Raw genomic sequence first — 57,671 nt, forward strand, 5'->3', positions numbered from 1 at the left:
GCCCCGCGCGTGCTGTGAGACCCGGCCGGCCCCACGCACGCCGCTACGGCGGAGTCGGCGGCGCCCACCGGCCTCACCTGGGTCGCGACCACCGCCCCACGCCGGACATCGCACGCCCAGCCGTATGCCGCGCTGTCGCCAGCCGCCCAGCCGCCCAGCCGCCCAGCCGCCCAGCCGCCCAGCCGCCCAGCCGCACGGACAGCCGGCAGCCGGCGGCCGGCCCCCGTCATCGAAAGTCCGCCTCCTGTCCTGGCGCGCCTGTGTGCCGGAGAGCGGGTTCCCAACTCGTCCCACCTCTTGACGTGTTGATTGCCGTCCTAAAACATTCGGGAAGCTCGATTGATTCTGCGCGGTTATGTTCGCTCCCGAAGGGAATCCATGTCCAGCAGACATCGCCTCGCCCGGGCGGCACTGGCGATCACCGTCCCCCTGGCACTCGGCGCCGGCCTCGTGACCGTGCCTCCCGCCGCTGCCGCTGCCGCCGACCCGCCCGCGAGTGCGGTCACGGTACGGATCGACCCCTCCTACCAGCAGCAGGAGTTCGAAGGGTGGGGCACGAGCCTCGTCTGGTTCGCCAACATCACCGGCCGTTACCCCGAACCCATCCGGCAGAAGCTCGCCGACATGCTGTTCGGCGAGGACGGGCTCCGCCTCAACATCGCGCGCTACAACATCGGCGGCGGCAACGCCCCCGACGTCCGCAAGGACTACATGAAGACCGGCGCGACCATGGACGGCTTCTGGAAGGCCCCCGAGGGCACCACCAGGGAGGACACCGACTGGTGGAACCCGGACGACCCCGGGCACTGGGACTGGTCCGCCGACGCGGGCCAGCGCTGGTGGGTGGACCGCGTCAAGAGGAAGGTGACCCGCTGGGAGGCGTTCAGCAACTCGCCGCCCTGGTTCCAGACCGTCAGCGGCTACGTCTCCGGGGGCTTCGACGCCGGCACCGACCAGATACGGGCGGACCGCGTCGACGACTTCGCCACCTACCTGGTCAAGGTGACCGAGCATCTGGAGAAGAAGCACCGCATCGACTTCGACACCATCGCGCCGCTGAACGAGCCCAACACCGACTACTGGGGCACCCGGATCGGCCCCGACGGGCAGCCCACGGGCGGCCGCCAGGAGGGCGCGCACGCCGGCCCGGAACTCCAGCAGAAGGTCGTCCTCGCGCTGCAACGCGCATTGGGGAACTCCAGGACCCGCGCCAGGATCTCCGCGATGGACGAGACCAACCCCAGCACCTTCGTCCGCAACTGGAACGCCTACGACAGCTCCGCCCGGGCCGCCGTCGACCAGCTCAACGTGCACACCTACGGCACCGGCATGCGCACCAGTGCCCGCGACAGCGCCAAGGCCGCGGACCGGCCGTTCTGGATGAGCGAGGTCGAGGGCACCTGGGGGACCGGTACCGACTTCGACGGCATGGAACCGGGGCTCGGCATCGCCACTCGGGTCGTCGACGACATCCGTGAACTCGAGCCGTCCGCCTGGGTGTTGTGGCAGCCGATCGAGGACTCCATCCCCCAGGCGCAGGCCGGCAAGAACTGGGGCAGCATCCACATCCCGTTCAACTGCACGGCCAAGGACACCCTGGAGACCTGCCCGGTCAAGGCCAACACCAAGTTCCACACCCTGCGCAACTTCACCCACCACATCCGCCCCGGTGACCACTTCGTCAAGGCCGACGACCCCTCCAGCGTCGCCGCCGTACGCAAGTCCGGCCGCGGAGCGACGGTGGTGCACGTCAACAACGGCACGACCCCGCGCGCGGTGACCCTGGACCTCTCGAAGTTCCGGCGGGTCGCCCCCGGCGCCACCGTGACCCCCGTGGTGACCAGCGCCGACGGCGCGTTGCTCCGCGGCACGCGCGTCAGGGTGAAGAACGACTCGGCCACCGTGACCGTCCCCGCGAAGTCGGTGACCACCCTCCTCGTCGACGGTGTGTCAGGCACCGGCAAGGACGCCGCGCTGGTCCAGCCCGGCCACGTCTACCGCCTCCAGGGCGCCCGGAGCGGCACATCCCTGGCACCGGCCGCCGACGGCAACGGCGTTGTCGTCCGTACGGCAGACCCTGCCGCCAAGTCACAGCTGTGGTCCGTGAAGCAGCTGACCCGGGGCCAGGGCAACCGCGAGCGCTACGCCCTCGTCAACGCCGCGAACGGCAGGCGCCTGGCCGTACGCGACAACGAGGCCGTACTGGAAGACGGGTACACGCCGGCCGCACAGTGGATCATGTCCACCACGGGAGACGGCACCTGGACCTTCGTCAACGCCGCGACGGGCCGCCTCCTCGACGTCGTCGGTCAGTCGACCGCGGACGGCGCCCGTGTGTCGGCCCACCTCCCCACCTCCAACGCCAACCAGCGCTGGGGAGTGACCGACGAGACGGTGCTCCGCACGCAGCCGGCCAAGACGTTCACCGTCCCCGGCCGTGCGCCCGACCTGCCCACGACCGTGACGCCGGTCTTCCGCGACGGTGCCCGGGGCGCGCTCCCGGTCGAGTGGACGCTGCCCTCCGAGTCACGCTGGCGCACACCCGGAACGGTCGGCGTGAAGGGCCGGGCCACCGATGCCCTCGGCCGGACCGTCCCGGCCGAGGCGGTCGTCACCGTGGACACCATCGCCTCGACCCTCCCGGCCCGTGCCAAGACCTACACCGGCGGGCAGCCACACCTGCCCGCCACGGTCACCGGTGTCGGACGGCACGGTGGAACCGCCGACCTCCCGGTCACCTGGGACCCCGCACCCGACGGCGCGTTCGACGACACCGGTGTGGTGACCCTGCGCGGCACGGCCCGGGTCCCCGGCGGAGCCACGGCCGCGGCGACCGTACGCGTCCAGGTCACCGCACCCCGGGAGACGAACTCCGCACTGGACGAGGGCGTGGCGGCCGGCGCGACCTATACCGAGAGCGGCTACTCCGCCGAGGCCCTGCGCAACGGCACCACGTCCGAGAAGGCCTGGTCGAACTGGAGGTCCGGCACGAAGAACCCCTCCGACACCATCACCTTCACCCTGCCGGAAGCACGCGATCTGACCCGGGTCGTGACCCACTTCCACCGCGACGGCACGAACGTCAGCTTCGCGGAGTCCCTCAAGGTGCAGGTGCGAGGTTCCGACGGCACCTGGTCCGACGCGAGCGACCAGGTCCCCGTGGGCACCGAGGGGACGCCCGTGGCCGATGTTCCGGTGCGCGCGACCGGCCCGGCTACGGGCGTACGCGTGGTGATGACGGCCCGTCCGGGCGGCTACATCACCCTCGGGGAGATCGAGGTCCACGCCAAGACGCAGGGCACCTCCTCGGACGCGGCCGCCGCGTCCATCGAGCTGGACGGTGAGCCGCTGAGCGGCTTCGAACCGGACCGGACGAGCTACCGGGTGGCGGTCGACCGGCCGGACCGGGCCCGGATCACCGCCACACCGCGTGACCCCTACGCGAAGGTGACGGTCCGGGGCGGCGCGGCCAGGGGCAGGAAGGCCCACATCGTCTCCGTGACCAGCGAAGACGGGTCACGGACACGGGAGTACCGGATCCAGCTGACCCGCGGCTGAGCACACGAAAGCGCGGGGCCCGCACGCCCCGCGCTTTCGTCTTCCGGGATCAGACCGCGGGCGCCGGGTAGGTCGGGTACTCCACGCCGGAGACGTGCTGCACGACGCGGATGACCTGGCACGAGTAGCCGAACTCGTTGTCGTACCAGAGGTAGAGGATCGCGTTGTCGCCGTCGACCTTGGTGGCGCCGGCGTCGACGATCGAGGCGTGGCGCGAGCCGATGAAGTCGCTGGAGACCGCGTCGGGAGCCGTGGTGAAGTCGATCTGGCGCTTGAGCGGCGAGGTCAGGGAGACGTCGCGGAGGTGGTCGAGGACCTCCTCGCGGGTGGTCTCGCGGCCGAGCCGCAGGCTGAGGATCGCGATCGAGACGTCCGGGACGGGGACGCGGATCGAGCTGCCGGTGATCGGCGCGTTGAGCTCGGGCAGTGCCTTGGCGACGGCGGAGGCGGCACCGGTCTCGGTGATGACCATGTTGAGCGGCGCGGACCGGCCGCGGCGGTCGGCCTTGTGGTAGTTGTCCAGCAGGTTCTGGTCGTTGGTGAAGGAGTGAACCGTCTCCACGTGGCCGCGCTGGACCCCGAACTCGTCATCCATCGCCTTCAGCGGCGGCACGATCGCGTTCGTGGTGCAGGACGCGCAGGACAGGATCTGCTCGTCCGGCTTGATGGTGTCGTGGTTGACGCCGTGCACGATGTTGGGGACGTCGCCCTTGCCGGGCGCGGTCAGTACGACCTTGTCGATCCCGGGGCGCAGGTGCTGGGACAGGCCCTCGCGGTCGCGCCACTTGCCGGTGTTGTCGATGAGGATGGCGTCCTTGATGCCGTACGCCGTGTAGTCGACCTCGGACGGGTCGTTCGCGTAGATCACCTTGATCGCGTTGCCGTTGGCGACGATCGTGCTGTTCGCCTCGTCGACGGTGATCGTGCCCTGGAACTGGCCGTGGATCGAGTCGCGGCGCAGCAGCGAGGCCCGCTTGACGATGTCCTCAGCGGCCCGCCCGCCCCCGCCGCGCACGACGATGGCCCGCAGCCGCAGACCGTTGCCGGAGCCGGACTTCTCGATGAGCAGCCGGGCGACGAGCCGGCCGATGCGGCCGAAGCCGTAGAGGACGACGTCCCGGCCCTCACGGCGCTCGATCTTGTTGGCGCCCGTGGCACCGGCGACGGCCTCGGCGGTGAACTCCGCGACCGACAGCCCGCGGTCGTCCTCGCGGTACGTCGCGGCGAGCATGCCGATGTCGATCTGGGACGGCCCGAGGTCGAGCTCGGAGAGGGTCCGCAGGAACGGCAGTGTCTCGGTGACCGAGAGCTCCGCACCGGCGATCTGCCGGGCGAACCGGTGGGTCTTGAGGATGCTGACCACCGACTTGTTCACCAGGGAGCGGCTGTGCAGCAGGACCGTCACGTCCCGCTCCCGGTGCAGCTTCCCGATGATCGGGATCATCGACTCCGCGATCTCCTCGCGGTTCTTCCAGTTGGTGAACGAGTCGTCGTTGACAGTCACGAGTCCATCTTTCGAGCTAGGCGGCGCTCATATGTTAAACCGTCGATTTCCTGATCATGAACGGGGTGTCTGCGATGCCTTCGGTGGCCTCTCCGCGCGCCTCTGGGGGCAGGGCCTGAGACGATCGAAAGCGGATCTTCCGTGCGAAAGGGGTGCTCATGGACTACGACTCCGTCGCCGACGAGCTGTACGCCCTGCGCCCGGAGGAGTTCACCGCCGCCCGTGCCTCGGCGACGGCCTCCGCCCGCACCGCCGGCGACCGGGAACTCGCCGAGCGGATCCGCACGTTGCGCAAGCCCAGCCTCGCCGCCTGGGTCAGCAACCTGCTGGTCCGCAGCAGTCCCGGGGAGGTCGAGCCCCTGCTGCGCCTGGGGGAGGGGCTGCGGCAGGCTCACCAGGACCTCGACGGCGCACAGCTGCGCGAACTGAGCCGTCGGCAGCACGCGCTCATCCGTGCCCTGACGCTGCGGGCCCGGCAGCTCGCGAAGGAGGCCGGCCATCCGATCGGCGAGAGCGTGCAGCGTGAGGTCGAGAACACCTTGCACGCCGTCCTGGCCGACCCGGAGGCCGCGCACGCCTGGGCGAGCGGCCGCCTGGCGAAGCCGCTGAGCGCGGCGGTCGGCTTCCCCGCCGTCGCCGAGGGCGTCCAGACCCAGCGCCCCGCGCCCGCGCCCCCTTCCCGCCCGGGCGGGAAGGTGAGTGAGCGGCAGCGTCGCCGACTGGCCCAGGCCCGGAAGGACGCCGAAGCCGCCGAGCACGAGCTACGGGAAGTGCAGGACGAGGCGGCGGCCGCGGGTCGGGCGGCGGCGGAGGCGAAGCAGCAGGTGGACGTCCTCCAGCGGCGCGTGGAGGAGCTCGCCGGGGAGCTGGAGCGGGCCAGGGGCGAACACCAGCAGGCCCGCTTCGCCGAACGGACGGCCCGGGAACGGGCGCGCACTGCCGACCGGCGGGTCCGTGAGGTCCGCCGCAAGGTCGCGACAGCCGCAGCCCAGCTCGAACGCCTGGCCGTATCGGACGCGTGATCGACGGGCCGGCGCGGCGGTGCGCGGCGTCAGGCGCCTGTGGGGTCGCGATCATGGCGGCTGTGACCGAGTTCACACACTGCAAGTGGGCCGTCCCGCACGGTCTCACGTGCCCGACACAAAAATTGAACCGTTCGTTTTCTTGAATCGCTCGTGTTTGTGTGGCTAGGTTGGCTCGCATGACCGCATCCGGGAACCCGACCACCGCCGAGGAGCTGCGCGGTGCCGGCCTGAGGGTGACGGCCGCCCGCGTCGCGCTGCTCGAGGCCGTGCGGGAGGGTGACCACCTCGGCGCCGAGGCCGTCGCCTCCGAGGTGCGCGGCCGCGTGGGCCGCATCTCCGTCCAAGCCGTCTACGAGGGGCTGCACGCACTCACCGCGGCGGGACTCATACGCCGCCTCGACCCACCCGGCAGCCCGGCTCTCTACGAGGGGCGGGTCGGCGACAACCACCACCACCTCGTGTGCCGGTCGTGCGGAGCCGTCGCCGACGTCGACTGCGCGGTCGGCCACGCCCCCTGCCTGACCGCGTCCGACGACCGGGGCTTCGCCGTCGACGAGGCCGAGGTCATCTACTGGGGCCTGTGCCCCGCCTGCTCCACCGCCCGCAGTTCCTGAGCACGTGATCCACCCGAGCGTTCCTGAGCACGTGATCCACCCGAGCACCGTGATCCACCCCGTCCGGAAGGATTTCCATGACTGAGAACCACGACGCGATCGTCACCGACCCGAAGTCGGAGGAAGCGGAAGGCGGTTGCCCCGTGGCGCACGGCCGTGCCCTGCACCCCACCCAGGGGGGTGGCAACCGCCAGTGGTGGCCCGAGCGGCTCAACCTGAAGATCCTCGCCAAGAACCCCGAGGTGGCCAACCCCCTCGGTGAGGACTTCGACTACGCCGAGGCGTTCCAGGCCCTCGACCTCGCCGCCGTGAAACGCGACATCGCCGAGGTGCTCACCACCTCGCAGGACTGGTGGCCGGCCGACTTCGGCAACTACGGCCCGCTGATGATCCGTATGGCCTGGCACAGCGCGGGCACCTACCGCATCAGCGACGGCCGCGGCGGCGCGGGCGCCGGCCAGCAGCGGTTCGCCCCGCTCAACAGCTGGCCGGACAACGGCAACCTCGACAAGGCCCGCCGCCTGCTGTGGCCCGTGAAGAAGAAGTACGGCCAGAGCATCTCCTGGGCCGACCTCATGATCCTCACCGGCAACGTCGCGCTGGAGCAGATGGGCTTCGAGACCTTCGGCTTCGCCGGCGGCCGCGAGGACGTCTGGGAGCCCGAGGAGGATGTGTACTGGGGCCCCGAGACCACCTGGCTCGACGACAAGCGCTACACCGGCGACCGTGAGCTGGAGAACCCGCTCGGCGCCGTCCAGATGGGCCTCATCTACGTCAACCCCGAGGGCCCGAACGGCAACCCGGACCCGATCGCCGCGGCCCGCGACATCCGTGAGACGTTCCGCCGCATGGCGATGAACGACGAGGAGACCGTCGCCCTGATCGCCGGCGGCCACACCTTCGGCAAGACCCACGGTGCCGGCCCCGCCGACAACGTCGGCGACGACCCCGAGGCCGCCTCCATGGAGGAGCAGGGCCTGGGCTGGCGCAGCACCTACGGCACGGGCAAGGGCGGCGACGCCATCACCTCCGGCCTCGAGGTCACCTGGACCAGCACGCCGACCCAGTGGAGCAACGGCTTCTTCAAGAACCTCTTCGAGTTCGAGTACGAGCTCGAGCAGAGTCCGGCCGGCGCCAACCAGTGGGTGGCCAAGGACGCCCCGGAGATCGTCCCGGACGCGCACGACTCCTCGAAGAAGCACCGTCCGAAGATGCTCACCACGGACCTGGCGCTGCGCTTCGACCCGATCTACGAGCCCATCTCCCGCCGGTTCTACGAGAACCCGCAGGAGTTCGCGGACGCCTTCGCCCGCGCCTGGTTCAAGCTGACCCACCGTGACATGGGCCCGAAGTCGCTGTACCTCGGCCCGGAGGTCCCGGCGGAGACCCTGGTGTGGCAGGACCCGCTGCCGGAGGCCGAGGGCGAGGTCATCGACGCCGGCGACATCGCGACCCTCAAGACCAAGCTCCTCGAGTCGGGTCTGTCCGTCTCGCAGCTGGTGTCCACCGCCTGGGCCTCGGCGTCCACCTTCCGCGGCAGCGACAAGCGCGGCGGCGCCAACGGCGCTCGCATCCGCCTCGAGCCGCAGCGCGGCTGGGAGGTCAACGAGCCCGACGAGCTGGCGCAGGTCCTGCGGGTCCTGGAGGGCATCCAGCAGGAGTTCAACTCCGGCGCCAAGAAGGTCTCCCTGGCCGATCTGATCGTCCTCGGCGGCAGCGCCGCGGTCGAGAAGGCCGCCAAGGAAGCCGGCTTCCAGGTGGAGGTCCCCTTCGCCGCGGGCCGGGTGGACGCGACGGAGGAGCACACCGACGCCGAGTCGTTCGAGGCGCTCGAGCCGACCGCCGACGGGTTCCGCAACTACCACGGCAAGGGCAACCGCCTGCCGGCCGAGTTCCTGCTGCTCGACCGCGCGAACCTGCTCACCCTGAGCGCCCCCGAGATGACCGTCCTGGTCGGCGGCCTGCGCGTGCTGGGCGCCAACTACCAGCAGTCCCAGCTCGGCGCGCTGACCACGACGCCCGGCTCGCTGACCAACGACTTCTTCGCCAACCTGCTCGACCTGGGCATCACGTGGAAGTCGACGTCCGAGGACCAGACCACGTTCGAGGGCCGCGACGCCGCCACGGGCGAGGTCAAGTGGGCCGGCTCCCGCGCCGACCTGGTCTTCGGCTCGAACTCCGAGCTGCGCGCGCTCGCCGAGGTCTACGCGAGCGACGACGCGAAGGAGAAGTTCGTCAACGACTTCGTCGCGGCGTGGGTCAAGGTCATGAACCTGGACCGGTTCGACCTGGTCTGATCACCCCCGCATGACAGGACGCCCCGGGCCGGACGGCCCGGGGCGTCCGTGTTGCCTCCGGAGCCGTTGCCTGAGGGTTCGTCAAAAACCGTTCAAGGTAAGAACATCACTCACCCAACTCTCACCATGAAACGGCAAGGAACGCGCCCGCGCCCGAACCCGGGCATAGGTTCGGGCCGTGAACACAGATTCCGCTGCCCGTAGAGGCGCCGGCCGTGAACCGCACCCCCTTGCCGGCGCACGGCCCACCACCGGCGGCACCGTCCGCCGTACCCTCCTGCGCACCGCCCTGACCGGCGCCGCGGCGCTCGGCGCTGGCCTGGGCGCCGCCCGGCCCGCCGCCGCCACCCCGGGCCGGGACACGCACCCGAGGCCCGGCACCCCCGGCGAAGCCTTGAAGGAGCTGGCCGCGGGCAACTGCCGCTGGCGTGCCTTCCGGGAACGCCACCCGCACGAGGACCCCGCCCTCCGGCGGACGCTGGCCACCTCCCAGCACCCCTTCGCAGTCGTGCTCGGCTGCATCGACTCGCGTGTACCCCCGGAGCTCGTCTTCGACCAGGGCCTGGGTGACCTGATGACCGTGCGCACCGCGGGCGAGGTCCTGGACGAGGCGGTGCTCGGCAGCGTCGCCTACGGCGTCCTGGAACTCGGCATACCGCTGGTCGTCGTCCTCGGCCACCAGTCGTGCGGCGCGGTGCGTGCCGCCGTGGCGGCGGAGCAGTCCGGGGAGCGTCTGCCCGCCCACATGCAGTACCTCGTCGATGAGATAGGCCCGGCCATAGACCACTCCGAGGAGGGGGACGCCCGGATCGACGCGACCGTGAGTGCCAACGTCCGGCTCGTGCGCTCCCGGCTGGCCGCGGAACCCGAACTGGCCGCCAGGGTCGGCACCGGCAAGCTGGCGATCGTCGGCGCCCGCTACGAACTGACGACCCAGGCTGTCCACCGCCTCACCTGAGAGCCCGCCGCCCGGTCCGCCGCACGCGACAGCGGACCGGGCCGCTCCGTCAGACCCGCAGCGGGTTGTACCGCGCCGCCGCCATCAGGTACCAGGCGGTCGCCCCCGCGTGCCGGTACGGGTAGTAGCCGAAGCCGAATCCCGTATCCAGCGGACTGCTCGCGGACACCACCCCGCAGCGCTCGGGCAGCGCCTTCCCGCCGACGGTCTGACCGCCGCCCAGCAGGTCCTGTGCCTTCTCGGTGGAGGCGATCAGACGCCGGGCGCACGCCTCGTCCCCCCGAGCCCCCCGGTCGCGCAGGGCGAGCGCGAGGTGAGCCGTCCCCTCGAACCACACGCCGTTGCGGTCGGGTCTGGGCTGGCCGGTCGCGATCGGGGCGTCCTCGTTCGCGAGGAGGCTCGCCGAACTGAAGGTGACACCCTCGTACGACTGCCCCGCGGGCACCGTGCTGTTGACGCGGCCGGAGTGGTCCAGGACGCCCAGCTCGGCCGCGGCCCAGTCCAGCGAACGGGAGGAGCGGCGGGAGCCGAGCGCGAGGTGCGTCCATGTCTGGGTGTCCTCCGGGACGGGGGACTTGTTGACCGTGACACCGTCGTTGGTGCCGGTGTAGAAGAAGCCTCCGGACGGCTCCCACATCCGCTTCACGAACGCCTCGGCCCGCCCACGCCGCTCCACCCACACCCGGTCGCCGGTGAGCAGGGCGAGCCGGCCGAAGAGGCAGACCAGATCGGTGTTGTGCTCGGTCGAGGTGAACGGCAGTTTCTGATTCGCTCCGTCCACTCCGAACTTGTAGCCGCCGAGCGGTTCGTCGGTCCGGCCGGTCCGCTCGATCCACTCGCCGATCCGCACGGCACCGTCGAGGAAGCGGCGCGCCCCGGTACGCCGGGCGAGAGCGCTCAGCGCGATACCCGCCCAGGCCATGTCGCCCACGGCCGTGCCGGTGAAGCCGAACTGGGTCCCGATGTTGGCGGTGCCGTCCGCCCGTACGAAGCCGTCCGGCTGGAGCGATCCGTCGTAGAAGGTGTACGGCCCGACGTTGTAGGCCTGCCGGAGCCTGCCGTCGTCGTGGGCCGGGTCGTGGCCCTGGGCGTAGAGCAGCGCGTCGCCCAGCGTCTTGGCCCTGGTCGGCCCGGCCGGGGTGCGGGCCGCGAGGTGGGCCAGGATCGCGAGGGCGTTGTCGTAGGTGAACGCGGTGCTGAACAGGCCGGCCTGGTCGGTGTAGCTCTGCGTCAGGCGGATGCCGCCGTGATCGGGGTAGGCGTCCATGGCGGCGGCGAGAAAGGCGTGCCCCCGGGCCGGGGCCGATGCGGGGCGCGCACCGGCGGAACCGGCCGCGAAGGCCTGCACCGAACCGGCGGCGGTGAGCCCCGCGGCGCTGATGCCGAGTCCGGCACCGATGAGCGAACGCCGGCTGAGCGCCGGGCCTTGTCTGCCAGTCATGGATCTCCCTTGAGAGCGCTCTCAACCAGTGCGCGCTCATTGTGCTGGCGCTCCGCGGCCGGGTCAACGCCTCGTTCGGAAGGGAGAGTTGCAGAGAGAGGTGGGCCGGGGAGACGGATCACTCGCAGACGATCTCGTCACGCGGCGTGTAGTGCGTGCGGTACGGCTCGCGCTTCACTTCCCGGCCGTCGTTGTAGAAGACCCGCTCCACGGTGACGTCGAACCCTTCGAGCGGTGTCTGCGGCACGCACTCCTTGTCGTCGCTCACCTTCTTCTCGGGCTTCTTCACCTCGGTGCGCGGACCCGTCACCGACTTGATCTCGTCGTACTTGCGGGTGCCGAGGAACGAGACGGTGACGGAGGTGTCCGTGGACTCGGCCTGGATGTAGACGGCCTTGCCGGAGTCGTTGGTGAACCGCAGGTCCAGACTGCCCCAGGCGACCGTCGCCTCGCGGCCCTCCGGGTAGCGCTCGATGTAGAACGAGTGGGCTCCGTGCTCCACGGGCTTGACCCCGGCGAAGAACAGCGCGTTGTACATGGTCGTCGCGACGGACGAGACGCCGCCGCCGGACGCCTTCGTGAACTTGTCGTCGAGGATGATGATGCCGTCCATGAAGCCGTTGGCCTCGGTGCGCTCACCGACGGTCCGGTTGAAGCTCCAGGTCTCGTCCGGCTTGACGACGGACCCGTTGATGAGTTCCACCGCCCGGCCGATGTTCTTCGTGCGGTACTCGGCAGGTTCGAAGTGGACGGTGAAGGAGGACATCTTCTCCGTCAGCCCCAGCTCCGCGGCGTTCTCGCGGGTCACCTCCGGCCGGGTCTCGTGCACCTCCACCTCGCCGCTGCGGGCGGCCCCCGACTCGGTGAGCAGCGGCAGCACGGCCTTGCCCAGCGCCTTGTCGCTGACCGACCGGCCCACCGTGGCGTCCTCGGCCACCACGGCCTTGTCGCCCTCCGGCCGCAGCTTCGCGTTCTCGGCGGTGGTGGTGATGTCGTTCAGGGGACCGGCGACGGAGGGCTCGGCCCGCAGGCCCTTCGCGTCGAGTTCCGGTCTCAGGTCGCCGGCGCCGTCCGGCCGCATGGTCAGATGCTCGCCCAGCGCGTCCTGGCCGACCGTGAACCGTTCGCCGCCGGCGGTGAGCGTGACGGGGCCCGACATGGCCGGTTCCGCGAAGGTGCGTACCGCTCGCTCCACGGCGCCGGCGGTGACCTTCGGCCGGGTCTCGCGGGTGGGCAGGGGAGTGGCCGTACCGGTCTCACCCCGCAGGAAGGAGTCGCGCAGGGGCTCGACCGCGCCGTTCACGTCCAGGGCGTGTCCCGTCCGCGGTGCGACGGCCCTCACCCGCCCGTCGTCGAAGGCGACGCCGCCGTCCCTGACCTTCTGGTCGAGCCCCTTGGCCAGCTGCCCGAGAGCCGCCCGGGTCTTGCCCTCGTCGAGGCTCACGACCGGCTCGATGTCGCCGCCCGAGCGGAAGAGCCCGCCGAAGACGCTGATCGGATCGGCGCCGGTGCGGGCCGCCCGGTCGACGGTCTCCCGGACGTCATAGGACAGACCCGCGCGTTCCGGATCGATGCTCCCCGTGCGGTCGCCGACCCTCACGGGGAGGTCCCGGGAGCCGGCCGCCCCCAGCTCCCGTTCCAGCTTCCGCACCGCCTCCGCGCGGCTCAGCCCCCCGATCTCCACCCCGCGCACGGTGGTACCGGAGTCGATCTGGCCGCCGGTGAGGAGCAGCCCGGCGAGATACAGACCGCCGGCCCCCACGGCCAGCGCGCCGCCGGCCAGGGCGACCGGCGGGAGGGGGGTGACGCGTGTGACGGAGGCGATACGGGGGCGCATGGGTCTCCTGAAGATCGATACGAGGGTGCACCCGATGACGCGACGATGCGCGGGCAAACACATCAAGCTATCCACATATCAGGGGCGAAACGGTATGGCCCAGACCACTTATGCCCGAGATCATTCCGGAATCGACCGGACCGGCGCGACCGCCGGGAACGGCCACAGAGTGGTAACGACGAACAACGGTCAGGTCGTTGGCACGGTCTAGGCCACCATGAAGATCTCTTTCCTCATTCACAACGCCTACGGAATCGGAGGCACCATCACCACCACGTTCAACCTGGCCGGAGCCCTGGCCGAGCGGCACGACGTGGAGATCGTCTCCGCGTTACGCCACCGGGAACACCCCCATCTCGTCCCGCATCCACGGGTGCGGCTGCGGGCGCTGGTGGACCTGCGCAAGGAGGCGGACCATCCGCTGCACCAGAGACCGGCGAAGGTGTTCCCGCCTGCCGAGTACCGCCACCACCAGTACAGCGAGCTGACCGACCAGCGCATCGGCGAGCACCTCGACGCGCTCGACGCCGACGTCGTCATCGGCACCCGCCCGGGCCTCAACGTGCACATAGCCCGCCAGGCCCCGCGGCACGTCCTGCGCGTGGGCCAGGAGCACCTCACCCTCGACAACCACTCGCCGCGGCTGCGCACCGCCCTGCGCCGCGCCTACCGCCGCCTCGACGTGATCACCACCGTCACCGAAGCGGACGCCGCCGCCTACCGGCGCAAGATGTGGCTGCCCGGCGTCCTCGTGGAGGCCCTTCCGAACAGCGTTCCGGACCCCGCCCTGCCTCCTGCCGACTGCACCGCCAAGGTGGTGATCGCCGCGGGCCGCCTGGTTCCGGTCAAGCGCTACGACCTCCTCATCGAGGCGTTCGCCCAGGTCGCGATCGCGCACCCGGACTGGCAGCTGCGTATCTACGGCAAGGGCGAGGAGCAGCCCAGGCTGCGGGAGCTCATCGAGCGGCTCCGGCTGTGGAACAACGTGTTCCTGGTGGGGGCCGCCACCCCCATGGAGGCCGAATGGGCCAAGGGCTCGATCGGCGCCGCCGCGTCCAGCTTCGAGCCGTTCGGCATGACCATCGTCGAGGCGATGCGCTGTGGACTGCCCGTCGTCAGCACCGACTGCCCCTACGGCCCCGGCGAGATCATCCAGGACGGAACGGACGGCCGGCTCGTGCCGGTCGGGGATCGTGACGCCCTGGCCGCGGCCCTGCTGGAACTCGTCGGCGACGACGAGCGCCGCCACCGCATGAGCCGAGCCGCCCTGGACCACGCGCGCCGCTTCGCCCCCGGCCCCGTCGTGGCCCAGGCCGAACGCCTCCTGGAGACCGCCGCAGCGGCCAGGAGCACCGGCCGGACCATCACCCCGCAGGACCACCGCACCCACAGCGCTCTGACCGGCCGGGGCCATGCCGCCCGCGACGCCGCGCACACCGCTGCCGCCGGCGTCCTGCGCTCGATACGGAAGGGACGCCGATGAACACACCGGCGGACAGGACGACCGGAACGCATGCGGACGCGGCACCGAGCACACCGGAGGGCACGACGATGGACCCGCAGCGCGACACCCGCCTGCGTGCCGACTGCGCGGTCGACACCGACGGCCGGATCGTCTTCCGCCTGCCGCCGCCCCCCGGAGCCGACCCCCGGCTGCTCCTGCGGCTGCGGCCCAAGAAGGGCCGGCCCGAGACCACCCGTCACGTCCTGGAGCTGGAGCCGGACCAGGACGACGGCCACCGGCGCGCCGTCCTGGAACCGCACCCGGCCCTCGACGAAGGCCGCTGGGACGTGTATCTCCTGCCCGAACCCGGGGCCGAACGCTGTCGGCTGCGCCCCGGCCTGCGGGACCTGCGCGCCCTTGTCGACGGGCACCTGCGCGCTCGCCGCTCCCCGATCGCGGTCCGGATCCCGTACGTCACGAAGGACGGCTTCCTCGCCCTCAGGGCATGGCGGCGCACCGCGCACGCGGAGGCCCGCACCATCGACATCGCGGACCGGGCCCTGACGGTCACGGCCCGTCTGTACGGTGCCGAGCTCCGCGAGGACGCCATGGTGCGGCTGCGCCTGCGGGGCACCGACACCGTACGGACCCTCCGCCCCCGGTCCGACGACGACGGCAGGGGCTTCACCTTCACCGTCGGCCGCGAGGATCTGACGGACGACGGTGGGGGAGCGGCCCGTATCTGGGACGTCTTCGTCCGCCCCACCGCCGAGGCACCGCCGATCAGGGTCGGCCGACTGCTCGACGACGTGGCGGACCGCAAGCACGTGCACGTCTACCCGGCGGTCGAGGCGGACGGATCCACTTTCCGCCCTTACTACACCGTCGACAACGACCTCGCGATAGAGGTGACGTAAGACCGATTCGCCGATATACCCGACATGAAAATCCCCGGAGTTTCGGATGGCCGTTTCGGTGATGCGCCGAGGCAGCATGTGTGGATGTTGTGCAAAGCGGCGGCAAAAGGGGGGCAGGGGCTCGTTCTCAACAGCCGCACATCGGGAGGGGACTTGCGGCCATAACCAAAGTCAAGTACCTAGATGAATCATGAACCTGTTCAACCGCGTGGTGCCGTCCCGCCGGCAGGCACCGCTCCCCCCACAGCGCCCCGTCGGCACACCGGCATCCTCCACTGCCGTGCTGCCGGACCCCAACCTGGCAAATCTGTCCGGTGAATGGGTCGTCGACCCCGCGCACAGCAGGATCGGCTTCTCCGTCCGGCACGCCATGGTGACCACCGTCCGTGGTTGTTTCCTGGAGTACGAAAGCCGGCTCTACTTCGACGCTTACGACCCCACACGGTCACGAGCCGACATCACTCTGTTCACCGCCAGCGTCGACACCGGTGTGGAACAACGCGACGCGCACCTGGTGGGCCGTGACTTCCTCGACGCCGCGACCTATCCGCGGATGCGCTTCACCAGCACGGCGGTGGAGCAGACGGGCGCCGACCTGTTCAGCATGTCGGGCGAGCTGACCATCAAAGGCGTCTCCCGCCCCGTCGTACTCGACATGACCTACATCGGAAATGTCACCGACCCCTTCGGCTATGACCGCGTCGGCTTCGACGGCACCACCACCATCAACCGCTCGGACTGGGGCCTGACGTACAACAGCAGGCTGGCCGAGGGCGGCGCGATGGTGAGCGAGAAGGTGCGCCTGCAACTCGACATCGCCGCCATCCGCACGCCACCGTCGGGCGGCTGAGCACCCCAGGGCGTTTCAGGGCACGGCGTCGGCCCCGGCCACGACCCGGAACGTGGCCGGGCCGAGCATGAGCACCCCGTCGCTCAGGGGCGTGCACCGCACACCGCCCCGGCCGCGCAGGGCCCGCTGCGCGCCGGGGCCGATGGTCACGTCCATCCAGGCGCAGGGCCGGGCGGGACGCTGCACGGCGAACACCACCGGCCCGGTGCCGCTGTCCAGCGAGATCGTCGTACCGACGCAGGAGTCGATGTCGACACCTCTGAGGAGGATGTTGCGGCGGGTGTGCCGCAGGTCGGCGTCCGCCGGGAGGCTCTCCGAGGCCATGATGGTCACGGCCGCGTTCCGGTGAGCGGGCCGGGCGTAGTAGCGGTCGCCGACCAGCCCCAGACCCCGGCGTACCTCGACCCGGGTGACCCGCTCGTCGGACGGCCCGGGGGACGGCCCGCCGGACGGCCGTCCGGCCAGCCGGTGCGCAGGCGACACCAGCAGCTGCAGCACCTCCACTTCCGTCATGACGCCCACCCTATGTTCGGGTGACCACCGTCGACGCGGCCGGCGCCTCAGTCCGTCACTCCTCCCGCCGCCGCCCGAGCCTGCTGTCCTCCACAGGAGCCCTGCCGTCCGCCGCCTCGCCCGCGGTGAGGTGCTCCAGGACCTCGACCAGTTCCTGGCAGGCGCGCTCCACGGAACGGCGTGTGTGGATCTGCTCGGTGATCACCGCGGACAGGATCAGGGCGGTGAGCGCCATCGCTCCGTTGAAGGCCTGCAGTTTCATCATCACCTCGACCCGGCTGAGCTGTTCGAACGGTCCTGCGCGGTCGGTCGCCGCCACCGTGGTCATGACCGAGGCGAACAGGGCGCACAACAGGCTGCCGGCCAGCTGGAACCGCAGGGCCGCCCAGATCAGCAGGGGATAGACGAGGAACAGCAGACTGACGTTGCTGTGCGTGGCCAGCGGCACGAGGCAGCAGACGATGACCGCGAGCCCCGTGGCCTCCTTCCAGCGCGACAGCGGCAGCGGCAGGCGCACGCGGGACAGCAGGAGCAGCAACGGCGTGACGATGAGCACGCCCATCGCGTCACCGACCCACCAGGCCAGCCATACCGCCCAGAAGCCCGGCCATTCGAGCCTGCCCGTGGCGATCAGGATGCCGGCGCCCGTGGTCGAGCTGATCAGCATGGCGGTGAACGCGCCCAGGAACACCAGTGCGAGACCGTCCCGCAGCCGCGCGAGGTCGGTGCGGAATCCGGCCCGGCGCAACAGCAGGTACCCGGCCACGGGCGCGGCCGTGTTGCCCGCCAGGACGCACAGGGCCGAGGGCGTCAGGGCGGTGAGGGACAGGATGACGAAGAAGGCGCCCAGGGCGATCCCGGGCCAGCAGCGCAGCCCGAAGAGCAGCAGGCAGGCGACCGATACGCCGGTGGGCGGCCAGATGGGGGTGACGACCGCGCCCTCGACGACGAGTTCCCGCAACAGCCCCAGCTGCGCCGACGCGTAGTAGCAGGCGGCGACGGCCGGCGTCTGCAGAGCGACGACGGCCGGCGTACGCAGATCCTTGCTGCCCACCACAGCAGCCATGAGACACCGAGGCCGCCACCTCGGCGAGACGAAGGCGGGCGTGGTGCGGCCCTATGGCTGAGCGTCCGGCCCGTCGAGGCCGACCACCAGGACGGCGGCGTCGTCGTCGTGCCCCACCCGCTCGGCACCCTTGATCACGGCGGCCGCGAGCGCGTCCACATCCATGCCCGCCACCGCAGCGATGCCCGCGAGCCGCGTCACCTGGTCGAGGCCCTCCTCCAGCGGCATCGACGGCCCCTCCACGACACCGTCCGTGAGCAGCACGAACACGCCGCCCGTCGCGAGCTCGTACCGCGTCACCGGATACGGCGTCCCCGCCTGCACCCCGAGGGGCGGCCCGCCCTCGTCCTCGGTGACGCCGGACTTCCCGTCGGCGGTGGCCCAGACACAGGGCAGGTGCCCGGCCCGCGCGCTCTCCAGCACGCCGGCACACGGGTCGAGCCGCATGAACGTGCAGGTGGCGAACCGGTCGGAGCCCAGGGACAGCAGCAGGTCGTTGGTCCGGGCCAGCACCTCGCCGGGCTCACTGGTGACCGAGGCCAGGGCTCGCAGTCCGGCCCGCACCTGCCCCATGAAGGCCGCGGCCTCGATGTTGTGACCCTGTACGTCGCCGATGGCCAGACCGATCCGGCCGTCGCCGAGTGTGAAGGCGTCGTACCAGTCGCCGCCCACGTTGAGGCCCTGGCATGCGGGCGTGTACCGCACGGCCAGATGCAGCCGACGGGCGACGGGCAGGTCCCGCGGCAGCATGCCGCGCTGCAGGGCGATCGCCAGCTCGACCCGGGACCGCTGCATCTCGGCCTGCGCACGCGCCTGAGCAGTCAGGGCCCCGAGCCTGGTCAGCAGCTCGTCGCCCTCGTCCGTCGTGCCGGTGCGGGACATTGATCACTCCGGCGAGGATGGCCACGGTAGGTGACACCCGAGAAGGTAAATCACCCGATTCACGTCCATAGGATGATACTCAGGTGAAGGTCTCCGCGACGACTGCACGCCGTCCGGGGGCCCTCACCGCACCGCCCGCGTCGTCGCGGGGTCCGTGTGCCGCCCCACCGCCGCCAGCACGAACGTCACGCTGATGAGCAACGCCCAGGCCCCGAACTTCTCCACCCCCACCGGCTCCCAGCCGTGCTCCTGATACGGGTAGCGCCACGCGCCGACCAGGGTCGCCAGATTCTCCGCCACCCACAGGAAGAACCCGATCAGAACGAACGACAGCGCCAGTGGCATCCGCCGGCGCACCCCCCGCACCGTGAACCGCACCGACGCCCCGAGCGTGACGGCCACGAGCAGGCCGGCCAGCACCCAGCGCGCATCGGGCAGCCAGTGGTGGCTGAAGAAGTTGACGTATATGGCCGCGGCGACCACGGCCGTCGCACGCGGCCGGTAGCGCACCAGCCCCAGATCGAACAGATGCCAGGCCCGGCAGACGTAGCTGCCCACAGCCGCGTACAGAAACCCGCCGTACAGCGGGACACCTGCGAACTTCAGCACGGCCGGCTCCGGGTAGCTCCAGGAGCCGAGTGCCACCTTCACCAGTTCGAAGGCCAGACCGATGACATGGCAGACCGCTACGACCGCGATGTCTCGCCCGCTCTCCCAGCCGCGAGCCCAGAACAGCAGCGTGAGCAGCACACCGTAGACCACCAGCACGTCGTAACGCGCCAGGGGCAGTTCGGGCAGCAGTGCGGACACGGCCACGCCGGACAGCAGGGCGAAGGCGAACGCGCAGGCCCGCGTCTGCGTCCAGGCGAACGCGAACAGCTCGCGAACCGGTGCGGCCAGGGCGCCGGCGATACTTGCAGGGATCATGGTGCCCTGTAGGACGGCCCGATGCGCCTACCGGTTGCAGTGAACGTTCCTGGCCGGGGCCGGGCCGCCCGCGTACTCCCGCGCCTGTGGCGCGGTCTGCCGCAGCAGCCGGGACAGCCGCTGATCCGCCCCCGGCGCGGCGCACAGCACCCGCAGTGCCCGCTCCAGGCGCCGACACCCCGGCCCGCGCCACCACAGCAGATCGGCGCACACGCCCGCCGGTCCACCCGTGGGCGCGGGGACGAGTCCCTCCGCCCTCCGCCGGCACGCAGGGCCGTGCCGTGCCGGCCGCCGCGGCGCGGGACGCGTCCGGCATGCCGCGTCCACGACCGTGCCGACCTGCAGCGGCGGGTCGTCGCGGCCGCGGGGCGGGCGTCGGCGAGGTCGGCGGCCACAAGGCGTGCCGGGCGTCGTCACCGACACGGTCGTCGATCACCCGGGCCAGGGCCGCCGGTGCCGGATGAGTCCCGGCCGGGCTGTCGGTGGACGGGCCGGAGGACAGCAGGTCGGCGGCCTCCGTCAGACAGGCACCGTCCTCCGGATGCAGAGGGGCGAAACGCCCGGGCACCGGAAGACTGTCCGGTCCCCGGAAGGGGACTCCGCCGACCCCCGGCGGCCAGGAAGCCCGATCATGAACTGTCCCCGGCCGTGCTCACAGACCGGTGACGGAGTGCAGGAAGAGATAGAGCGCCGCGGCCGGGACTCCCGCGCCGGGAAACGTGAGGATCCAGGCGGCACCGATGGAACGGGCCACCTGCCAGCGTACGTCCGAGAAGCGCCGGGTGGCACCGGCACCCAGGATGGCCGCGGTGATCGTCTGTGTGGTGGAGATCGGCGCCTTCACCACGAACGCGGTCGTGTAGAGGACGGCCGCGGCAGCGGTCTCGGCGGCGAAACCGCGCGGCGGATCGAGGTGCACGATGCGCCGCCCCAGGGTCGTGATGATGCGACGTCCGCCGGTGTACGTACCGGCGGCCATGGCGGCCGCCACGGCGGCGATCACCCACACCGGCACGGAGAAGTCGTCCTGCCAGCCGGCCGTGACCAGCGCCAGCACGATGACCCCCATGGTCTTCTGCGCGTCCTGCAACCCGTGCCCCAGCCCCATGGCGGCGGCGGAGACGGTCTGCGCCATACGGAAGCGCCGCGTGGTGCGCCGGGGCGTCGAACGGCGGAACAGCCAGAGGATGGCCGTGTGCAGCAGGTACCCGAGCACCACGCCGACCAGCGGCGAGAGGAGCATCGGCAGGATGACCTTGTCCAGGATGCCCGACCAGTGCACTGTGGCGGACGCGGCGAGCGCGGCACCGACCAGCCCCCCGATCAGGGCGTGCGAGGACGAGGTGGGCAGGCCCCGCCACCAGGTGAAGACGTTCCACCCGATGGCGCCGATGAGAGCGCACAGGACCAGCAACAGCCCCGAGATCTGCTCGGGCGCCCCGATGATGCCGCTGCCGACGGTCTGGGCGACCCCGGTGCCCAGGAAGGCGCCGAAGAAGTTCATCACCGCGGCCATGGCCAGGGCCACGCGTGGGGTCAGGGCTCTGGTGGAGATCGAGGTGGCGATCGCGTTCGCTGCGTCGTGGAAGCCGTTGGTGAAGTCGAACGTCAGGCCCACGATGATGATCAGCACCACGAGAGTGAGCTCCATGACCGATCACCTTTCGACACCCCGGACGGTTCCATCGTGCGCTCCCCGGACGCAGCGGGCTGCGCGACTACGCCACGTGGGGCGAGCCGCCCGACGGAACCCGGAGACACGGATGCCCCGCTTTACGGTGTCCTGATGCGATCTGTTCCTCCGTGGGCGCTGGTGTCATCCGGGTGCGCGCCGGTCTTCCTGATCATGGGCTGGCTGGTGGCTGCCTCGCTGCAGGGAGCCCCCTACGACCCCGCCGCCCAGACGATCAGCGTCCTGGCGGCCCCGGGGAACTCGGGGTCCCCGGTGATGACTGCGGCGTTCATCGCGCTGGGGTTCTGTCACCTGCTGACGGCCTGGGGCCTGCGCCCGGCCGCGACCGCCGGACGGATGGCCCTGGCGGCCGGGGGTGTGTCGGCGCTGGCGGTGGCCGTGTTCCCGGCGCCGAGCAGCGGGGGCTCGCTGAGCCATGGTTCTGTGGTCGCCGTGGGCTTCACCGTGCTGGCGGCATGGCCCGTCCTGGCCGCCCGGGCCGGTGTCGCCGTGCCCTGGGCCCTGCGCCCCTTCCCGTCCCTGGGGGCGACCGCCCTCATGGCGGTCGGCGCGGCCTGGTTCCTCGCCGGGCTGCATCTGCACGGCGTGGCCGGTGTGGCCGAGCGCGCGGTGACGACCCTCCAGTCGGTCTGGCCCTTCGTGGTCGTCCTCTCCTGCCGGCGCGGATCCCTGCGTCGCGAGTAGCGCGAGCTGGCCGAGCGCTCGCGCGTATTGACAGGTACGGACCAAGATGCAAGCTTTGAGAGCGCTCTCAATCATTTCCCGAATCGGCAGACTGTCGAACGGAGGCGGAGCGTGTTGCGAACTCTCAGGTGCCTGGCCACGGCCGCGGGGCTGTCCCTCGCCGCGGTCCTCGCCGGCTCACTGCCGGCCACCGGATCGGGTGCGCAGGCCCACGCCGCCGTCCCGGCGACGATCCCTCTGAAGATCACCAACAACTCGGCCCGTGGCGAGCAGCTGTACGTCTACAACCTCGGCACGGAGCTCTCCACCGGACGGCAGGGCTGGGCCGACGCGGGCGGTGCGTTCCACCCCTGGCCGGCGGGTGGCAACCCGCCGGTTCCCGCCCCCGACGCCTCGATCCCGGGCCCGGCGGCAGGGCAGTCGGCCACGATCCGCATGCCGAAGCTCTCCGGACGCGTCTACTTCTCCTACGGCCGGAAACTGGTCTTCAGGCTCACCACCGGAGGTCTGGTACAGCCTGCCGTGCAGAACCCGACCGACCCCAACCGGAACATCCTGTTCAACTGGTCGGAGTACACGCTCAACGACTCGGGCCTGTGGATCAACAGCACTCAGGTCGACATGTTCTCCGCTCCCTACGCGGTGGGGGTGCAGCGAGCCGACGGCAGTACCGCGAGCACCGGCCGGCTCGAGCCCGGCGGATACGACGGCTTCTTCAACGCCCTCAGGGGGCAGCCCGGAGGCTGGGCCAACCTGATCCAGACCCGCCCCGACGGCACCGTGCTGCGCGCCCTGTCGCCGCTGTACGGCCTGGAGACCGGCGCTCTGCCGGCCACCGTCATGGACGACTACATCAACCGCGTCTGGCAGAAGTACTCCACCTCGACCCTGACGGTCACCCCGTTCGCCGATCAGCCCGGCACCATGTACTACGGCCGGGTCTCCGGCGGCGTCATGAACTTCACCAACAGTGCCGGCGCCGTCGTCACCAGCTTCCAGAAGCCGGACGCCTCCTCCGTCTTCGGCTGCCACAGGAGGCTCGACGCCCCCAACGACCAGGTGCGCGGCCCGATCTCGCGCACCCTGTGTGCCGGCTTCAACCGCTCCACTCTGCTGGTCAACTCCCACCAGCCCGATGCCGGCGCCGCCGACTTCTACCGGGACAACGTCACCAATCGCTACGCGCGCGAGATCCATGCCCGGATGGCGGACGGAAAGGCGTACGCCTTCGCCTTCGACGATGTGGGCCACCATGAATCACTCGTCCACGACGGCAACCCGCGCCAGGCTTACCTCACGCTCGATCCCCTCGGCTGAGGCGACTCCGCACGCCGTCGGCGCCGCGAACTCATCGCGGCGCCGACGGCTTTGCCGCAGGTGCGGTCAGTGTCGCGTCCGAATCGGTGGGCAGACAACAAAGTTGGTCATTCATCAGTTTCGAAATCAATTACAACTTTGCCATCTCTTGGTGTAGCTCGGCTGTCGATTACGTGAGCCTCATGGGCATCACGCGGTGACTGCAAGAACCCGCGGAACAAGGGGAATTGCGGTCACATCCCCCACCTCATGGTGAAAGGCAGCAACGATGACGACGAACCACACCCTGCGGTACGGCAGCCGCACGCTCGCGTTGACGGCGACCGCACTCGGGGTGGTCGCGACGGCTGTGCCGGCCGCGGCCGGGGAACAGCCCACCGCCGAACAGATCATGGCCGACTGCGCTTCCGGAGAAGGAAAGTGCAGCTTCAATTCCCCCCAGCTCGGCAAGGCCTACCTCGGTGAGCCCCGTCAGGTTTCCGAACTGCTCTTCAACTGCACGGACTCACCCGCCTCCCAGTCGATGTCGTGGGCCGACACCGTGGGCTCCTCCCATTCGGTGGGAGGCTCGGTCACCGTGGGCGGCGGCATCGAGGGAATCATCACGGCCAGTGTGACCGCGACCTACAACTACACCTGGCAGAGCTCGCACACGGAGACGAGTTCCTTCACCGTCACCGTGAAGCCGGGGGAGGTGGGCTGGATCTCCCGCGCCCAGGTGATGCGGCAGATATCCGGCACGTGGCAGACCCACTACGACGACCCCAAGTGGGGCCACTACTACTGGTTCGTGCCCGACACGGTCACCGGCCCGGCCCCCAACGGCACGGACGGCAAGCACAGCGCGGTCGTGGTCAAGTCCCGCAAGATGACCGCCGACGAGAAGAAGCTGTGCGCCGGCGGCTCCACCCAGGACAAGGTCTTCACCCGCAACCGCTGATCCGGTCCCGCGCCCTGGGCGTAGGGCTCCCTCGGAAGTTGGTCATGCGCCGGACCACGGGTGGCGAGAGGGACGTCTCGAGGGCATGAGTGGCGTTACGGGGCGCCATGCGGCCACCGCACAGTCGATCGGCTCCGCCGGATGGTTCTGCCCGGCGAGGCCGATCGCTGGAACCGGACGACGGGCGAGGGCGTCCGCCGGTTTCGTCACCTGCTTGCGGCGGTCACCGTCGCGGGGTCCACCCCGGTCAGTTCGACGATGCGGTGCGGTGCCACACCGGCGGCCAGGGCGCGTCCGATCAGGCCGTCCCGCCCGTCCGCGCAGTCGCGGTAGGCGAGCAGTTCCTCCTCGACCCGGGCCAGCGGCTCCGGGGCCATCCGGTGGCGGAGGCGGTTCAGCTCCTCCTCGCTCAGCGGGACGGGCAGCCGTTCAGCTCCCTCGGGCACGGCCGCCGTCTCCTCCGGCGGCAGCAACCGCAGGTGCGGTGAGGTCGGCGTGCTTCCCTGAGCGTCCAGCCAGGCGCGAACCGCGGGAGTCTCCATGCACGCGAGTTCACCGACGGCGGCCGGGGCCACACCGAGCTGCGCGGACGCGTCGTCAAGCAGGAACAGGTAGGCGTCGTCGGTCATCCTCGGCTCCTTCTCCACGGGGTGCTGATCGACATCCCATTACCCCGCCGCGCCCGGATTACCGCCGGGTCGCCACGGAGGGTGAGGGCCACCCGGGCGAGGCGCGCTCACAACGCTCGAGCCATGCGAGCCATGCGCGCCATGCCGCGACCACGCGAGGGAGCGTCTCCTCGGGGGTGTTGATCGAGTCGCGCGGGCGGCACCCGTGCCCGACCGGCCCTCGGCCGAAGTCTCCTTCGCCGTGCGACCAGCGCCAGCCCGCGGTCCAACGGCCGCAAGGTGTCAGCACCGGTATCACCGCGAGCCTGCCGTGTCCGCCCCGCGCCCGATCAAGCGAGTTGCCGCCGAAGCCCGCCGGTCTCCGTGAGCGTGCAGGCCGGTTGCCCGCAGCCCTCAGAACTCGGCGCCGGCTGTCTCCCACCCGGCTGCCCCGCCCCCCAGGACGGCTTCCCAGGGCTGGGAGCCGGTGCCGGCCGTCCACGCCTCCAGGGTCTCCCGGTCCACGCACACGATCCCGCACTGCTCGGCGTACTCCATCGCCGGCGCTGTGAAGTCACTCGTGCTGACCAGCACGGCGACATCGGCCTCGTGCACGGTGAAGCACGTGCCGCCGAAGCGCTGCAGATCCTGGGAGCCGACCCGATGGGACGCGCCGTAGTGCTTGCACTGGATGACGATCCGGCGCCCGTCGGGCGTCGCGGCCACGACATCGGCGCCCAGGTCCCCGGCGCCTCCCACGACTTCGACGGCAGAGCATCCGTCGCGCTCGCAGAGTGCGGCGATCGCCTCCTCGAACTCCTCCGGCGTCAGGGCGTCGTAGTCGACGGCGACCTCGACGGACGTTCGCTGACGGGGAACCGCCGGAGCGTCCAGCTGCTCGGCAGCTTCCCTGGCCGCCTCGTCGAGCGCTGCGGCGGCCCGGCGTGCCACTCCCGCCACGCGCATCCGGCGCCGCAGACCCAGGCAGAGCGCGACACCTGTCACGACCAGCACGAACACCCAGGCGGGACGCCGCTCGACCGCGCCCGCCGCCACGCGAGCGGCGAGGCCCAGGACACTCACGCCCACCGCGAGGAACACGAAGAACAGGGCCGTCGACCGGAGATCGAACCCATACCGGCGGCGCTTCACGTACGGCATTCGACGCGTAGGCACTGTCACGACATCCCCCCTCATGGGACCAACAACAAGATCACTCCCTCCGTCTGCCCGAGATCATCACCTTCACCGCTCCAGCCGCCGGCCCCCTCGGCACCGGGCAGCGCGAGGCGTGGCTCGTGCGCTACGGCGCCACGCTGCCGTCCGACAGCGAAGCCGCCCGCCGCGCCGCGTACTGCTCCCGCGCCGTTGACGAGTTCGCGCGACCGTCACCGCCGGCCCCAGCCACGCACGGGCTCGTGACCCTCCAATGGCCGGGGCCCTCGACGCCGCCTCCGCCGAGGCCGCGTTCCGATCGACGACGCACGCCAACGCTGGAACAGGCGCTGAACAGCACAGATGCCGGCAGCCTGGAACAGCCTGCCGGGGCACGGAAGGCGACCAGCGCCGAGCAGGCGAGGACGTCAAAGGCGCCGACTTGAGGCAGGAGGCCGCGGTCGAGGCGGGGTGGGGCTGCCTCCCGCTACGGACCATGCGTCCAGCGCCGGGAGTGGAGTGGGCGTACTCGGACGTGCTCAGCGCCCCGCGGGCGGGGCTGCGTATCGGGCGGCAATCGCGGCGGCGCGGTTGCGCAGGGACGTGCGCAACGACCCCGTAGCCAAGGCTTCCGCGTCCGTGCCGAGCTGCCACAGCGCCCACTCGGCGTGCCGCACATCCTGGAACGTCACCTCAAGCCGCAGCCAGCCGTCACCGTCGAGTTCCGCGGTGCGGACGGCCACCGCGCTGCTCAGCAGTTCCTCCCGTCGTTCCTGGCTCACCCGTACCAGCACGGTCACATGGTCGCTGGACAGAAACCGCGCGCAGCGTTCCCGCCAGACCTGGCCCAGATCAACCTGGTCCGGCCGCTGCGCCGGTTCGTGCAGTGCCTCGGCGGCCGACACCCGCGACAGCCGGTAGGTGCGGTCCGCGCCGGACCTCGTGGCCAGCAAGTAGCCCCGGTCGCGAACGGTGACCAGGCCGACGGGGTCCACTGTGCGCCACTGCGGCGTCTGGTCCGGGGCCGCGTAGTGGATCCGCAGTCTGTGTCCGGCGAGCACCGCACGCCGGATCTCGAACATCGTGGTGTCGGGGACCTCATCGCTGACCACACGGCGGGGGAGAAGGTCGGTCTCCGGCTCGACGAGAAAGCGCCGGGCCGCGTCGCTCGCGGTGGCCTGATGGCTTTCGGGTAGCGCGTCAACCACCTTGCGCATGGCCGAAGCGAGCGCCGAACCGAGGCCGAACACCCGCTCGCCGCGCCCCGCTCCCGCGGTCAGCAGGGCGAATGCCTCGTCGTGGTTCAGTCCGGTCAGCTCGGTCCTGAAACCGGGCAGCAGCGCGAACCCGCCGTGCCGGCCGCGTTCGGCGTAGACCGGGACGCCGGCCGCGGACAGCGCCTCGATGTCGCGCAGCACGGTTCGGGTGGACACCTCCAGCTCGCGGGCCAGCGTGTCGGCAGTCAGCCGACCGCGCTGACGCAGCAGCAGCACCAGCGAGACCAGCCGATCGGCGCGCATGCGAGGACCCTATCGAATACATGACCGAGGGTGTCGTGTTTCGTTGGAAGGCTCGTCAGCACCGACGTCGACGACGGCGGCTGCCTCGCCGATGGACGGAGGCACTCCCCATGACTCGCATGGAGCTGATGTGGCAGTGGAGCGAACGGCGATCAATCCGGTGACGTGGTCGGTGGAGATGGGCTTCAACCAGGGGGAGATCGTCTCCGGGCACACCCGGACCCTGTACTGCTCAGGACAGACCGCGATGAGCGGCGACGGCAAGCCCCAGCACGAGGGCGACATGGCCGCACAGTTGGCCCTGAGCCTCGACAACCTGGAGGCCGTGCTCGGCGAGGCCGGTATGTCCCTCGCGCACCTCGTCCGGCTCAACGTCTACACCACGGATGTCGATCTGCTGTTCCCGCACTACGGCGTGCTGGCGGCACGGCTGGGCGCCGCCGGAGTGGCACCGACCACCACGATGCTCGGGGTGACACGGTGGGCCGTCCCCGGCCAGATGGTCGAACTCGAGGGGACCGCCGTCGCGTGACGCGACCTCGCCGACTCTGCTGCTCGTGCCGGTCGAACCGGCCCGAGCAGCGAGCAGATGGGGGGAATGCCGATGCCCGGAATGGTGACGATCGGCGTCTACGGCTTCGTCGCCGAGTCCTTCCTGCAACGACTGCGGCACGCAGACGTCCACCTCCTGCTCGACGTACGTCAGCGCCGCGGCGTCCGCGGACCCGAGTACGCCTGGGCGAACTCACGCCGACTGCAGGCGGCCCTCGCCGAGGCCGGGATCGCCTACGAACACCACCCCGAGCTCGCCCCGACCACCGAGCTGCGCCGGCTCCAGTACGCCGAGGACGACCGCCGAGGGGTGGGCAAGCGCTCGCGCCGCGAACTCGCTGCTGAGTACACCCACCGCTACACCACCGAGATCCTCGACCGGGCCGACCTCACACCGATCGTGACGGCGCTGCCGAGCAGCGGAAGAGCAGCGCTCTTCTGCGTCGAGCGCGACCCGGAGGCATGCCACCGCTCGTTGATCGCCCGGCGACTGGCCGAGCAGCACCGTGTCACGATCGAGCACCTGCGCCCGCGGTGAAGGATCTCCTCGTCCGGCCAGGTGACCTGGGCCTGCTCGGCGAGCTCGGTGAGACGCGTGCCCTCGGAGGTGCAGTGGCCGGGCAGCGAGCTGCGACGGTCCGAGTGGTTCACCGAGGTGCGACAGGTCACGATCGAACGGCGCTTGACGATGAGCGCTCGCGACTGTGCCGGGCTGACCGTGCCCTCGGCACCCGGGCCCCGCCACTCCCCGGCCTCCCGGCCGGACACAATGCTGATTGCTGATTGCTGATAGACGGCGCGGATCGGGGTACCTGCGTCGGCATGGCTTCGGAAACTGATCACGCTGAATCCGTACGAGCCCTGCGGCAGCTGCGCCGGATGCGCACGTTCTACACCGGGGGTGCCGTCTTGTGGGCTGCTGCGGCGGCATCGGCGGGATGGGAAGAGCCCGGAAGCCGGCAGATGTGGGTGTCGGTGCTGTTCCTGGCGGTCTTCGCCGCTCTGCTGGGCATGACGTCCCTGTGGCTGAGGCGTCAGCAGACCGATCACTCGGCAGAGCCTGCGCACCATGCCGCTCCGCGCAGGACGGCTTGGCGTCGCCACGCCAGCGCCTGACTGCGGAACCTCGGCCTTCGGGCCGGCTCGCCGCAGGGCGACGGACTGTTCCACGGGTGACGGGCCAGTCGGATACCGGGTGTACGCCGACCCCGTCGGGTCGCCCTTTCCGTCTCGACGCGCGGGGATCCGTACGGGTCAGTGGAGGGTGGGGCGATAGACGAGCTCTTGGATGTGGCCGTCGAGCGTCCGGTTCTCGATCAGCTCCAGATCGAAGTCGGCCGCACCCTGGAAAATCGCGTCCAGCCCGGTCCGGCCCGTGATGACGGGGAAGAGCGTCACCTGCAAGCGGTCGACCAGTCCGGCGGCCATCAGTGCCCGGTTCAACGACAGGCTGCCGTGCGAACGCAACGGCACCTCCGACTCCTCCTTGAGCCGGGCGACGACGTCGACGGCGTCACCGCTCACGACCGACGCGTTCGGCCAGTCGAGGGGTCCTTCCAGCGTCGTCGACACCACCGTTGCCGGCAGGTTCCGCATCCGCGTCACCCATGGGTCGCGCACGTCGGATTCCTCGGTGCTGGAGGCCAGCATCTGCACGAAGGCCCGATAGGTGTGGGCCCCGAAGACCATTCGCTGCTCCTCGCTGTACACAGCGAGGCGGTGGTCGAGCAACTCGGGCCCTTGCCTGCCCGAGTAGCCGGTCCAGTCGGCGCCGGCGGCGCCGTGGCCGTCGAGGCTGGAGAAGACGTCGAAGGTGTAGGGAGCGGTCATGTCGTGCTCCTCGCGTGCGGTTGACCGGTGGGAATACAGACGAGCGGTGTTGGCCGTGCATCTCGGTGACCGTCACCCCCATAGACCCACCGCGCCTCCGAAACTCATCGCGACCCACCACACGTGACCCTCACCGCTCGATCGGCGGAAGGCTGAGTGTCCGCGCAGCTCGCCCTCGTGCGAAAAGGGCTTCGCGGTCTTCTCCTGATCAGGGCATGATTCCCATCGTGCAGGGAGACAGAGGGCAGGGCGGGCAAGGACGGTACGCCCTGACGGAGTCGGAGCACGGCCACGTCTGGGGGATCTGTGCCGAGGTGGAGGGACTCTTCAGGGAGCCCAGGCGCGCGACCTACGAACTCTTCGGCTGGGTGCCGGACGGTGCCGAGGTGCGCGGCTGGGTCGGATGCCGGGTGTGGCTCGTACCGGAAGACAGGACGGCCGGCGCCTGGCTGCTGGAGGACGCGGAAACCCTCGGACGGCAACCCCGTACGGATGCTCTCGTGCTCACGGGCCTGGACGACTACATGGGCCCGCCGGAGGGGCACCGGGCTCCCGTCCGTCTGCACGACGGGTACCGGTGGCTGGGCACGTGCCGGGAGTTCGCGCGTGTCCTGCCCGCCGAGCAAGCTGCTCCCTCGCTCGTCCTGCGGGGCCTCTCGCCGGGTGGCCGGCTGCGGAAGGCACTGGCGACGGGCACCCGACGCGCGCTGGACCTGGACGAGGTCTGGCTGGAGATCCGGGACGACAGCGGCGAGCCGCTCACCGGCCGGCTGCTACGGCCCACGATCCGTGCGTGGTACCCGTCCACCCATGGGCCGGATCTGATCGACCTCGAACTCGGCGAAGAGCTCGACAGGCCCGTCCCCGCATACGCCCGTCCCCTCTGGGACCGCTGGCTCGGCGGCCCGCCGGACACCCCCGGCGCATGGGCCGGCCTGAATACCCGGCAGCGCGAGGCGTGGCTCGAACTCGTCCGTGAGCGGGGCTGCCGGCTGGAGCACAAGGACCGACCGGCCGGACAGACGTACGAGCTGGATGGCCGGCACATCACGGACGAGCCGAGTCTCTTCTTGGCGCTCGGCGAGGCCGTCAACGGGCCGGGGGGCTACTTCGGCGGCTGCGTGGACGCGCTCGCGGACTGCCTGCGCGGCACTTTCGGATACACCGCCCCCGCAACCCTGCTCTGGCGGGACACCGTGCCCGCGCGCGAGCATCTGTCCCGCCTCCTCACACCTGAGGGCGAACCGTACGACCTGGTCGCCCTGGTACTCGACGTGCTGGCGGAGGGCGGCATGCGCGTCACCTTCACGTGAACCTGGCGTCCGCCGCGCCGCAGCAGTACCCCCGCCCCGCGCGGAGCGAGATGTCGCGCTCCGGCAGCTTCGGCGCCTTGACCCGGGAGTCGGCACCGGACATGGTGGGCACCTACTGCCCGGCGTCCAGGACGTCCGGGTGGAGGTGCTGACCAAGCCCGTGTCGCTCGGCGAAGTGGAACGCCTCGGTGAGACCCGTGACGAGGGTGATCAGAAGGAACGGGGACCTGTCCTCGACGCGGCCGTGCGCAAGAAGCACGGCTGACCGGCTGTGGGATGCCTCCGGCCGGCCGGAGGCACGGCACGGGGGAGCGGGGCGGCCGCAGCGGCGGAGACCAGCCGGACGTACCCGCGGCCGAGGGGCGTCCGCCCCTGGTCCGGCTCGCTGCTCGGACGTCACCGGTGTCCGGCCGGCGGTCGTGTCGGCGGTCGGTCGCCGCGACACCGAACCATGGTGAGCACGCGGCCGCCGCCCCGGAGCACCGACGTCGCGCCCCTGCCCCGGGGTCGGCCACGCCCAGCGCGCGGTTGCTATTCCTGGTACTGCGTGAGGTCGATGCCGTAGACCGCGAGGTCGTAGCCGTGGACCGGGTGCCGCGCGGTGCCTTCCGGCTGCATACCGAGTTTGCCCAGTACGTTCGCGGAGGCTCTGTCGTCCGTGCGGCATACGGCGACCACCCGGTCGAGGCCGCGGTCCTGCAGGGCGAACTCCAGGGTGGCGTGCGCCGCTTCCGAGGCATAACCCTGCCCCCAGAACACCCGCCCGAGCCGCCAGCTGATCGCCACCTGGCCGGCGACCTCAGCCGGAGCGCCGGCCACGGACAGGCCGACGGCGCCCGCCAGCTCCCCGGAGCCCAGGAGTTCGACGGCGAACACCCCGAATCCTTCCTCATCCCACTCCTCCTCCCACGCCTCGATTTCCTGTGCGGTGTGTTCCGGGGAGCGCGGCGTGCCGTCGCCGATGCGCTGCATCACGACCGGATCGGCATGGATCTCGGACAGGGGGACGACGTCGTCGTCGAGCCATCGGCGCAGGACGAGGCGAGGGGTGCGGATCTCGGTCATGATCCCATCTTGCCGACGCGGCGGTGGGAGTGCGAACTGCGGCGCCGCAGCCCCGGGGTGAGAGGGCCTGCGCAGCGGCACGCGTGGCAGGCTGACGGCTGAGGAGAGCAGATCTTTATACGACCCGGGCCGACGGTTAGGCTTCGGGCGCGGCGAGTCACCCATGAGGAGCTGAGACATGGTCGGTTTCCCGAGCGCGCGTTGACGTCGTTGGCCGTGACCGGCCTGTCATCGCGTGCTGTCCCCTCACGACAAAGGGATTCTCGTGCCGTCCGCTTGCTCCGCTGAATCCGGTTCCCCTCGACCTGTCCCGTCCGGCCTGTGGCGGAACGCCGACTTCCGCGGGCTCTGGGTGGGCCAGACGGCCTCCCAACTCGGTGAACACACAAGCCTGGTGGTCCTGCCGCTCTTGGCCGTCCTGACACTCGACGCCACTGCCGGCCAGCTGGGCGTCCTCCGCGCGGTGGGGCAGGCGCCGATCCTGTTGCTCTCGCTCTTCGTGGGCGCGTGGGTGGACAGGTGGCGTACCCGCACGACGATGGTGCTCACGGACATCGGCCGGGCTCTCGCGCTGGGGGCTGTCGCCTTGGCCGGCCTCCTCGACCGGCTCGGCATGCCCGGCCTGTTGGTGCTCGCGCTCGCCGTCGGGGCCCTGTCCGTCTTCTTCGACGTGGCCTACCAGGCGTCGCTCGTACGTCTGGTGGAACGCGACCAACTGGTGCGAGGCAACAGCGCGCTCGAGGGCAGCCGGTCCGCGGCGCAGATCGGAGGTCCCGCTCTGGGCGGTGCGCTGGTGTCCCTGCTGTCGGCGCCGGTCGCTGCCGCCGGCGGCGCACTGTTCTTCACCCTGTCGTTCCTGTCGATCCGTCGGATGCGGCGAGCCGAACCGATCCCGGAACGCCCGGAACATCGCCCGCGGGTCTGGCATCGGATTCATGAGGGCCTGCGCTTCGTCATCGGCGACGCCGTGCTTCGGGCCGTATGCCTGGCTTCTGCCGCGTTCCAGTTCTCGTTCGCGGCCATGATGACCGTCTACCTCCTGTTCCTCCCCCGGGAACTGCACCTGTCGGGCACCGTCGTCGGGCTGGCGCTCGCGGCGGTGGGACCGGGCGCGCTCCTGGGCTCGCTGCTGGCCGCCCGGCTGCCGAGCCGGTTCGGTTACGGCCCGGTGCTCGTGTGCGCGGCGGCACTCGGCGACGGCATGTTCCTGTGTGTGCCCGCACTGCACGGCTCCTCCGCGGTGACGGTCGCCGCACTCCTCGGGGTCGGCTTCGTGTTCGGGATCGGCGGCCAGCTGGTGAATGTCACGGTCATGGCCGTCCGGCAGGCCGTCACTCCGGACGGCATGCAGGGCCGCACGGCCGCCACCATCACCTTCGCCGGCATGGGGCTGACCCCGCTCGGTTCCCTGTTCGGCGGACTTCTCGCGAGTGGGTGGGGGCTGCGCACCGGCCTGCTGGTGACGGCCGCAGGCATGTTGCTGTCCCCGGTGGTGATGGCCTTCTCCCCGCTCGCACGCCTGGGACGGGAGCTTCCTGCCCGGGGATGAGGACCACGTGGCCTGTGGAGCCTCGTCGCCGCACCTCCGACAGGCCATGGCCGCTGCGGCCCGGCTGCCGTCCTCCCGCCGAGTCCGGTGACGACCCGCCGTCCGAGCAGGCGTACGGTCAGCCGACAGCCCTGGAACGGGCACATCCCCGCGAGCTGTGATCTCCTCGGCCGGAATGGGGACGTGTGGAAGGGTGGAAGGGTAAGGACCGAGTCAGGGAACCGGGCACGGCGTCGATCATCGTGCTGGACGCAGGGGCCGTGAGGCCCGACCTGTTGCGGGGCGTTCTCCCGGCGCGTTCCCTGGCCGTCAGCGGGTTGCGTGCCGCATCGTGAACGGGTTGCCGACCTGCATGGAGACCGTCGTGAGCGTCTGCTGAGGCAGGCAGGCAGGCAGACGGGCAGGCAGGCGGGCCGGTGAGGTCGAGAGGCCTAAGGGGCGAATGTGATGAGCCGAGCGAATCAGCCTTCGGAGCAGGCGGGTGATCCGAAGGAGGCGGCGGCGTCAGACCCGAGCGGGCTGATGGACCTTCTGGGTGTCGCCGCGGTGCTGGTGGAGGCCGACGGCCGGATCGACATGTGGAGTCCCCAGGCCGAGGAGCTGTTCGGCTACACCGGTGACGAAGCGGTCGGACAGTACGCGGCCACCCTGCTTCTCCACCCCGAGCACCGGGAAGCGGGGGCGGCGCTGTTCGCCGAGGTGGTGGAGACCGGCCAGGACTGGAGGGGATCGTTCCCCGTCCGGCTCAAGGACGGCAGAACCCGGACGGTCGAGTTCCGCAACATGCGGCTGACGGACAACCTCGGCGATCACTACGCTCTGGGGCTGGCCACCGACAGGGCCACGGTGCGGCGGGTGGAGCGCGAGGTGGCCCTGTCCAGTCAGCTGGTCACCCAGGCGCCGATCGGCCTGTCCGTCCTGGACACCGAATTGCGGTACGTGGCCGTCAACGGGGCCCTCGCCTCGATGCACGGCGTCCCCCAGGCCGACCACGTGGGCCGCCACTTCCGGGAGATCCTGCCCGGCGCGCCCTTCGCGACCGCGGAGAACCAGATGCGGGAGGTTCTGGAGACCGGCCTGCCCAGGGTGGACGAGCAGGTGGTGGGCCGCACCCGCGCCGACCCGGACCACGATCACGCCTGGGCCGTGTCGCTCTACCGACTGGAGGATCACAGCGGGCATGTGCTGGGGATCGCCAACGTCGTGGTGGACGTCACCGACCGGTACGAAGCGGCCAGGCAGGCCGACCGGGCCCAGCAGCGCCTGCGCCTGATGGCCGACGGATCGGCCCGCATCGGGACCACCCTGGAGGTGGAGCGGACCGCCCAGGAGCTGGCGGACGTCCTGGTGCCGGACCTGGCCGACATGATCGCGGTGGACATCCTGGACTCCGTCCTGCGGACAGGCCGCCCGGACCGCGGCGAGGGCTCGGCGCTGCTCCGAGCCCTCGCGGTGAAGACGGCCTACCCCACCGGTGCCTCCCAGGCGATCATCGCGCCCGGCCACCTCACCGCCTACCACGCCGACCATCCGGCAGCCCACTGCCTCCGCACCCGCAAGCCCCTGCTGATCACCCACATCGACAGCGGCGAGCTCAGCCGTATCGCAGCCGACGACGCTGCGGCCGGCCTGCTCGCAGAAGCCGGCGTTCACACCGACATGGCCGTCCCCCTCATCGCCCGCGGGCAGATCATCGGCGTGATGAGCCTGGCCCGCGGGCGCAACCCCCGGCCCTTCGACGAGGACGATCTCACCCTCGCCTCCGAACTGGCCTCCTCCGCCGCGCTGAGCATCGACAACGCCGTCCTGCACCAGCACATCCGCAGCGCCGCCGAAACCCTGCAGCGCAGCCTGCTGCCCCAGCCCTCGCCCCGCCGCCCCGGCCTGGAGATCGCTGCCCGGTACAGACCCGCCCAGGCCTTCAGCGAGGTCGGCGGCGACTGGTACGACGTCATTCCCCTCAGCGGCGACCGGACCGCCCTGGCGGTGGGCGACGTCATGGGCAGCGGCATCCCGGCCGCCACCGCCATGGGCCGGCTGCGCACCGCCACCTCCACGCTCGCCGACCTCGATCTCACCCCGAGCCGGATCCTCACCCATCTCGACAAGATCACACAGGGGCTGGACCCCTACATCGCCACCTGCGTGTACGCGGTCTACGACCCGCACCACTCCCGCCTGCACGTGGCGTGCGCCGGCCACCTGCCCCCGGTCCTGGTGCGGGCCGGCAGACCCCCCGAACTGCTCGATCTGCCCACCGGCACCCCGCTGGGAGTCGGCAGCGGACCCTTCGAAACCTCCGCCGTCACCATGAACCCCGGTGATCAACTCGTCCTGTACACCGACGGCCTGGTGGAGACCCGCGACGACCCCATCGACACGCGCCTGGACGATCTCCTGCACCTGCTGTCCCCGCCGTACCGCTCCGCGGAGGAGACCTGCGACCGGCTGCTTCAGCGGCTCCGCAGTCCCGCTGACCATGACGATGTCGCGCTGCTCATCGCTCACGCACAGCCACTGAACACGCGCTGAGCAGGGACGAGCCGCGGACAGGGCGAGCGCGCCCCTGCCCGCCCCGGCACTCCCTCACGGTCCGCAGACACCGCGAGATTCGCTGGTGTGTGCGAAGCCGCCCCCGGTGTTATTCAATGAGGTGTGCGGTCAGGGAACTCGGGGCCCGCCGCACGGGTCCGCATACGGCCCCGGTACCGCGCCGGGGATTGCTGAGGGAGTCGCATGGACTCCACACCCTCGCCCTCGTCCTCCTCGGCGTTCGACCTGGTCAGCCGGGCCCTGGGGCGCTACATCCCGCAAGGTGGAGCGGAGGCGGCCGACGCGCGGGGTGACCGCGCCATGCACCGGCAGGTCCCCGACAGCCCGGAAGCCGGGCGTCAGGAGCAGATCCTCGGCGCGGTCAACCTGGACAGGGACCTGATCATCACCCGCTGCAATCTCGAAGCCCCCGTGTTCGCGGGGCTGGAGGCCGGGGCCGGGAGGCAGTTCGTCGATCTCCTGCCCCCGGGGGACGTACCGACGGTCACACGGCGGCTGCGGCAGGTCGTGGAGAGCGGTGAGGCGCATGTCGCCCGAATCCAGCGCCTGCGGCGTGGCGACGGCTCGGAGCTGGTGGTCTCGATGAGCATCCTGCCCTCCGCGGCACCGGAGGGCGGCCTGACGGTCTCCGTGATCGCGATGGCCAGGAGGCTGCACCTCTACGCCGCCGAGACCGCGATCGGCACCTCACTGGACATCGGCGAGACCGCGCAGTCGCTGGCGGAGTCCCTGCTGGCCTGGGGAGACGTGGCCGCCGTGGATCTCGACTTCGCCGTGTGGACGGGCGAGGGAGTCAGCGGAAGGACGCAGGGACGCATCCGGCTGCGGCGGGCGGCTCTCGTTCCGGACCGGGTGTGGCCCGAGGGCTACATGACGCCGGGCGACGATCTTCCCGGCGACGCCAGCCGACTGCTGGCGCAGGCGGTGCTGCGGGACGATGCCCCGCAGACCATCGTCATACCCGACGGGGAGGCGGTCGAGCGGGTTTTCGGCAGTCCACGAGTGGCCCGCGCCCTGGTGCCCGGTGACCGGTCGGCAGGTGTGGCGTGCATACCACTGGTCCTGGACAGTGCGCCGCCCGTGGTGCTGGGCGTGGCGGAGGTCTGGCGGCGAGCGGACTGCCCCTTCCGCGACAGCGAGCTGTTCGACCTGCAGGAGCTGGTGGCCAGAACCGCCCACCACGTCGACCTGGCTCGTCAGCACCAGCGTGAACACACGCAGGTGCTGGCGCTGCAGCGCCGGCTCCTGCCCCGGACCGGCGGCGACACCATCGAGATCGCCAGCGTCTACCAGCCCGCCACCCCCGACAGCGCGGGCGTGGGCGGCGACTGGGTGAACAGCTTCCCGCTGCCTGACGGACGTACCGCGCTGGTGGTCGGTGACGTCGTCGGGCACGGCCTGGGAGCCGCGGCCACCATGGGCCAGCTCAGTATGGAAGCCCGCGCGCTGCTGTCCGCGGGGCTCGCGCCCGACCAGGTACTGGAGCACCTGGACGAGACCGTGACCATGCTGGACGACGCGGAGTCCGGGCTGGCGGCCGGCTACAGCGCCCTCGGGTCGACCTGCTGCATCGCCCTCTACGACCCGGTCAGCCACCATGTGACGCTGTCCAGCGCCGGCCACCTCCCCCCGATCCTGGTCTCCCCGGGCGGGCGCGCGGGCACGCTCCCGATCCGCCCTCACCCCGGCCTGGGTGCCGAGTTCGCGCTGCGGGAGCCGTTCGACGTGTACACCTTCGGCGTGCCCCCGGGTTCCGTGCTCGCCTTCTACACCGACGGCCTGGTGGAGGACCCCACCCTGTCGATCGACGACGGCATGGGCAGGCTGGCGGACGCGGTGGCCGGGGTGCACCCCTGGGACGCCCTCCAGCAGGCCGCACGACACATCGTCTCCGCGCTGGCGCCCGTGCCGCAGCGCGACGATGTGACCCTGCTGCTCGCTCGGATGATCGGCTACCGCAAGGGGGACACGGCGACCTGGCGGCTGCCCGCCCGCGACGACGCCCCGGCCCGTGCCCGTGCGCAGGTCTCCGCGCTGCTGAGGCAATGGCGCATCAGGGACGACACCCGCTACACCGCGTTGTTGCTGGTCAGCGAGCTGGTCACGAACGCGGTGCGCTTCGCCACCGGTCCCATCACGGTGCGGCTGATCAGGGCCGGTCACGGCCTGCTGTGCGAGGTGGGCGACACCGGCAACGGCAGGCCGCGGCTGAGTCGTCCCGGCCTGCTCGACGACGGCGGCCGTGGCCTGGGCATCGTGCACCGGCTCACCACCCGGTGGGGGGTGCGGTGGACGGACTCGGGGAAGGTCGTCTGGGCGGAAGTCGGGAGATGAGGCGGCACGCGCCGGGGCCGCGGCCGGCCTGCGCGGGTGCCGCCAGGAATGCGGGGTGCGCAGCCGCCGAGGGTGCGGACGGCGCCCCTGCGCACTACAGCCACTGCCCTTCCAAGGCGGTGGCGGTGAGACCCGGTGCCGCCGCGTACAGAACGGCGCGGTTGCCTGACTTCTGCTGCCCGGCGTCGTGCGCCCGCCGCAGGATGTCGAACACGGCGGCGCCTCCGCGGTTGCCGCTGGTGTAACTGTCCCGGCTGTAGTCCAGCAGCCCCGACGGCCACGCTTCCGGCATCGTCTGCTCCATGTACTCCAGCACCCGCGTCCCCCCGGGGTGCGCGAGCAGCACGTCGGGGTGCCAGGAGTCGGGGTGGTCCTGGTAGCGGGCGCGCAGCCACTCCCACATGGCGGTGACCGTCTCCTGTACGGCGCGCGGCCCACGCCGGTCCATCACGAAGTGGGTGCCGTCCGCCCGCGTCTCCAGGCGGTGCAGGTCCTGGGTGCCGGGCAGGGTGTGGTGCCAGGCGGCGTCCAGCCGCAGCAGGGACTCTGGCCTCTGGCGGCCCGTGACCACCGCGGCGACCGCGGTGTCCGCGAACAGCAACCGGACGATCAGAGACTCCAGGGTGTCGTCCGCGGGCTGGTAGGTCGTGCTCAGCGCCTCCGATATGACGACCAGGACCACCCGGTCGGGGTCCGCGGCCACGAGATCCGACGCCAGCGCCAGGGAGCGGGTTCCCGCGATACAGGCCCACTGCGTGGCCGGCAGCAGCATCACGTCGTCACGGAGCGGCAGCCTGTTGGCCAGGGCCATGTCCAGGCCCGGCAGTGCCGGGGTGGTGGAGTGACTGGTGATCAGGCAGTCGACGTCCGCGGCGTCCAGTCCGGCCGACTGCAGGGCCCCGCGCGCCGCATGCTCCCCGTAGGACTGCACGGCCTCCCAAGCCGGTGCGGTGCGTTCCTGGACGGTCTGCGGTGCGGGTACGGTCTCGAGGGCGGCGATCACGCGGTCCACTTCCCGCTGGGTGAACCCGTCCCGTGCCAGCGCCTCTTGAGCGGGCTGGATGCCGACAGCCCGCAGGCCGCTGCCGTTGCCGGGCGCGACGGCGGTCTCCAGGGGCAGCATCCACCCGCGGGTCTCGATGCCCGTACTGGCCGCGATGCCGTCGATCCGCGGTGCCCACGCCGCATGTGGGTGCCGATCGCTCACCTCCGCCACTATCTGGCTGGTCTTCACGGCGTGCTGGCCGTGTATCACGGCAGGAGGACAGAGGTAAGCGGCCATGATGGGGGCACCTTCCGGGGGGACAGGGGGAATGTCACGAGTGCTGTGTCATGGGTCACTTTGAAGCTTGGCGCCCAAGAGGATGCGGATGAGACCCAGTTCGGGAGCCGGCATCCGTTTCGAGCATGCACGCCAAATGGACATTTCCGCTGTGATGCAGACAACTTAGGCGAGAGTTGGAGGGTGTGACACGGCGCACACCAACGAATCGAGGGAACCCCGCTGCCGTTCTCATGACGGGAGGGGTTCCAGCTTGCAGCGGAAGTGACGGAGGAGCGGGGGCTGTTCCACCATGCGGTAGCCCGGGATCCGCTCCTTGTCCTTGACCGTGGCGGCCAGGACCTCACCGACATGGTTCAGGTGGCTGAGGCCGTACGTCCTGCGGGGAAGCGCGAGCCGGACCAGCTCGTAGGGCGCTGCGGTGACCGGGACGCCGCTCTCGTCCTCGCTGCCGAGGTAGAGCGAACCCAGTTCCACGGAGCGGATGCCGCCTTCGAGGAAGAGCTGGCAGGCGAGCGCGTGGCCGGGAAAGCGGTGCGCGGCGATGTGCGGAAGCAGACGGCCCGCGTTGAGGTAGAGGGCGTGCAGGCCCGGCGGTTCGACGATGGCGACGCCGGCGTCGCGGGCCAGGCGGGCGAGGTGCCGGGCGGCGTCGGCTCGGGCTTGCAGGTAGCAGGGTTCGGTGACCTCGGTGAGCCCCAGGGCGATCATGTCCAGGTCCCGGCCGGCCAGGCCGCCGTAGGTGGGGAAGCCTTCCGTGGCGATGAGCAGCAGTTCGCACCGCTCGGCGAGGGACCGGTCACGCAGACCCAGGAAACCGCCGATGTGGACGATGCCGTCCTTCTTCGCGCTCATCAGGCAACCGTCGGCCAGCCGGAACGCCTGCTCGGCGACCTGACGGGGACTCATGTCACGGTAGGCGGCCTCGTGCTGGGTGACCAGCCAGGCGTTCTCGGCGAAGCGGGCGGCGTCGAGGAAGAGCGGGACCGAGTGTTCCCGGCACAGGGAGGCGGCCCGGGCGAGGTTGTCCATGGAGACCGGCTGGCCGGCTTCGCCGTTGTTGGTCAGCGTCATGATGACCAGGGCGATCCCGGAGGCGTCCGGGCCCCGCAGTGTCTCCTCCAGCCGGTGCAGGTCGATGTTGCCCTTGAAGGGCTCGTCGCTGTCCAGGTCCCTGGCTTGCGGGCAGGGGAGATCCACCGCCCGGCAGCCGGTCAGTTCCACGTTGGCGCGGGTGGTGTCGAAGTGGGTGTTGCTGAGCGTGATCTGCCCGGGGGTGAGCAGCGCGGAGAAGAGGATGCGTTCCGCCGCGCGGCCCTGGTGGACGGGCAGGACGCAGGGGTAGGAGGTCAGGTCACGGACCACTTCCTGGAAATGGTAGAAGGACCGTGACCCGGCGTACGACTCGTCACCTGCCATGCCCGCGGCCCACTGCGCGGCCGACAGGGCACCTGTGCCCGAGTCGGTGAGCAGGTCGATCGTGACCTCGTCGGCGCGCAGTCCGAACAGGTTGTAGTGCACTCGCCGCAGGGCTTGCTCGCGCTGGGCTCGTGTCGTCACCGGAATCGGTTCGACGACCTTGATCCTGTAGGGCTCCACTACCTCACCCACCCATCCGGTACAGGGTCTGCGGCGCGCGGAGGGTGGACCGCGTAGGCCTCCGGCGAGAAGTAGACGTTCACGCGCGGCGGTTGCCAGGTGCTCTGCACGAGCGACACGTATGCGATCATCCCCACCCCGTCGCGCGGGTGGCGGGACGTCATCGCGGCCCATGCGGATGCGATGGCGCCGGGATCCATGCCGTGGCGCCGCAGAACGGCAGTGGCGCGGTCCCGGGCGATTTCGTCGTCCGGCGCGTAGTCGCGGACCGGCACGTGAACGGTGTAGCCACTCGGGTGGGTCGAGTTCCGCCCGGTGTAGGACAGACAGGACACCAGGGGCCGGTGGGTGAAGTGCCCGTCGTCGCCGCCCACCGCGCGGCAGAACGCGCCGACGTGTTCGGCGGGTTCTCCGGGCAGCAAGCGCGACACCGTACGCACCTCCGCGGCGGTGATGCCGTGGTGAGCGACGTAGACCTTCACCCGTGGCGTGTGCCACTCGCCCAGGTCGAGCGCGAAGAACAGGATCTCGTCCTTGTCCGGGCCGCGCCGGAGGGCTCGTTCGCGCAGTGCCGGCCATGCCCGGCCGAAGCCGAACCGGTCCAGCGCCTCCTGTGTGACCTGTGCGGACCGTTCCCGCCCGTGGGCCTGCGGATTGACGTACACCTTGATCCCCGTGGACAGGTCCCGGCGCAGATCCATCGCGCACCACAGCGCGAACGAGCCGTGCATCACCGGTGGGAAGAACAAGTCCTCCACCCGGCGCACCGGTTCGGTCGAGAAGCCCCGGCGTGCGGCCAGCGTCTCGAGGGCCTGCCGGCCCAGGCGTCCGTTCTCCTCGAGCGTGGTCGCCGTGCAGCCGGGTTCGACCAGGAGACGCAGGGCCACCGGGCTTCCGGCCGCGAAAGCCAGCGAGAACTCCACCGGGGAGTGGTCGTCGCACACGAACGAGGGCGAGGGCGGCCCGGCCCCGAGGGGGCGCCGGGCCGCGGGACCGAGCAGGCCGAGCAGATCGAAGAGAGGACGCCCGGGACCGCCGCAGGAGACGGCGAACCCTGCCGCGCCGCACATGCGACGCAACTGTCCTCGCAGGTGCTCGCCCAGGGTCACACCGGTGAGAGGCTCCGCGGACGTCGTCTTCCCGAGGGCGGAGCGGGGGTGTCGGGGGTTGCTCAAAGCCATGTGCGGACTCCAGGACCGTCTGCCGTGAACGCTGGGCCCACGGTCCTCACCCCGGCCCTCACGCCGGTCACCTCCCGGTCACGCGCTGGATACAATGCGTATCCGGGCGGTCACTTCTCGTCATACCGTGGCGGCTGCCCACGGGCGAGTGACCGGGGGAGCGGTGAGTACGCGGTACGAGTTCAGGGTCCTGGGGCCCCTCGAAGTCCTGCGCGACGGGCGGCCCGTGCGCATCGACGCGGCAAAGGTCCGGCTGCTGCTGGCGGTTCTGCTTGCCGAGGCCAACCAGGTCGTCACCGTCGAGACATTGGTGAACCGGCTGTGGGGGGAGGACCCGCCCGGCCGCGCGCGCAACACGCTCCAGAACTACGTGCTGCGGCTCCGGCGCGCCCTCGGTTGCCCGGCGGGTGGTGCACCCGTGCTCACCCGCCCCCACGGCTATGTGATCGAAACCGCGCCGGACGCTCTGGACCTGCACCGTTTCACCGCCCTGGTGCGCCAGGGCCGCACGGCCCTCGAAGAAGGCGCGGCGGCACGCGCGGCGCCGCTGCTGGACGAGGCCCTGGGCCTGTGGCGGGGCAACGCGCTGTCCGACCTGCCCGCGCACCTCCTGCAGGGTGTCGTGGCGGCACTGGACGAACAGCGCCTGGACGCAGTGGAGTTGCGGATCGACGCGGATCTGGCCCTCGGCAGGGCGGCTGACGTACTGCCGGAACTGCGCGGCCTCATCGAGGAGTACCCGCTGCGCGAGAACTTCTGGGCTCAGCGGATGCTGGCGCTCTTCCACTGTGGACGACAGGGCGAGGCGCTGGAGAGCTACCGCGAGGTCACCGCGTTGCTCGCCGACGAGCTGGGCGTCGCGCCCGGGACCGGACTGAGGCAGGTTCATCAGCGGCTGCTGGCAGCCGCCCCCGACCTGAACGGGGCACCGGAGGCGCGGAAGGCCCCACTGCCACAGGGCGGCGATCTGCCGGTGGAGATGACCACGTTCGTCGGCCGGGAGACACAAGTGGCCGAGGTGCGGCGGCTGCTGGGGACCGCCCGGCTCGTCACCCTCACCGGAGTGGGCGGGGTCGGCAAGACGCGGCTTGCTCTGCGCGTCGCCGCCGAGGCCGCGCCCTCCTTCGCCGACGGGGTCCGGCTCGCCGACCTCGCTCCACTGAGCGACGCGGACCTGCTCGACCGGGCCGTGTCGGAGGCACTCGGCCTGCGCGACCAGTCCGCGCGCCCCGCCGCGGACGCCATCGTCGGTCATCTGCGCGACCGCCGCCTGCTGCTCGTCCTGGACAACTGCGAGCACCTGGTGGAACACGTCGCCGTGCTCGTGCTGAGGCTGGCGCGTGCCGCGCCCGGACTGCGCGTCCTGGCCACGAGCCGACAGCGTCTGGGAACACCCGGCGAGCACGTACTGACGGTGCCGTCACTCACCCTGCCCGTCGCGGACGGCCATACAGGCGGCACCACGGCCGACGACCCGCTGCTGCGCTCCGAAGCGGTGCGGCTCCTCCTGGACCGTGCCGCCGGCTCCGCCCCCGCTTTCCGGCTCACCGCCCGCAACCGCGAGGCGGTCGCCCAGCTGTGCCTGCGGCTGGACGGCATTCCGCTCGCCATCGAACTCGCGGCGGTACGCCTGAGCGCGATGACGGCCGAGGAGATCCTGGAGCGCCTCGACGACCGGTTCCGCCTGCTGTCCATGCCCCGGCCCCGCACCTCGGCCCGCTACCACCACACCCTTCGCGGCGTCGTCGACTGGAGCCACGGCCTGTGCACCGAAGGCGAACGACTGCTCTGGAGCCGGCTGTCCGTGTTCTCCGGCGGATTCGACCTGGAGGCGGCGGAATCGGTCTGCGCGGGCGAGGGCGTGGCCCGGGAGGACGTGCTCGACCTGCTGGCCGGGCTGGTCGACAAGTCGATCGTCGTGGTCAACAGTTCCGGTGACCGGGCCAGGTACAGCCTGCTGGAGACCATCCGCCAGTACGGGCAGCAGCGGCTCCGGGAGGAAGGCGGCACGACACGGCTGCGCGTGCGGCACAGCGAGTTCTACCGGCTGACCGCCGTGCGGGCCGGCCACGCGTGGTGCGGGCCGCGCGAAGTCGACTGGCTGATCCGGCTGCGCACCGAACTGCCCAACCTCCGTACCGCTCTCGACCACTGCGCGAGCAGGCACGACCTGGCGGTGGCGGGCGTGGAGATCGCAGTCAACCTGGCCCGCACGCGGTGCTGGTTCTTCAGCAGCACGCTGGGGGAGGGCCGGCACTGGCTGGAACGGCTGCTCGCCACCGAACCGGGCGGGCCTCACGCACCGGGCGCACGGGACGCAGCGGCCGTGGCGGTGCCGGGCGGCGCGCCGACGCTGATCGCCGGCGCGCTGGCGATGAAGGCGTGGATCGCGCTCTGCCAGGGGGACAACCCCGCGGCTGAGACGTTCCTGACCGAATGCCGAGCCGTGGCCCTGGAGCTGCCGGACGGCCCGTCGACGGCGCCCGTGACGTACATCGAGGGCGCGCACGCCATGCTCGTCAGAGGCGACCCGGCCGCCAGGCCGCTGCTGGCCGAGGCGCGGGACCGGTTCCGTGCCGCCGGGCAGGCCGGCGACGCGCACATGGCGACGATGCTGTGGGCGATGGCGGAGGCGTTCTTCGGTACCCGCGTCTCGGCCTCGGCGGCTCGCGACGTGTACGTCGCCGAGGCCGAGGCGAGCGGGGCCGAATGGGCCCGCACCTGGGCCCAGTGGTGCACGGGACTCGTGGAGTTGCGACACGGCGAAGCGGAGAGAGCCTTGCCCCCTCTGCAGGAGGCCCTGGCGCGGCAACAGGCGATCGGGGACAGCTGGGGGCCGGTCTGGGGCCTGGAGACACTGGCCTGGGCGGTGGCCGCCACCGGAGACTCCACCCGGGCGGCCTGGCTCCTGGGCGCCGCCCACCGCATGCGTCAGGACACGGGGGTGGCGCTCATCGGCCTGCGCCCGTTCCACGAGGCGCACCTCGCCGCCGAGAGGCGGGTGCGCACGTTCCTGGACGCCGAGGAGTACGCGGCGGCCTGGTCCCGGGGCGCCTCGGCCGAGGACGCTCTGCGGCCGGCGGGAGAGGAGGGGATGTTCCGGGTGGGGCCGACACAGACCCGAACGGGTGGTTCCCGCACTCCGACAGCGTAGGAGGAGGGCTCACGCAGGGCGGCAGGATCGGGCCACGCCGGAAGCTCCATGGAGCCGTCCGTCGCCCGGCCCGGCCAGAAACCGGCCTCCTCCCTCCCCTCCGCACCGCCCCCACGGCCCGGGAGCCCATCATGTCCCGTACGAACCCTCCCCGCGTGAGCGTGATCATCCCCGCGTACAACGCGATGCCGGAACTGACGAAGTGCGTCACCTCCGCCATGGAGCAGACCCTCGGACTGGACAAGATCGAGATCATCGCGGTCGACGACGGCTCGACCGACGGCTCCGGACGCGAGCTGGACCGCCTCGCGCAGAACTGCTCCAGCCTGCGTGTCGTCCACCAGCCCAACAGTGGAGGGGCCGGAGGTCCGCGCAACACCGGTCTGGACCTGGCCGGCGGTGACTACGTCTTCTTCCTGGACTCCGACGACTACCTCGGCCCGGACGCACTGCGCCGCATGGTCGCGATGGCGGACGAGAACCGCACCGACGTGGTCCTCGGCAAAATGGTGTCGGTCGGCGGACGCGCCGTACCGACGGCCGTCTTCTCTCACAACCAGCCCCGGACGGACGTCTTCTCCTCTCACGCCTACCGCACGCTGGGCTGCTGGAAGCTGTTCCGGCGCTCGCTGATCGAACGGCTGGACCTCAGGTTCCCGCCGTACCGCAACTGCGAGGACAAGCCGTTCACCGCCGCCGCCTACCTCAACGCCGACGGCGTGTCCGTGGTCGCCGACTACGACTGCTACTACTCCCGCAATCGCCAGAACGGCAACAACCTCACCCTCACCGCCGCCGACCTCGTCCACCGCATGGACGGGACCCGGCTGTGCTTCGAAACGGTCGCCCGCTACCTCGGCCCCGGGCCGCGCCGGGACCGGATCATGCGCCGCCACGTGGAGTGGGAGTTGTGCGGGCCACTGCGTGCCCTGCTGCCCCGGGAAGGCGAACAGCAGGCACGGGAGTACTTCTACCCGCAGTTCCGCCAATGGGCACAGAGCTACGTGACCGATGGCGTCTTCCAGCTGCTCGCCCCGCCGGACCGGCTGATCGTCCACCTCCTGCGCGCGGACCGCTACGAGGACCTCATGACCGTGGCGCGGCACGCCAAGGAGGACGCGACACGCGGCAACATCGTCGACAAGGGCCGTGTCTACTGGTCCCACCCCTTCTTCCGCGATCCCGCGAAGGCCGTCCCGGACGTCTGTTTCGACACCACGGACCGGATCCCGGTCCGCCACGAACTGGCCGAAGCGGCCTGGAGGGGCGACGGCGATGTGCTCCGACTCGCCGGCCACGCCGGCATCGAATCCCTCGGCCCCCTCCAGCCCACGTCCCGGCTGATCCTGCGCCCGAGCGGCTTCCGGCACCCGGACATCGGTGTGCCCGCGACCGTCGGCACCGCCCCACCCGGCGTCAGCGGCGCAGCAGCCCGCTTCACCGTCGATGTGGACCTGAGCACCGTGGACTCGGGCGCCCCGCTCGGCGACGGACGGTGGGACCTCTACCTGGACGTACGCGCCCAGGGGGTCAGCCGAACCGTCAGACTCCGGCAGTCCCGGACGGACGCCGACGTCCGGAGGACCGCTCCGCCACAGCGAGACCTCACCACCGGCTCCCGGCCCGGGCACGGTCGCACCACCGCACGCCCCTTCTTCACCCCCGACGGCAACTTCTCCCTGGACGTCCGGCACACCGGGGCCGAGCCGGCAGGCCCCGTGACCGGAATCGCCTGGGACACCTGCGCACCCGCCACCCTCGTCGTCAGCGGACGACTGACGGACGATGCCGCATGCCACCCCGCACCCACCGCCCTGCGCGCCGAAGAGGACGCGGGTTCGGTCCTGGAGGTGCCTCTGCTGTACGCACCGGACGGCAGCCGCACCTTCACCGCCCGCATGCCGGTCAGGCAACTGCGGCCAGGACGCTGGACGCTGACCCTGGGCACGGACGACCCGAGAAACCGCCTGGCCGTCCCGGCCGCCGAGGGACTGTCCGGTACTCGCTGGTTCCGTGCCTCAAGGCTCGGCCGCCCCTATTACGCCAAGCCGCTCGCAGGCGGTCCGAAGGGAGCCCTGGTGCTGCGCGTGGCGCCGGTCAGGCTGGCTGCGGCCCTCCGCCGCCGGCTCGGCTGACGGGAACGCCCAGCTGGTGCGCGACGGTGCTGAGGGCGGTGCCCAGCGGGAGGGAGATCCTCGTCAGGGCGTGCCGGTCGCCCCGGGTCTGATCCCGGTTGACGATCAGCACCGGCTTCCCTGCCTGGGCCGCCTGGCGGACGAAGCGGAGCCCGGACATCACCGTCAACGAGGAGCCCAGGACCAGCAGTGAGGTCGCCCCCCGGACCAGCTCGCGGCAGTGCTCGACCCGCTGCGGCGGAACCGGTTCGCCGAAGAACACGACGTCCGGTTTGAGGGTGCCGCCGCAGACCGTGCAGGGCACCACGCGGAAGCCTGCGACCTGGTCGTCCGTGAGGTCGGCGTCACCGTCCGGGTTGATTCCGGCGGCTACGGGTTCGAACACCGGATTGGCTTCCTCCAGCCGCTGGGCGAGTTCCCGGCGTGGGCTGAGGGCGCCGCAGGAGAGACAGGCGACCCGGGCCAGGGTTCCGTGGAGTTCCACGACGTCCTCGCTGCCGGCGGCCTGGTGCAGGCCGTCCACGTTCTGGGTGATGACACCCGAGAGCAGGCCGTGCCGTGCAAAGGCGGCCACGGCCCGGTGCCCGGCGTTGGGACGGGCCCGGCCGAAGCTGCGCCAGCCGAGGTGGCTGCGTGCCCAGTACCGGCGCCGGGCCTGGGCGCCGGCGGTGAACTCCTGGTAGGTCATCGGAGTGTGCCGGCTCAGACTCCCGCCCTCGCCCCGGTAGTCGGGGATGCCCGATTCCGTGGAGATGCCCGCTCCGCTGAGCACCAGCACTCCGCCAGTGCTCAGCACGTCGGCGACCGGCGCCAGATCCGTGGTGCCCGGGGGCAGGTCCCCGGAAGGGGTCCAGCTCAGGGTGGGGCGCATGCGCATGCCGTCAGGGTACGAAACTGCGGCCTGCCGCAACTCCCGCTGAGGTCGCGACAGCGTTCAGCTTCATTTCATTGCAACGAGAATAAGGCTCTGAACTGCATATATTGGCGCTATATGCAATGAAATTGATGCTGAGACGGTGAATGCGACGCAGCTTCTCCATCGTCGCAAACAATGATCGTCCAGCTGCCCGCCGACTCCCGCGTCGAGGCGGCCGTCGGAGCGGTCGTCACGGCCCCGGCATGCTCTCGCCGCCAACGCGCGGCGAAAGCCGCGCAGTCGGGGCCGATATGAGACGGAGACGTTTGGTGGGGCGGGATCGGCGCACCCGATGAGCTAACACAATCCTTATACGACGAAGCGGAGACGCACCATGGGCATCATTGCTTGGATCATCATCGGGCTCCTCGCCGGTGCCATCGCCAAGGCCCTGATGCCGGGCAAGGACCCCGGCGGCATCGTCATCACCATGCTCATCGGCATCGTGGGCGGTCTGCTCGGCGGCTGGCTCGGTAAGGTCATCTTCGGCGTGGACTCCATCGAGGGGTTCTTCGACCTCTCCACGTGGATCGCCGCGGTCGTCGGCTCCCTCATCCTGCTTGCCCTCTACCGCCTCGTCACCGGAAACCGGCGCTCGCACCGCCACGCATGACCCGCTGACCCACCTGGACGGCTCCCGCCCTCTTCGCAGGGGAGGGAGCCGTCCACGTTCTCCACGGCCGGCCCCACCCTCAGCAGGGGCCCCGCCACACGCCGAGCTCCGGCTCCTTCAGCATCGACGACAGCCTCAGCCGGCGGGACTCGGCACAGAAACCGCTGCGCGGCTCCGTGTACTCCACGTGGAACACCGCCTTGCCCGCCGCGATGAACGGAGAGAGCTCGCCGCACTCGTCGTACTGGGCGCACTCCTCGTTGACCGCGAAGTCGAAATGGTCCACGAGCTGGGGAATCTGGGGGAGGTCGTTCTTCAGCCCCACCGACAGCCCTCGCTCGTGGGCGATGGCCGCGATCATGCGGTTGTACCTGAGCTGGTCCCGGGCGGTGAGTGGGAAGCCGGTGTCGTTGCCGTAGCCCTCCACCAGATCGGGTTCCACCGCGTCGAAGCCCTTGTCACGGCACATGTCGAAGCGGCGTTCCATGATCGGTCGCAGGAGGGCCAGTTGCCGGATGTCCAGCCACCGTTCGCCGGACCACCCGTTGGGCTCGCCGAGCACCGAGTCCGGGAAAGCGCCCCGGTCCGGCCGGAAGTCCTCCCACGCGCCCACGTTGACGTAGCAGATGACCTTCCTTCCCGCGCGGTGCAGCCGGGCCACGTCCGCCGCGGAGTTCTCGAAGCCGTCGATGTCGTAGACGGGCACATCGGCCGACGCATCGACCCTGCCGTCGAGTTGCCACTGCCAGGCGAGGCCCGGACGGGGTTTCCACACTGCCCTGGAGGGTGAAGGGGTGACGGAATCCGGCGACGGGGGAGCGGAGTCGCCCGGAGAGGCCGTCGGCCTTCCCGGTTCGGGTACCGGTGGCCGGGACGGCGCCGTGTGGGGTGCGCCGGGCGTCGTACGGTGCGCGTCGGCGGGCTGCTCGGCGCTGCCGGAGCAGCCCGTCAGCGCCCCGGCGATCAGCGCGGTCAGCAGGACCGCGCGGGAGCGCGCCCTCTTTCTCATCGTTCCGCCCCGGTGAGGGCAGGCGTCAACTCGGCCCAGGGGTTGGGAGGTTCGCCCGTCACCGGTCCGCAGACCGCCGCTCCGCGCTCGTGCGCGGTGCGTACGGCGAGGGGAACGAGCGCCTCGGGCACGCCGTAGACGAGGTGGCACAGTCGCTCGGGCGGGTGGCGTGCGGTCCACGCCGGGCGGCTGAAGGTGGAGACGTACGTCGACCAGTGGCCCTCGAAGGTGACGGTCAGGTCGGCGAGGCGGGCGTATCCCGGGGCCGGATGGACCCCGGGATTGAGGACGACCGTCCCCGCACCCTGCCGGCGTACTGTCCGTACCAGCCGGCGGCAGTCCGGCAGCGCGTCCGCAGTCGCCGTCACCCGGTCCAGGAAGCAGCCGTCCGCCGCGTACCACTCCCGGTGCCGGCGTACGTCCTCGGCGACGTCCGCGGGGTCGCGCACCCCGTAGTCGGTGTCGACGTAGCCCAGGAGGCGCGCCCCCGCGGCCCGCAGCGCACCCGCCGCCGCGCTGAACGCCGGGTCGGGGGCCTCGCCCGGACCGCTCGCCGGGTTGAGAACCACCCCGTAGGTGCGGGGCGCGGCGGTGATCAGCCGGTGCCAGGCACCCGGGTCCTCGGCCGGATGGACATACAGCGGGATCAGCAGGCTCACGGCGTCCGGCCGCCTTCCCAGAGGGCGACCAGCGCGTCGTCGAGGGTGTGGGCCGGACGCCACCCCAGGGCCTCCTCGGCGGCGGAGATGTCCGAACACTGCCACGACACCTGCGCGGAGCGGGCCGGACCGGCCGGCCCCGCCGCGCCCTCCTCGATCCGGCCCCGGAAGCCCGCCAGGCGGGCCAGACCCCGCACCAGGTCACGCACCGGGGCGGCCCGGCCCCCGCCGATGTTGAGAACGGCCGGCAGCGGGCCCGGGGCCGTGGCCGCGAGTTCCACCGCCCGTGCGACGTCACGCACGTCGACGAAGTCGCGGTGGGCGGACAGGTTGCCGAGCCGCAGCACCGCCTCCGGGCCGGGACCGGCCTCGCGCAGCAGTGCGGTGATCCGGCCGGGGAGTCCCGAGGACGGCGCCCCGGGCCCCACCGGGTTGCCCACGCGCAGCACCACCGCGTCCAGGCCGGAGGCGGTCACCGCGACCGTGCCCGCGAGCTTGGTCGCACCGTAGGGGCCGACCGGGCAGGTGGCCGCCGACTCCGTCACCGGGCTGTGCGGCATGCCGGGGCCGTACTCGGCGGCCGAACCCAGGTGCACCAGGCGGGCCGCGGGGGCCGCCTCGCGCAGCGCGGCGCACAGCACCGCGGGGCCCCGGGCGTTGACCTCGGCGAGGGTGACGGCGTCACCGCCGGTAGCGCCCGCGCAGTTGACGACCGTGTCGGGCGCGGCCGACGCGAGTGTCTTCGCCAGCTGCTCGGGGTGGACGCAGGCGAGATCGATGTCCAGGTCGGCGGCCGGTGACCGGCCGCCGCCGAGGACCAGCGCGCCCGGCAGAGCGCGCAGCCGCTCGACGACGTGAGCGCCGAGATAGCCGGTGAAGCCCAGGACGAGAATGCGCATGACGTGCTCAGGCTCCCTTGAGCAGAAGCGACTTGCGGCTGGTGAACTCGGCGTTGGCCCGGTCGTAGTCGTCCGGACGGCCGATGTCCAGCCAGTACCCGTCGAACGCGTAGGCGTGCGGCTGGTTGCCGGTCTTGAGCAGGTCGAGCACCAACTCGTCGAAACCGAGGGGGAGGCCGGGCGTGTAGCCCTCCAGAGTGGAGCGGGACAGGCCGTAGACGCCCATGGAGACGCGGTAGTCCATGCTCGGCTTCTCGGTGAACGCGACGACCTTGCTGGAATCGGTGGTCAGCACCCCGAAGTCGATGTGCACCTTGCGGGCGTACGTCGCGATGGTCAGCGGGGCCCCGGACACGCGGTGCTGGTGCAGGACGTCGGCGTAGTCGAGGTCGGTGAGGACGTCGCCGTTCATCACCAGGAAGGTCTCCGGGAGCCGGTGGCGCAGGTTGAGCAGCGGGCCCATGGTGCCCAGAGGGCTGTCCTCGGTGGCGTAGTCGACCGTCATGCCCCACTGGGAGCCGTCGCCGACGTAGGCGCGGATGATCTGGCCGAGGTGGCCGATGGCGATGGTGCAGCTGGTGAAGCCGGCCGTGGACAGCTGGCGCAGCACGATCTCCAGGATGGCGTGCTGGTCGCCGATGGGCACGAGCGGCTTGGGCAGTGCGGTGGTGTACGGCCGCAGCCGGACGCCCTTGCCTCCCGCCAGGATCACTGCGTGCATGGGGCTCCTCCTTCGTGAACGCTTCACGGACGTGCGCAGTCGTGACGGACGAGTTCCGCTGTGAGGTGTCAGATGTTGTAGATGCCGGTCTTGTAGCGGGCGAGGTTGGCCGGGTCACGGAAGAACTCCACGGTGGACGCCAGTCCTTCCTCCAGGGTGTGCGCGGGCTGCCAGCCGGTGGCCGCGCAGAGCCGGCTCGCGTCCGCGACCAGCCGCATCACCTCGGAGTTGGCGGGGCGGATGCGGGCGGTGTCCTCGCGGACGTCGAGAGCGGTGTCCATCACCTTGCCGATCAGGGCGACCAGGTCGCCGACCGAGATCTCCCCGCCGGTTCCGGCGTTGAAGGTACGGCCCACGACCTGCTCGGCGGGCCCGGTACCGACGGCGAGGAAGGCCTGCGCGGTGTCCTTGACGAAGGTGAAGTCCCGGGTGGGGCGCAGGTCGCCGAGGGTGATCGTGCGTTCCCCCGCCGCGACCTGCCCGATCACGGTGGGGATGACCGCGCGCATCGACTGACGCGGCCCGAAGGTGTTGAAGGGGCGCAGTGTGACGACCGGGGTGTCGAAACTGGCGTGGTAGCTGTCGGCCAGCCGGTCCCCGCCCGCCTTGGAAGCGGCATACGGGGACTGGGTGTTGATGGGGTGGTCCTCGGTGATGGGCACGGTCTGGGCGGTGCCGTACGTCTCGCTGGTGGAGGTGTGCACCAGCCGGGGCGTGCCGAGGGCGCGCACGGCTTCCAGCACGTTGAGGGTGCCGGTGACGTTGGTGTCCACGTAGCTGTGCGGGGCCTGGTAGGAGTACGGGATCGCGATCAGGGCGGCCAGGTGGTAGGCGGTGCCGGCGCCTTCGAGGAGGCCGCGGACGGAGCCGGGGTCCCGGACGTCGCCGAGGACGATCTCCACCTGGTCCAGGACGTCCGGGTGCAGGGTCTCCAGCCAGCCGTAGGAGGAGAAGGAGTTGTACTGGGCCATGGCCCTGACCCGGTGCCCGGAGGCGACCAGTGCCTCGGTGAGGTGCGAGCCGATGAAGCCCTCGGCTCCGGTGACGGCGGCGAGCGGTGCGGAGGTCAACTGCGGTGTCCCTTCGGTTGGATGGGAGAGGAGCGGGGAGTGGCGCGGGGCTCAGGCGTGTGGGGCGGGCCGGCCGAGCAGCCACAGCGCGCACGCCGACAGACACAGGGCGGCGGCGCCGCAGCCGAGCGGCAGGGCCAGGGCGGCACCCGGTGGCAGATCGAACAGGACGACCGCTCCGGCCCCGCCGGCTGCCGTCAGGCAGATCCCGGCCGACGGCCAGGCCGCCCCGAACGCCTGGAGCAGCAGCGCGGTCCACAGGACGGCCGCGAGCAGCAGCAGGGCGGCCGGGTCGGCGCCGGTCAGCAGGGCCGCGGGCAGCAGCGGTGCGAGATAGGCGAGCAGGCAGAGGCCGAGGATGGCGGCCGAGCGCAGCAGGAACCCGGCGGGCGTGGCGGTGGCACGCAGCGCGGCGACCGACAGTCCGCGGTAGCGGTACAGCAGCCACTCCGCTGGTCCCATGCTCAGCGTCAGCACGATCACCGCGTACGGCTCCTCCCGTCCCTCCAGCAGCACCAGCACCCCCGCGGCCAGCCCGAACAGGCCGTACGGCAGTGACCACAGCAGGCGCGGCCGGGTCGCGCCGGCGACGGCCGGGACGGCGAGGGCGCCCCGCAGGACCCGGCCGGTGACGGTGAGCGTGGCGAGCAGCGCCAGCAGGGGCAGCCCGGCCCGGAGCGTGGGGCCGGGCTCCCACCACGGCAGGACGGCGGCACCGGCGAGCAGCGGGCTGAGCGCGGCCAGCAGCAGCCGTTCCCGGCCCAGCACCAGCAGGACACCGGCGGCTGCCAGGTACGCGGACTGCGCGGCAGCCACCAGGGTCACCGGTCCGCCGTCGGCGGGCAGCGCGGCGATCGCCGTGGCCGCCGCCGCTCCCGCGGGCGCGCCGGCCAGGAGGGTACGGCCCGCCTCCCGGCGTCCGGTCGCCATCCGCAGATGGGCGCGGTGGCCGAGTGCCTGCCCCCACGCCCAGGAGGCGAGGCCGGCCACGATGAGGGCGGGGGCGTGCCCGCCGGCGTTCCACAGTGGTGCGGTCAGCAGGTAGGCCAGCCCCGGCAGGGCGAACAGCACCCCCCGCAGCAGACAGCGCAGGGTGTCGGGGCGCCAGGGGTCGGCCGCCGGGGCGGGTTCGGGGAAGGTGCGCGGCACTCGCTCGTACAGCGCGGAGGCGAGGGAGAACAGGTTCGGGTGGCCGTACCGTTCGTTGATCAGGGAGACCGACAGCCCCTCCGCCTCCAGCAGCGCGGCCACCTCGTAGGGGTGGACCGCGGGACCTATGCGGTCGGCGAGTTCGGCGGCGAGCTCACTGACCGCCTCCTCGTCGGGACCGCGCCGGGGCAGCCGGATGGCGAGCGTGGTGTCGTCGAGGGCCCAGCGTGGCCGGCGGCGCGGCGGGCGGGTGCCGGCCAGCCGGATGGCCAGCGTGTCCTGCTCGGCGCCCCCGGGTTCGAGGGACATCGGCCCGCTCACAGGGCGAGGCTTCCGGTGCCGTTGACGGCCGGGGCGGACATGGTGACCGTCGGGGGCGTGAGCGTCAACGCCCGTGTCGGGTGGGCCAGTTCCAGGTAGACGGATCGGAACGTGTCGATGGTCTGCCGGAGGGTGAACTGCTCGATGACCCGCAGCCGGGCCGCCTCCCCCATCGCCCTGCGCCGCCCGGGGTCGCCCAGCAGTTCCAGCGCGGCCGTGGCCATCGCCTGCGGATCGCGTGGCGGCACCACGAGCCCGGTGTCACCGACGGCCTCGCGTACACCGCCCACGTCGGTGGAGACGGTCGCCCGTCCGCAGGACATGGCCTCGATCAGGGTGAAGGGGAAGCCTTCGCTGATGCTGGAGAGCATCACGACGTTCCCGGCCGCGTAGGCGTCCTTGATGTCGTCGACGCGCCCTTCGAACGTGACGGCGTCGGCGTGCCCGAGCTCGGCGGCCAGGGCCTCGCAGCGTTCCCGGTAGGCCTCTCCGCCCCGCGGTGTCCCGCCGAACAGCCGCAGTCGCGCGTGCGGGAGCCGGGCACGGACGAGGGCGAAGGCCCGGATGAGGGTCTCCAGATCCTTGATGGGGTCGACGCGGCCCGCCCAGCTGAGGGTGGGGGCCGCCGGCTCGGGCCCGGCCGCCGGGAACGCGGCGGGGTCGACGCCGTTGTAGACCGTGCGGATCGACGCCGGGTCGGCGCCTCCCTCTTCCTCCCACAGCCGGTTGTAGCGGTTGCCCGGCGTGATCAGGGCTGCCCGGCGGTAGCTCTCCTGCGCGAGCAGCCGGAAGAACCCGAGGATCACGGCCTTCACCGGCCAGCGGTAGGGGGCGGTGCGGTAGCCCAGGTAGCGCTCGCGGAGGTAGACCCCGTGCTCGGTCAGCAGCAGGGGAACGCCGTGGTGTTCGAGGGCGGCGAGGCCCGGCAGAACGGCGACCCCGCCGCTCACCGCGTGTGCGACGCCGCCCTCGGGCGCCGGGGCGGCCAGCGGGCGCAGGGCGTGCTCCAGCAGGCCGGTCGCGGTGAGCGCGTCGTGCAGGGTCGGCCGTGCCTCACGCACGGCGAGCCCGGGGCGGTTCCACAGCGCGGTGAGGATCGCGATCGCCCGGTCCGCGTGCAGGAAAGGGCTCAGCGTCCCGTCCGACGCGGCCCGTGCCAGCGCGTACAGGGCGGGCGCGAAACCGTCCTCGGCGCGCGGGTCGAGCAGCGCGGTCAGGAACCGCTCATAGGAGGTGGCGAGTTGGTTGCGGGCTCGGCCCCGGGGCGGTCGACCCTCGGGCGGGGCACCCCACAGGGGGACGGACAGCACGCTCGAGACGTGCGCGGGCAGGTCCCATACGACCGGCTCACGTCCGGTGCCGGTGACGGCGATGACGTCGAAGGCGAGGTCGGGCATGCCCTGGACGAGTTGGTCGCACCAGACGCTGACGCCTCCGTGGCTGTGCGGGTAGGTGCCTTCGGTGAGCAGGGTGACGCGCGTTGCTCCGGTACGTCGCGCGCCCTGGGGAACGGGCATCGATGTGCTCCACGGCCGAGGTGTGGGGTGGTTCGGGCCGGTCCTGGCCGCCGCGGGGCGGTCAGGACCTTCGGTCGGTCTTGGGCAGATGCGCCGTTCAGCCGTCTGAGGTGTGTCCCACCGGGTCGGTGACGCCCGTGGGGACACGGGTCTTCGGTGCGGGGCCGGTGGCCGGGGCGGGCTCGGCCGCGGTGGCCGCGGCCGGGACGGACGCCGGCAGGGTGAGAGCGAGCGGCGCACCCGCGGAGGGCGTCCAGCCGGACACTGCCCCCGCGTACGCCGTGCCGAACGCGGCCCCGGCCAGCGTGGTGCCGGTGGGCAGGGTCGCGGGGACCGCCAGCCCGTCCGGCGCGTCGACGGTCACCGTGCCGCCGATGCGGTAGGCGGTGATCTCTCCGGCCCGGACGGCGGCCTGCCAGTCCGCCCGGCGCCGGAGTTCCGCGCCGATGTCCCGCATCCGCGGGTTCACGACGGGTGTGTCCTCGGCGAACAGTTCCTCG

At 71.3% G+C, this 57,671-nt stretch carries 46 protein-coding genes and 1 pseudogene (1 of these 47 running past the window's edge); 20 read left to right on the forward strand and 27 right to left on the reverse strand.

Going from position 1 to position 57,671, the window contains the following annotated elements; all coding sequences use genetic code 11:
- Positions 1-378 precede the first annotated feature (378 nt).
- On the forward strand, positions 379-3,558 hold the full coding sequence (locus ACFU3E_RS28935; protein WP_384164459.1) for a glycoside hydrolase: 3,180 nt from the start codon (positions 379-381) through the stop codon (positions 3,556-3,558).
- Between the two features lie 49 nt (positions 3,559-3,607).
- Here ACFU3E_RS28935 and ACFU3E_RS28940 read toward each other — a convergent pair whose 3' ends face one another.
- Positions 3,608-5,062 (reverse strand): glyceraldehyde-3-phosphate dehydrogenase, encoded by a 1,455-nt coding sequence (locus tag ACFU3E_RS28940; RefSeq protein ID WP_384164462.1) that lies wholly within the window; start codon positions 5,060-5,062, stop codon positions 3,608-3,610.
- A 158-nt stretch (positions 5,063-5,220) separates the two neighbouring features.
- Here ACFU3E_RS28940 and ACFU3E_RS28945 point away from each other — a divergent pair, with 158 nt between their 5' ends.
- The 4 genes from ACFU3E_RS28945 to ACFU3E_RS28960 all read left to right on the forward strand — a co-directional run bounded on the left by ACFU3E_RS28945 (position 5,221) and on the right by ACFU3E_RS28960 (position 9,956).
- Positions 5,221-6,084, forward strand: a complete 864-nt coding sequence (locus ACFU3E_RS28945; protein ID WP_384164465.1) for a hypothetical protein — start codon at positions 5,221-5,223, stop codon at positions 6,082-6,084.
- Positions 6,085-6,263: 179 nt separating this feature from the next.
- Complete coding sequence (locus ACFU3E_RS28950; protein WP_384164468.1) at positions 6,264-6,701, forward strand: Fur family transcriptional regulator; 438 nt, start codon at positions 6,264-6,266, stop codon at positions 6,699-6,701.
- Between the two features lie 77 nt (positions 6,702-6,778).
- Positions 6,779-8,998, forward strand: coding sequence for a catalase/peroxidase HPI (gene katG, locus ACFU3E_RS28955; RefSeq protein WP_384164472.1), 2,220 nt, complete (start codon positions 6,779-6,781; stop codon positions 8,996-8,998).
- 178 nt (positions 8,999-9,176) lie between these two features.
- Entirely contained in the window at positions 9,177-9,956 is a 780-nt protein-coding gene (locus tag ACFU3E_RS28960) for a carbonic anhydrase (RefSeq protein ID WP_384164475.1), read from the forward strand.
- 49 nt (positions 9,957-10,005) lie between these two features.
- Here the strand turns inward: ACFU3E_RS28960 and ACFU3E_RS28965 are convergent, their stop codons facing one another.
- Entirely contained in the window at positions 10,006-11,397 is a 1,392-nt protein-coding gene (locus tag ACFU3E_RS28965; RefSeq protein WP_384164478.1) for a Tat pathway signal sequence domain protein, read from the reverse strand.
- A gap of 118 nt (positions 11,398-11,515) precedes the next feature.
- Positions 11,516-13,234, reverse strand: coding sequence for a VanW family protein (locus ACFU3E_RS28970; protein ID WP_384164481.1), 1,719 nt, complete (start codon positions 13,232-13,234; stop codon positions 11,516-11,518).
- 217 nt (positions 13,235-13,451) lie between these two features.
- Here ACFU3E_RS28970 and ACFU3E_RS28975 point away from each other — a divergent pair, with 217 nt between their 5' ends.
- From ACFU3E_RS28975 to ACFU3E_RS28985, 3 genes are all read left to right on the forward strand, one after another.
- Entirely contained in the window at positions 13,452-14,717 is a 1,266-nt protein-coding gene (locus ACFU3E_RS28975) for a glycosyltransferase family 4 protein (protein WP_384164484.1), read from the forward strand.
- Positions 14,718-14,785: 68 nt separating this feature from the next.
- Complete coding sequence (locus tag ACFU3E_RS28980; protein ID WP_384164587.1) at positions 14,786-15,595, forward strand: transferase; 810 nt, start codon at positions 14,786-14,788, stop codon at positions 15,593-15,595.
- Between the two features lie 190 nt (positions 15,596-15,785).
- A complete protein-coding gene (locus tag ACFU3E_RS28985; protein ID WP_384164486.1) occupies positions 15,786-16,445 on the forward strand; it encodes a YceI family protein in 660 nt (219 codons plus the stop codon).
- A 15-nt stretch (positions 16,446-16,460) separates the two neighbouring features.
- Here the strand turns inward: ACFU3E_RS28985 and ACFU3E_RS28990 are convergent, their stop codons facing one another.
- The 6 genes from ACFU3E_RS28990 to ACFU3E_RS29015 all read right to left on the reverse strand — a co-directional run bounded on the left by ACFU3E_RS28990 (position 16,461) and on the right by ACFU3E_RS29015 (position 21,484).
- Positions 16,461-16,958, reverse strand: a complete 498-nt coding sequence (locus ACFU3E_RS28990) for a molybdenum cofactor biosysynthesis protein (RefSeq protein ID WP_384164489.1) — start codon at positions 16,956-16,958, stop codon at positions 16,461-16,463.
- Between the two features lie 55 nt (positions 16,959-17,013).
- Positions 17,014-18,015 (reverse strand): MASE1 domain-containing protein, encoded by a 1,002-nt coding sequence (locus tag ACFU3E_RS28995; protein ID WP_384164590.1) that lies wholly within the window; start codon positions 18,013-18,015, stop codon positions 17,014-17,016.
- A 60-nt stretch (positions 18,016-18,075) separates the two neighbouring features.
- On the reverse strand, positions 18,076-18,906 hold the full coding sequence (locus ACFU3E_RS29000; RefSeq protein ID WP_384164492.1) for a PP2C family protein-serine/threonine phosphatase: 831 nt from the start codon (positions 18,904-18,906) through the stop codon (positions 18,076-18,078).
- Between the two features lie 123 nt (positions 18,907-19,029).
- Entirely contained in the window at positions 19,030-19,833 is an 804-nt protein-coding gene (locus ACFU3E_RS29005; protein WP_384164495.1) for a DUF817 domain-containing protein, read from the reverse strand.
- A 27-nt stretch (positions 19,834-19,860) separates the two neighbouring features.
- Positions 19,861-20,046, reverse strand: coding sequence for a hypothetical protein (locus tag ACFU3E_RS29010; RefSeq protein ID WP_384164498.1), 186 nt, complete (start codon positions 20,044-20,046; stop codon positions 19,861-19,863).
- A 439-nt stretch (positions 20,047-20,485) separates the two neighbouring features.
- On the reverse strand, positions 20,486-21,484 hold the full coding sequence (locus ACFU3E_RS29015) for an anion permease (protein WP_384164501.1): 999 nt from the start codon (positions 21,482-21,484) through the stop codon (positions 20,486-20,488).
- 135 nt (positions 21,485-21,619) lie between these two features.
- On the opposite strand from ACFU3E_RS29015, the gene ACFU3E_RS29020 reads away from it, so the two are divergent.
- The 3 genes from ACFU3E_RS29020 to ACFU3E_RS29030 all read left to right on the forward strand — a co-directional run bounded on the left by ACFU3E_RS29020 (position 21,620) and on the right by ACFU3E_RS29030 (position 24,467).
- Positions 21,620-22,210 (forward strand): DUF998 domain-containing protein, encoded by a 591-nt coding sequence (locus tag ACFU3E_RS29020; RefSeq protein WP_384164504.1) that lies wholly within the window; start codon positions 21,620-21,622, stop codon positions 22,208-22,210.
- 111 nt (positions 22,211-22,321) lie between these two features.
- Positions 22,322-23,527 (forward strand): glycoside hydrolase family 64 protein, encoded by a 1,206-nt coding sequence (locus tag ACFU3E_RS29025; RefSeq protein WP_384164507.1) that lies wholly within the window; start codon positions 22,322-22,324, stop codon positions 23,525-23,527.
- Between the two features lie 268 nt (positions 23,528-23,795).
- Positions 23,796-24,467: a hypothetical protein gene (locus tag ACFU3E_RS29030; protein ID WP_384164509.1), complete on the forward strand. Its 672-nt coding sequence runs from the start codon at positions 23,796-23,798 to the stop codon at positions 24,465-24,467.
- Positions 24,468-24,673: 206 nt separating this feature from the next.
- Here the strand turns inward: ACFU3E_RS29030 and ACFU3E_RS29035 are convergent, their stop codons facing one another.
- From ACFU3E_RS29035 to ACFU3E_RS29045, 3 genes are all read right to left on the reverse strand, one after another.
- Positions 24,674-25,096 carry a DUF6003 family protein gene (locus tag ACFU3E_RS29035; protein WP_384164512.1) on the reverse strand — a complete coding sequence of 141 codons (423 nt, stop codon included), beginning with the start codon at positions 25,094-25,096 and terminating at the stop codon, positions 24,674-24,676.
- A gap of 393 nt (positions 25,097-25,489) precedes the next feature.
- Positions 25,490-26,236, reverse strand: coding sequence for a restriction endonuclease (locus tag ACFU3E_RS29040; RefSeq protein WP_384164592.1), 747 nt, complete (start codon positions 26,234-26,236; stop codon positions 25,490-25,492).
- 533 nt (positions 26,237-26,769) lie between these two features.
- Positions 26,770-27,750, reverse strand: coding sequence for a helix-turn-helix transcriptional regulator (locus tag ACFU3E_RS29045; protein WP_384164515.1), 981 nt, complete (start codon positions 27,748-27,750; stop codon positions 26,770-26,772).
- 136 nt (positions 27,751-27,886) lie between these two features.
- On the opposite strand from ACFU3E_RS29045, the gene ACFU3E_RS29050 reads away from it, so the two are divergent.
- Together ACFU3E_RS29050 and ACFU3E_RS29055 are read left to right on the forward strand one after the other, a co-directional pair.
- A complete protein-coding gene (locus tag ACFU3E_RS29050) occupies positions 27,887-28,282 on the forward strand; it encodes a RidA family protein (RefSeq protein WP_384164595.1) in 396 nt (131 codons plus the stop codon).
- Positions 28,283-28,354: 72 nt separating this feature from the next.
- Positions 28,355-28,840 (forward strand): DUF488 family protein, encoded by a 486-nt coding sequence (locus ACFU3E_RS29055; RefSeq protein WP_384164518.1) that lies wholly within the window; start codon positions 28,355-28,357, stop codon positions 28,838-28,840.
- 716 nt (positions 28,841-29,556) lie between these two features.
- Here ACFU3E_RS29055 and ACFU3E_RS29060 read toward each other — a convergent pair.
- Positions 29,557-30,132, reverse strand: a complete 576-nt coding sequence (locus tag ACFU3E_RS29060) for a dihydrofolate reductase family protein (RefSeq protein WP_384164521.1) — start codon at positions 30,130-30,132, stop codon at positions 29,557-29,559.
- Between the two features lie 215 nt (positions 30,133-30,347).
- Here ACFU3E_RS29060 and ACFU3E_RS29065 point away from each other — a divergent pair, with 215 nt between their 5' ends.
- Positions 30,348-31,445, forward strand: a complete 1,098-nt coding sequence (locus tag ACFU3E_RS29065) for a barstar family protein (RefSeq protein WP_384164524.1) — start codon at positions 30,348-30,350, stop codon at positions 31,443-31,445.
- Between the two features lie 37 nt (positions 31,446-31,482).
- Here ACFU3E_RS29065 and ACFU3E_RS29070 read toward each other — a convergent pair.
- Positions 31,483-31,659: pseudogene (locus ACFU3E_RS29070) on the reverse strand (NAD(P)-dependent oxidoreductase); the annotation flags it as partial.
- A gap of 317 nt (positions 31,660-31,976) precedes the next feature.
- Positions 31,977-32,510, reverse strand: a complete 534-nt coding sequence (locus tag ACFU3E_RS29075) for a GNAT family N-acetyltransferase (RefSeq protein WP_384164527.1) — start codon at positions 32,508-32,510, stop codon at positions 31,977-31,979.
- A 319-nt stretch (positions 32,511-32,829) separates the two neighbouring features.
- On the opposite strand from ACFU3E_RS29075, the gene ACFU3E_RS29080 reads away from it, so the two are divergent.
- The 3 genes from ACFU3E_RS29080 to ACFU3E_RS29090 all read left to right on the forward strand — a co-directional run bounded on the left by ACFU3E_RS29080 (position 32,830) and on the right by ACFU3E_RS29090 (position 38,946).
- Positions 32,830-34,059 carry an MFS transporter gene (locus tag ACFU3E_RS29080; protein WP_384164598.1) on the forward strand — a complete coding sequence of 410 codons (1,230 nt, stop codon included), beginning with the start codon at positions 32,830-32,832 and terminating at the stop codon, positions 34,057-34,059.
- Positions 34,060-34,506: 447 nt separating this feature from the next.
- Positions 34,507-36,591 carry a SpoIIE family protein phosphatase gene (locus ACFU3E_RS29085; RefSeq protein WP_384164530.1) on the forward strand — a complete coding sequence of 695 codons (2,085 nt, stop codon included), beginning with the start codon at positions 34,507-34,509 and terminating at the stop codon, positions 36,589-36,591.
- A gap of 204 nt (positions 36,592-36,795) precedes the next feature.
- On the forward strand, positions 36,796-38,946 hold the full coding sequence (locus ACFU3E_RS29090) for a SpoIIE family protein phosphatase (RefSeq protein WP_384164533.1): 2,151 nt from the start codon (positions 36,796-36,798) through the stop codon (positions 38,944-38,946).
- A gap of 94 nt (positions 38,947-39,040) precedes the next feature.
- On the opposite strand, the gene ACFU3E_RS29095 is transcribed toward ACFU3E_RS29090, so the two are convergent.
- From ACFU3E_RS29095 to ACFU3E_RS29105, 3 genes are all read right to left on the reverse strand, one after another.
- Entirely contained in the window at positions 39,041-40,228 is a 1,188-nt protein-coding gene (locus ACFU3E_RS29095) for a type III polyketide synthase (RefSeq protein WP_384164536.1), read from the reverse strand.
- A 231-nt stretch (positions 40,229-40,459) separates the two neighbouring features.
- Complete coding sequence (locus ACFU3E_RS29100; protein ID WP_384164539.1) at positions 40,460-41,827, reverse strand: tryptophanase; 1,368 nt, start codon at positions 41,825-41,827, stop codon at positions 40,460-40,462.
- On the reverse strand, positions 41,827-43,008 hold the full coding sequence (locus tag ACFU3E_RS29105) for a tryptophan dimethylallyltransferase family protein (protein WP_384164542.1): 1,182 nt from the start codon (positions 43,006-43,008) through the stop codon (positions 41,827-41,829). Before ACFU3E_RS29105 ends, ACFU3E_RS29100 begins: the two co-directional genes overlap by 1 nt.
- A gap of 163 nt (positions 43,009-43,171) precedes the next feature.
- On the opposite strand from ACFU3E_RS29105, the gene ACFU3E_RS29110 reads away from it, so the two are divergent.
- Positions 43,172-46,162: a BTAD domain-containing putative transcriptional regulator gene (locus ACFU3E_RS29110; protein WP_384164545.1), complete on the forward strand. Its 2,991-nt coding sequence runs from the start codon at positions 43,172-43,174 to the stop codon at positions 46,160-46,162.
- A 155-nt stretch (positions 46,163-46,317) separates the two neighbouring features.
- Entirely contained in the window at positions 46,318-48,297 is a 1,980-nt protein-coding gene (locus tag ACFU3E_RS29115; RefSeq protein ID WP_384164548.1) for a glycosyltransferase family 2 protein, read from the forward strand.
- On the opposite strand, the gene ACFU3E_RS29120 is transcribed toward ACFU3E_RS29115, so the two are convergent.
- Complete coding sequence (locus tag ACFU3E_RS29120) at positions 48,260-49,174, reverse strand: NAD-dependent protein deacetylase (RefSeq protein WP_384164550.1); 915 nt, start codon at positions 49,172-49,174, stop codon at positions 48,260-48,262. The genes ACFU3E_RS29115 and ACFU3E_RS29120 overlap by 38 nt on opposite strands.
- 373 nt (positions 49,175-49,547) lie before the next feature.
- Between ACFU3E_RS29120 and ACFU3E_RS29125 the strand changes: the two genes are divergently transcribed.
- Positions 49,548-49,826: a GlsB/YeaQ/YmgE family stress response membrane protein gene (locus ACFU3E_RS29125; protein ID WP_384164553.1), complete on the forward strand. Its 279-nt coding sequence runs from the start codon at positions 49,548-49,550 to the stop codon at positions 49,824-49,826.
- 79 nt (positions 49,827-49,905) lie between these two features.
- Here the strand turns inward: ACFU3E_RS29125 and ACFU3E_RS29130 are convergent, their stop codons facing one another.
- The 8 genes from ACFU3E_RS29130 to ACFU3E_RS29165 all read right to left on the reverse strand — a co-directional run.
- Positions 49,906-50,835, reverse strand: a complete 930-nt coding sequence (locus ACFU3E_RS29130) for an endo alpha-1,4 polygalactosaminidase (RefSeq protein WP_384164556.1) — start codon at positions 50,833-50,835, stop codon at positions 49,906-49,908.
- Entirely contained in the window at positions 50,832-51,494 is a 663-nt protein-coding gene (locus ACFU3E_RS29135; RefSeq protein ID WP_384164559.1) for a spherulation-specific family 4 protein, read from the reverse strand. Before ACFU3E_RS29135 ends, ACFU3E_RS29130 begins: the two co-directional genes overlap by 4 nt.
- Positions 51,491-52,393 carry an NAD-dependent epimerase/dehydratase family protein gene (locus tag ACFU3E_RS29140; RefSeq protein WP_384164562.1) on the reverse strand — a complete coding sequence of 301 codons (903 nt, stop codon included), beginning with the start codon at positions 52,391-52,393 and terminating at the stop codon, positions 51,491-51,493. The genes ACFU3E_RS29135 and ACFU3E_RS29140 overlap by 4 nt, the downstream gene beginning before the upstream one ends.
- Positions 52,394-52,400: 7 nt before the next feature.
- Positions 52,401-53,114, reverse strand: coding sequence for an NDP-sugar synthase (locus ACFU3E_RS29145; RefSeq protein WP_384164565.1), 714 nt, complete (start codon positions 53,112-53,114; stop codon positions 52,401-52,403).
- Positions 53,115-53,182: 68 nt separating this feature from the next.
- The gene (locus tag ACFU3E_RS29150; protein ID WP_384164569.1) at positions 53,183-54,184 is read right to left on the reverse strand and encodes a GDP-mannose 4,6-dehydratase; all 1,002 of its coding nucleotides are present in this window, start codon (positions 54,182-54,184) and stop codon (positions 53,183-53,185) included.
- 51 nt (positions 54,185-54,235) lie between these two features.
- Positions 54,236-55,654, reverse strand: coding sequence for a hypothetical protein (locus tag ACFU3E_RS29155; RefSeq protein WP_384164572.1), 1,419 nt, complete (start codon positions 55,652-55,654; stop codon positions 54,236-54,238).
- Entirely contained in the window at positions 55,651-57,171 is a 1,521-nt protein-coding gene (gene pelF / locus ACFU3E_RS29160; RefSeq protein WP_384164575.1) for a GT4 family glycosyltransferase PelF, read from the reverse strand. Before pelF ends, ACFU3E_RS29155 begins: the two co-directional genes overlap by 4 nt.
- 97 nt (positions 57,172-57,268) lie before the next feature.
- A protein-coding gene (locus ACFU3E_RS29165; protein ID WP_384164578.1) for a hypothetical protein crosses the window boundary here: on the reverse strand, positions 57,269-57,671 show its final stretch. The gene runs 1,721 nt beyond the window's last position; 403 of the gene's 2,124 nt are visible here — the last part of the coding sequence; the start codon falls outside the window, past its right edge; its stop codon occupies positions 57,269-57,271.

Origin of the sequence: Streptomyces sp. NPDC057424 (genome assembly GCF_042803315.1) — a bacterium.
Taxonomy (GTDB): domain Bacteria; phylum Actinomycetota; class Actinomycetes; order Streptomycetales; family Streptomycetaceae; genus Streptomyces.

Coding starts and splice junctions, on each gene's coding strand:
- ACFU3E_RS28935 (WP_384164459.1), top strand. CDS start 379: ATGTCCAGCAGACATCGCCTCGCCCGGGCGGCACTGGCGATCACCGTC.
- ACFU3E_RS28945 (WP_384164465.1), top strand. CDS start 5,221: ATGGACTACGACTCCGTCGCCGACGAGCTGTACGCCCTGCGCCCGGAG.
- ACFU3E_RS28950 (WP_384164468.1), top strand. CDS start 6,264: ATGACCGCATCCGGGAACCCGACCACCGCCGAGGAGCTGCGCGGTGCC.
- katG (WP_384164472.1), top strand. CDS start 6,779: ATGACTGAGAACCACGACGCGATCGTCACCGACCCGAAGTCGGAGGAA.
- ACFU3E_RS28965 (WP_384164478.1), bottom strand. CDS start 11,397: ATGACTGGCAGACAAGGCCCGGCGCTCAGCCGGCGTTCGCTCATCGGT.
- ACFU3E_RS28970 (WP_384164481.1), bottom strand. CDS start 13,234: ATGCGCCCCCGTATCGCCTCCGTCACACGCGTCACCCCCCTCCCGCCG.
- ACFU3E_RS28975 (WP_384164484.1), top strand. CDS start 13,452: ATGAAGATCTCTTTCCTCATTCACAACGCCTACGGAATCGGAGGCACC.
- ACFU3E_RS28980 (WP_384164587.1), top strand. CDS start 14,786: ATGGACCCGCAGCGCGACACCCGCCTGCGTGCCGACTGCGCGGTCGAC.
- ACFU3E_RS28985 (WP_384164486.1), top strand. CDS start 15,786: ATGAACCTGTTCAACCGCGTGGTGCCGTCCCGCCGGCAGGCACCGCTC.
- ACFU3E_RS28990 (WP_384164489.1), bottom strand. CDS start 16,958: ATGACGGAAGTGGAGGTGCTGCAGCTGCTGGTGTCGCCTGCGCACCGG.
- ACFU3E_RS29000 (WP_384164492.1), bottom strand. CDS start 18,906: ATGTCCCGCACCGGCACGACGGACGAGGGCGACGAGCTGCTGACCAGG.
- ACFU3E_RS29005 (WP_384164495.1), bottom strand. CDS start 19,833: ATGATCCCTGCAAGTATCGCCGGCGCCCTGGCCGCACCGGTTCGCGAG.
- ACFU3E_RS29015 (WP_384164501.1), bottom strand. CDS start 21,484: ATGGAGCTCACTCTCGTGGTGCTGATCATCATCGTGGGCCTGACGTTC.
- ACFU3E_RS29020 (WP_384164504.1), top strand. CDS start 21,620: ATGCGATCTGTTCCTCCGTGGGCGCTGGTGTCATCCGGGTGCGCGCCG.
- ACFU3E_RS29030 (WP_384164509.1), top strand. CDS start 23,796: ATGACGACGAACCACACCCTGCGGTACGGCAGCCGCACGCTCGCGTTG.
- ACFU3E_RS29035 (WP_384164512.1), bottom strand. CDS start 25,096: ATGACCGACGACGCCTACCTGTTCCTGCTTGACGACGCGTCCGCGCAG.
- ACFU3E_RS29040 (WP_384164592.1), bottom strand. CDS start 26,236: ATGCCGTACGTGAAGCGCCGCCGGTATGGGTTCGATCTCCGGTCGACG.
- ACFU3E_RS29045 (WP_384164515.1), bottom strand. CDS start 27,750: ATGCGCGCCGATCGGCTGGTCTCGCTGGTGCTGCTGCTGCGTCAGCGC.
- ACFU3E_RS29055 (WP_384164518.1), top strand. CDS start 28,355: ATGCCCGGAATGGTGACGATCGGCGTCTACGGCTTCGTCGCCGAGTCC.
- ACFU3E_RS29060 (WP_384164521.1), bottom strand. CDS start 30,132: ATGACCGCTCCCTACACCTTCGACGTCTTCTCCAGCCTCGACGGCCAC.
- ACFU3E_RS29065 (WP_384164524.1), top strand. CDS start 30,348: ATGATTCCCATCGTGCAGGGAGACAGAGGGCAGGGCGGGCAAGGACGG.
- ACFU3E_RS29075 (WP_384164527.1), bottom strand. CDS start 32,510: ATGACCGAGATCCGCACCCCTCGCCTCGTCCTGCGCCGATGGCTCGAC.
- ACFU3E_RS29085 (WP_384164530.1), top strand. CDS start 34,507: ATGAGCCGAGCGAATCAGCCTTCGGAGCAGGCGGGTGATCCGAAGGAG.
- ACFU3E_RS29090 (WP_384164533.1), top strand. CDS start 36,796: ATGGACTCCACACCCTCGCCCTCGTCCTCCTCGGCGTTCGACCTGGTC.
- ACFU3E_RS29095 (WP_384164536.1), bottom strand. CDS start 40,228: ATGGCCGCTTACCTCTGTCCTCCTGCCGTGATACACGGCCAGCACGCC.
- ACFU3E_RS29105 (WP_384164542.1), bottom strand. CDS start 43,008: ATGGCTTTGAGCAACCCCCGACACCCCCGCTCCGCCCTCGGGAAGACG.
- ACFU3E_RS29120 (WP_384164550.1), bottom strand. CDS start 49,174: ATGCGCATGCGCCCCACCCTGAGCTGGACCCCTTCCGGGGACCTGCCC.
- ACFU3E_RS29125 (WP_384164553.1), top strand. CDS start 49,548: ATGGGCATCATTGCTTGGATCATCATCGGGCTCCTCGCCGGTGCCATC.
- ACFU3E_RS29130 (WP_384164556.1), bottom strand. CDS start 50,835: ATGAGAAAGAGGGCGCGCTCCCGCGCGGTCCTGCTGACCGCGCTGATC.
- ACFU3E_RS29140 (WP_384164562.1), bottom strand. CDS start 52,393: ATGCGCATTCTCGTCCTGGGCTTCACCGGCTATCTCGGCGCTCACGTC.
- ACFU3E_RS29145 (WP_384164565.1), bottom strand. CDS start 53,114: ATGCACGCAGTGATCCTGGCGGGAGGCAAGGGCGTCCGGCTGCGGCCG.
- pelF (WP_384164575.1), bottom strand. CDS start 57,171: ATGCCCGTTCCCCAGGGCGCGCGACGTACCGGAGCAACGCGCGTCACC.